This window comes from Ochrobactrum sp. S1502_03, assembly GCF_044435015.1.
In the GTDB taxonomy this organism is placed as follows: domain Bacteria; phylum Pseudomonadota; class Alphaproteobacteria; order Rhizobiales; family Rhizobiaceae; genus Brucella; species Brucella chromiisoli.
Genome location: NZ_JAYEXN010000021.1, coordinates 1 through 53,902, shown reverse-complemented (window position 1 = coordinate 53,902; position 53,902 = coordinate 1). Strand labels below are relative to the sequence as shown.

Below are 53,902 nucleotides of genomic sequence, written 5' to 3'. Positions count from 1 at the left end.
TTGCTCCCATCGCTCATAGCGGGGGAGTAGGTTCACATGGCTCAATTCTCGATGGAAATTAGTCGCCCAACCGGCTCAGTTCCGCGTGAAAACCAACACTTCTGTGAGCCGATAGCTTCCCGGATATTGCGGTGATCGACATTTTTTCTACAATATATCATTATATAAAATATAATAATTTATAATATTGGACTTTTCAACCCCACCCTAAAAGATTGTTTCCATGCCCTTCCCCGAAACGTTATCGAGAAGAATGAGGCGCTAGGTCATGATAAAGAATTAACTATTTGATTCAAACAACGATAACAGCGAGTCTGTCACGCAGAAGCGTCTATATCATAACCCCTGCCTGCCAACACAGCATTGGCCTCAATACCGCCCGCCGATAAGAGCGTGAGCGAAGGCAACATCATTACACTGGCCGGAACCTGCGATCAGGCGGATGGGAAGGCCTGGCGCTTCGGTGGTGAGACGTAGGTTTTGGTGCTCAAGCCTCCGCGAGACCGCCCCAGACCCCGCGCATCCGTCCCCGACTTTTGATCTTGCATGAGCCGCCGCGTGCAGGTGAGTGCACACGATAGTGCTATTGATCATCGGCCATTCATTCCAGATCGGTTTCTTGGGCAAGGGCTGAGAGCATATTGTCCAGAACAACCATCTAAATCCAGCGATAATAGCGCCGCTTTGCCGAACGCTATCCTCACCCAAACACGCCATCCCATAAAGAGCGTCCAGAAACGTTCGATTGTCAGTGCGGGAGCCACGCCTACCTTTTGTTCTGCCCGGCACAAAACCTTTGATCCGGTCCCATTGGGCACCACGATGCACGCAATTCCATCTTTAAAATGTAAACCAAAATAGAAGCAGCCGCGCGTAAATAGACATGGCGAAAACTGCGCTGTGGTATTATGAGTGCCGCATGACATCCAAAAGCCTCGGCTACACATTCACGCTTCTCGCGGTCACCATCTTTGCGACGCAGGATGGTATCTCGAAATATCTTGGAACACACTACTCGCCCATTTTCATAACGATGGTGCGGTATTGGGTGTTTGCGGCTTTTGTGATTCTGATTGCTATGCGCTCCGGAGGCATCGCGCGCGCGACATCAACCAAACACCCATTCCTGCAAATCCTTCGTGGGGTTTTGCTCGCGGCCGAAATTGTTATCCTTGTCTATGGCCTCAGCCGCGTCGGCATGGCCATGACGCAGTCCATCTTTCAGGCAGCCCCTCTGTTGATCACAATGCTCTCTGTGCCGCTGCTTGGCGAAAAGGTTGGCTGGCGCCGCTGGGTCGCCATCTTCGTCGGCCTGTTTGGCGTTATGCTGATTATCGACCCGACCCATGTCGAGTTTGGGTGGGAACTCATGCTCCCGATAACCGCTACGATCATGTTTGCTTTTTATGCCATCGCGACGCGTGCCGTAAGCAAAACGGACAGCTCGATGACCAGCTTCTTTTACACAGGCGTAGGCGGAGCGACTGTTCTGACCATGGTCGGTATCTTTCATATGGAGCCGCTTGCACCGCACGACTGGCCATGGATGGCTGCCCTCTGCGCCTGCGGTATGGCGAGCCATTACTGCCTCATACGCGCCTATGACATTCTGGAAGCGGTTGAAGTACAACCGCTCACCTATTTGCAGCTCGTTATAGGTGCTTTGATTGCTGTCGTCGTCTTTCATGAGAAGCTGAGCTGGAACATCATCGTAGGCGCGAGCATCGTCGTGGCAGCAGGCCTCTTTTCCATGTTCAGGGAAAGACTGCGTTCAAAGCGAGCATCATAACATTACGAATTATTAATTGGCCTGTTCACATCCAGTTCACCTAATATACCTCACATTACTCACACGCCAATCAATGGTGTTAAGTATAGAGTAATGGAGTCAAAAAACATGAAATCGAAGACATTGTATATCGCAGTAATTGCTTCTGCATTGCTTTCCACATCTGCCTTCGCTCAGGAAAAAGCAACAGAGGCGACAGACACGTCCGCGATGGATACTTCCATTACACAGAATGATGGACCTAAAGGCAAGCGCGAGCCTATCGACTTTGAAAAATTCTCCCGCATGGACGAACTGAAAGCTGCCGACACCAATGGCGACGGCGTGCTCTCGCGTGATGAAATCGAAGCGCTTGCGCTCAAGCGTATGGTCAGCCGTGCAGCTGATCGTATGGAGCGCCGTCTCGACGTCAATGGTGATGGAAAGATAACGCTCGAAGCCGTTGAAAAGCAGCGCCAGAAGGAATTTGCCGCTTTGGACCGCAACGAAGATGGCAAACTGGATCGCAAAGAATTGCGCGCGGCCAAGAAGTTCAATCATCATGGCCCCAAAGGACCGCATCATCACGACAAGGGCAAGATGGAGCACCATCAGCCCAAGCCACAGCAATAAAATAGCCATTAACAAAAGCCCCGCATTGCGGGGCTTATTTATTTTCAGTTACGAGCGAATAACGCCCTTCTTGAAAATGATATTGCCGTACAGGCGCTTTTCACCGGAACGAATGACGGCATAAGCACTGCTCGCACGGTCGTAAAAAGCAAAACGTTCAATCGGATCGACTGCAATCTTACGACCTTCAGCCTTTTCAATGATAGCCTCAAACTCGCTAAAGATCGCAGGCGTTTCGTTCGGTGCCTGCATCACGGCTGCTGGCTTATCAACAAAATCATCAAGCGGCAGAAGCGAAAGCACAGCCTCCGCCACATCGGTAGCGCTGATACCTGGAAGGTCGATCACTTGCACGCCGGAAGCCTGTGCAGGGTAATTGGCGTCAACAATCACCAGATCGTCGCCATGGCCCATATCCGCGAGCACTTCAAGAAGCGATCCGGTCAGCAATGGATTTATGTTTTTAAGCATTGAATGAATTCCGAATGATGGAGTTTTAAGAACTTTACCCTATCTGAAAACATTCAGAAAATGCAAACGCCGGCTGAATTCAGCCGGCGCTTTGTTTCTATCAAATGCAAAAGACTGTTAGTCAGCCTTAGCTTCGATATCGATCTTGTCGAGGATTGAAAATGGGTCTTGAGAAATCGCGACCATTTCCAGCGCACCAATTCCTCTCTCAGACTTTGACTTCGCGCTCATTTCAAAGACATTCGGTTTCGCAATGAATGCGTTAAGCGCTGTGACCACCGCATCCAGCTTGGGTTGATCAGCGGCCAATTCCTGCAAAACCGCACTCGCGATCAAAGTCAGCGTGCTACGTGCTTCTTCAACAGTCATGTTGTTTTCATCAGCGTAGAATTTAAGGCTCTTTTCAGCGAGGCCTTCATTTTCAATCTTGAGCTTCACTTCACGTGCCTTGAGACCAAGAAGTGCAACCTGGGCCAGCACCTTGTCACCGGAGAAAAACTCCTTGGTAAAGCCTCCCATCAGCCCGGACATAGTAACCTTGCCCATATCTTTGCCACTTAGCGAGAGATCCTTGATAATGAGGCTCTGACTCGCCTCGTCCCAATTGGCTTCAAGGTTGGATGAAAGCGTCACACGATCATAACCAAGCTTGCGCAGCTTCTGATAGGCCTCTTCGTTGCTGTCTGTAGGAACAGGCAAGGATACGTCTTCATAGGCAATGCGTATATCGGTTGGAATGCCGTTATAAGGATTTTTGAGCGCAAGCTCATAGCTCTTCAGACCAAACTTCAAGCGATGCGGCAACCCATCAGGCTTAGGCGCAGGATTGCCATCCTCGTCGGTGATGTCAATGTCATCATTGACATTGTTGTCATAGGGAAGATCGGCATCAATGCCTTTCAAGACCATTGTGCCGAATTCAGGCAACATGGTCGTGAATGGAAAGCTTTCCATTTCTTCCCTGCTAAGGCTGGCAAACTTTTTAAAGGCTTCAGCGGAAGGCGCCCAGTTGAAGCCTTTGAGTGAAAACTCGTCCAGCTTCACATAATCAGTGCCATTGCCCGCAGAAAATCCGTTCAAAGTCATATCGAACGTCTTATTATCGAACAGCATCGACATCTTTTCGATGTTGCTTTCACCCTTCTCAGGATCGCTCGGTTGAATCTTCATGCCGAGCAGTTCGACATCGCCCTTGCCGATCATATCAAAGATGCCGATCAGACTTGCAAAAAACTCTTTCCGCTCTTCAAGCGGAAGGGCATCGAGATCCTGTGTCGTCTCCAGCTTGCGCAATGTTTCCGTAAACGACTGCGCAGGCAGGCGCATCGTAAAGCCATTGCTGCGAACCTCATCATAGCTAAAGCTCGAATTGGTTCCCTTCACGACGATGTCTTTGGCAAAAAACGGCCCGTAAACCGGCTTCGCTTCGGAATCATTTGAACCTGCGGCCTCGGTATAAAGGCGGGCCATGAAAACGCCGTCGATATCCTTGCCTTCTGAAGTGCCTATGGTTCCCACCATACGCTCTTCCTTTATTTCCCCATTTTCACCGGGCAGCGAAAGATCGAGATCAAAGGTTGCGCCGCTCGAAGCATAGCGGGAAACATGACCATTCACGATATCTTCCAGTGTGACATCCTTATAAGACGTCTTCTGTTCCTTATCGTTCAATGTCTGAACAACATTGATTTCAGGAACTGAAACGCGCTTTGCGGAAAAACGGCCAACGCGCTCTGCAAGGGTCAGCTCACTATTACCAAACGTATCGCGCAGCATGCCGATATCGAAATTTGCATCCTCAATGCGCACACTTGGAAGCGCAATTTTGAACTGTGCAATCTCGGTCTTGACGTCCTTGGCATTCAACATACCACTCAGGAACAAAATTTTCGGGCGACCTTCAATCGAGCCAATTGTAATATTGGTGCCATCTTTCAACGGCAGAACAACGTCGGTCAGTTGAATATGGCCAAGAAAATCAGCATTAACAGAAGCCGCCTTTCCGCCACGTCTTTCAAGCTGAGCATTAACCGTCTTCTCGAGTGTGATCTTATATCCAACTGCACCTGCAGCGGCGATGGCGATGAGCGCTACAGCTGCCCAAAGCGCTTTACGTCCGCCTTTGCGTTTTCCGCTCGTTGCTTGCTCCACGATTTCTCACCCTTTCAGCGCAATTTCAACAGTATCTGATCGCTGATTGGTTAATCACAAGAAATTGTAAGAGCAAGCAGGTTTGATTAAAATTTGAGCTTTTTGGCTGTTCGGTGGAAAAACCCCACAGTTCCAAAAAGTTTTTGGAAAAAAATAGAGAGAACTAACGCATACGCTTGCGTGTGTGCAGCACAAATTCATCGTCTATCTTCATCAGTTGCGCATCGATTCCATAAACATCTTTCAGAAGTGAGCGATTGAGAACCTCTTCCGGCGCACCATCGGCAACAAGCTTGCCCTGATTAAGCACGATCAACCTTGTGCAATATTGCGCAGCCAAACCAAGATCATGCAACGAGGCGATCACTGTCTTCTTCTCGTTGGCCAATCCGGCAAACAGTTCCATCAATTCCAGCTGATGGGCTGGGTCCAGACCGGCGACCGGCTCATCGGCAAAGATGACGGGCGTGTTTTGCGCCAATACTCGCGCAATCAAAGCGCGCGCTCTTTCACCACCCGATAATTCATTGGCAGGACGCGACGCGAGCTCAACCAAGCCCATGCGCTGCATCGCGGTCTCAACCGCAGCTTCATCATCATGATCCAGCGCTACAAACACGGGCTTCAGTGCTGAGCGTCCAAGCGACACCAGCATTCTAACCGTTACCGGCCACGCCACATCGCGTTCCTGCGGCAGATAAGAGATTGTTTTGGCGCGATGCGCGACATGCATTCTTCTGAGGTCAGAGCCATCCAACAAAACATTGCCTGTTGAAGACGTCAGCCCCAAAAGCGCGCGCAGCAGTGTTGTTTTGCCTGCACCGTTCGGACCGATCAGACCAATAAATGCGCCCTCACCTGCCTCAAAACCAACGGCTTCAAGAATGGTTTTTCGCCCCAACGACACATCAAGATTGTGGACTGAAAGTGTGCTCATACCAGCCGCCTCCGATATTTGAAGACCAGCCCCAGGAAGAAGGGAGCCCCGATAATGGCCGTGAGAACACCCAGCTTCAACTCGCGCCCCGGCATCAATATCCTGACAAAAACATCGGCTGCGAGCAAAAGAGCTGCCCCGCCAAAGCCACTTGCAATCAGCAATCGCGATGGTCGCGCACCGACCAGCGGACGCAGAAGATGCGGCACCACAAGCCCAACAAAACCGATAGCACCCGCCACAGCCGTTGATGCGCCAACGCAAGCCGCAGTTCCCAGCACCGCCAGCATCTGCACGCGTGAAAGATTAACCCCCATACTGGCCGCGGCATCAGCCCCCAGTGTCAGGCTATCAAGCGCACGGCCGAGCGCCAACAGCATGACCCAGCCAATCAGAATGAAGGGGGCCGCAAGCCACACATGCGTCATCGAGCGATCCGCAAGCGAACCAAGCATCCAGAAAACAATTTCCATCGCGGCAAAAGGATTGGGCGAGAGATTAAGCGCCAATGCCGTCAGTGCGCCCGCAAGACTGGTAACGGCAACACCGGCCAGAATGACCGTCAAGGTTCCGGCATGACGTCCGGCAAGTGTCTTCACCAGGAACACCGAGATAAAAGCACCTATCAGTGCCAGCAACGGCAACGCCAAGGGAAAAACCTGCGAAAATCCGGTATAGATCGCAATCACAGCGCCCAGCGATGCCGAAGAACTCACGCCAAGCAAACCCGGTTCGGCCAGCGGATTGCGCAGATATCCCTGAAGAGCAGCCCCTGAAAGCCCCAGTGACGTACCGATCAGCAATGCGAGAATTGCACGTGGCAAGCGGATTTCACGCATCACCAGCACGATCACATCGCCCTGCCCCGTTAACAGCGCCTTGATGCTCTCGCCCACACCGATGGATGCTGGACCAATCAGCAACGACACGACAAACAATGCTGCCACCAACAAGCCAAGCAAAAGCAGCAGGAGATAAAAGCGAGCATTTTCAGTCACGCGCAGCCTCCGAAAGCTCTGTCACCGCATCAACGCTGAATGGCCCACCGCAGACTGTCAGATTATCGTTCAATGTTACGATTCTCGTCTCTTTCTCCAGAGCCCGCAAAGCCGGATGTTCAAAATTCTCAAAGGCCAGTGCGGGTGGTCGCCCGCGTGATCCCCGGACCAGAATATCTGGCTTATTCATGATCAGCATTTCCAAAGGCAGCATGCCAGAACCACGAATACCAGCTTTGTCTGCAAGATTATCAAGACCCGCAAGGCGTATAGCTTCGTCGATCAACGTGCCACGCCCCGACGTATAGCTATTGGCATAATAGAGGGCGACCGTTTGCCGATGCGCAGGCTTTGGAACTTCTGCCAAAGCGGCATTCATGGCCGCAATCTGCCTATCCGCCTGCTCTTCCCGGCCCAACAATGCCCCCATCCGCTTCATATGCGCGCGAATATCTTCAAAAGACCGTGCAGGGGCAAATTCCTCAACCCGAACACCCAGCTCGCGCAACAGTCCAACAGTCGCGCGCGAGGAAAATGTGCCTGCCAGCACCAGATCGGGTTTCGCAAGAAAAACCTCTTCCGCCTGTCCGTGATTGACCGGCAATTGCTGCGCTTTCGCGGTCATCACCGACAGAAGCGGATCACGCGAAAGATAGGATACCGATTGCAACTGCGTATCATCCGCCAGCAACATGGCGAGCTGATCTGTGCAAACATTGATCGACACCACGCGCTTGGGCTTCTCCTGTGCCAACGCCGGATGAAGGCCAGCCAGAAACAGGCCGGCCAACAGACCGAGCCTGATTTTCGATGCCAATAGCCGTTTATTCGCCCACATGATCCGCAATCAGAAATTCCGCGTCAGGCCAATAGTAAGGCTGCGCCCCGGTGCATTGTAACCCGACGTCGTCTGATAATCCTTGTTAAAGATATTTTCGACCGAAACTTTAAGCTGAGACTGGGTATCGATGTCATAGAGTGCGATGAAATCTCCCGTCACATAAGGATCAAGCTTTTTGGTATTCGCGGCAGTTGTGTAGCGCGAGCCACCATAAAGCAACCGAGCCGTCAGATCGAGCTTGTCGATGGGCTTGAAATTCACTTCGGCTGTTGCTTTGACACGCTCACGATATGGCAGATCGTTGTCGGTATCCTCATCAATTGGCTTCTTGAGGTCGAGCGAGCCTTTCACCGCCCAAACCTCGTTAAAACGATGAGACAGTGCCGCTTCAAACCCCGTCACTTCTGCACGCGCGATATTGTAGGGCAGATAAGACGGTGCCGTGCTCATAATCGCATCGCGCAGCCATGTTTGATAAAACGCCATATCAACGGTTGTTTTGTCTGTGACCTGCCAGTTCAGACCAACCTCGTAAGAGCGGGATTTTTCCGGTTGCAAATCGGGATTGGCATAGCCGGGATAATAAAGCTCATTAAATGTCGGCGCACGGAAACCCGTACCGAATGATGAGCGCAGCACCAGATCAGGCACAATTTCGTAGCTCGCGCCAAGATTATAAGTGACGACATCACCGAACTGCTCATTGTGATCGTAGCGAACACCACCATCAAACCGCAGCGCATCATATTCCAGCGAATATTGCCCAAAGACTGCCGCCAGGTCTCGGCTGGTTTCAGCATAAGACACGGTTGCATTGACATCCTCGCGATAAGCTTCAACGCCGCCCGTCAGGGTATGGCTAAAATCACCCGTTTCAAACTGCTTTTCCGTCGAGACGTAAACACCGTAGCGCGTGGTTTCAAACCGATCAGAACCACTCACACCTTTGCGAAAATTCCGGCTGTGATCGAGCCCGGAACTGACTTCAATCGTTGATGACCAGTCATCCGTATGATCAATGCGCACTCCGATCTTGCCATTGAAAGCCGTGGTATAGGCTTCGTTGAAAGACGGCGCTTTTCCATCATATTGATTGCGCCCGCGGCTCAACAAACCATCTGTATAAATCCTGCCCCAATCGAAATCTTTGGAGAGCGCGAAATTAAACGCGCCCTGCAGAAAACCATCGCGGTCCGGCTCATAGCCAAAAGCTTCAGGCGTCGTGAAATTATATCCCTGTGTACCGGTCACAACGACACCAAAGGCATAGTCGATACCGTCTTGGCTGCGTCCCTGCAGCGAAGCAGATGCATATCCACCCCATGGATGGGTAACGCCCGTGCTCACACTCCCACAGAAGGAACGTTCGCCACACGCGCCGCCCTGTTTGGTGATGATATTGATAACGCCGCCCATCGCATCCGCGCCATATTGCGAAGAATGCACACCTTTGGCAATCTCAATGCGATCAATAGACATCAATGGAATATTGGCCAGCGCTGTTGCGCCAGTTGTGGCGGAGGCCGTGCGTACACCATTGACCAGCACCACCGTCTGCTTGGACGACATGCCGCGTATATAGAGGCTGGATGACGAACCCTGCCCGCCATTGGTGGTAATCGAAATACCCGGATAATATTGCAAAAGGGATTGCAGATCAGGGGCTGCGGATCGTTCGATATCAGCTTTATCGATCACCGTCACAGAGGAGGTTGAGCGTTGCAGCGACGTCGCCCTGCGAAGCGGTGTAACCACAATCGTATCGAGCACAATCCCGTCTTCATTGTCTTGTGCTCTTGCATCAAGTGGCATGGCAAACAGAAGACCCGATGCGAGAAACGCCGATAATTTGAGAGTTTGCATATATTTATTCTTCCTGCGCGCAAGCTTTGACTCACCGCAAGCGCCAGAAATCAGGGTGCCCCCCTTGTCTGTGTCCCACGGCAACATTTTACAATGTCACCGCTACGGACGGCCGCGACTGAACACCCCTCGTGTCAGCCATGGGTGACTGGATATGGCAGGTCTCCTGACTTCCGGGTCTTCATCGAACCTCCACCTTCCCAAAGCCTGAAACTTCAGTGGCTGTATCATGATACAAATCATGAGAGGACGACTCTCCGGTCACAGTTGCGGGGGCAGTCACGGCATTGATCGCAAGATCTCACCGTGTTCCCTTTTCATCCGCCGTGAAGGCGGAACCATGTCCTTTAAGAGCGATAGCAAGGCCGCAGTAAATTATCAACTGCAACAATGTGCCCCTTCTGAATCACATTCGGAGCAAAGCGATTGAGATGGTTGAATTATATAGATTTTTATCTCAGAAAATCGCGGAAACGACGAAGCGCAAAGAAGAAAAGAACGCTTCCGATGACAATCATAGCCAGCAATTGCGGCCATACGACACTCAGTCCCGCACCGCGGAACAGCACCGATTGCGCTAACATCACGAAATACGTATTGGGCGCTGCCAGCATGATATTCTGGATAATTTCCGGCATGCTTTCGCGCGGCGTTGTACCACCGGAAAGCACCTGAAGAGGCAACAGAACCAGCATAAGCAAAAGCCCGAACTGCGGCATGGAACCGGCAATCGTTGCAAGAAAAATGCCAAGGCTGGTGGTTGCAAAAAGCTGCAACGCAGCACCCGCTAAAAACAGCGTCAGCGAGCCATTAATCGGCACGGCCAGAATACCCTGCACAACCACAATAAGCGAAAAAGCCGTTGCCACCAGCACCACCATCCCCATCGACCATATCTTGGAGATCATGATCTCAAGTGGCGTCACCGGCATAACCAGCAGATGTTCGATTGTGCCATGCTCGCGTTCCCGGATAAGAGCCGCACCAGTCAGGATGATCGAAAGCATGGTCACTGATGAGATGACATTGGTGATCGCACCAAACCAGCCTTTGTTCAGATCCTGATTGAAGCGCGCACGTAAGTTAAGTCCAACTGGCGTTTGCGTGTCGCCACGATAGCGATTGAGAAACTCGTTCACTTCACTTGAGACAATCGACTGAACATAACCGCCGCCGGTGAAGGCCTGACTCATGCGCGTTGCATCGATATTCAGCTGGATCGTCGGCGAACGCCCGGCAAGCAGATCGCGCTGAAAATTTGGCGGAATATTAAGCGCGAACGTATCAAGCCCTGTGTCCATCCGCTTATCCATCTCATGCGATGAGATGAGCTTTGGAGGCACAAAATACGGCGGATAAAATGCAGTCGTAATACGTCCCGAAATCGGCGATTGATCCTCATCAACAATTGCGATCGCTGCATTGTTGAGATTTTCCGGCATGGCTTTTGCAGCCGTGTAAATCGCAAGCGTGAAGGCATAGACAATGAGCAGCAGAAGCATAGGATCGCGCGCCAATCCGCGCAGTTCTTTGATGCCAAGCTGGAATATATTGGAAATTCGCATCTCAGCCCGCCTGCTTCTTGAGAAGTACAATACCGAGAACGGTCAGAACCGGTATGGCGATCAGCAGCGGCAGGAACGATCCGGCAAGATCAGAGAAGCCGAGCGCTTTTGAGAAAGTCCCGCGCGAAATCGTCACGAAATACGTTGTCGGATATATCTTGCCGATGAAGGCGCCTGCTCCCTGAAGAGATGACACCGGATCGATAATGCCGGAATATTGCACTGCCGGAATGAGCGTCAACAATGCCGTACCGAAGATTGCCGCAATCTGGCTATTGATAAAGGTCGAAATCACCAGCCCCATACCGGTGGTGATGATGACATAAAGAAGCGCTGCCGTGGCATAGGTCAGGAAACTGCCCGTGAATGGCACGCGGAAGATGAAAACCGCAAACGCCGTCAGCATCAGGAAGTTAATAAAGGCAAGCGCGATATAAGGCAGCTGTTTGCCCAGCAGAAACTCGAACTTGGTCACCGGCGTCACATAAAAATTAATGATCGAGCCAAGTTCCTTCTCGCGCACGACACTGAGAACCGCCAGCATGGCCGGGATCATCAGCAAAAGCAGCGGAATAACCGCTGGCACCATGGCCACTAGGCTCTGCACGTCGGGATTATAGCGATATCGAATTTCCAGATTGAAATTCCCGACAGCGGCAGCATTTCCATAAAGCTCGCGCGCCTTTTGCGTCAGCCAATTGACATGCATACCCTGGACATAACCACGCACAGTTTCCGCACGCATCGGCATGGCACCATCGATCCAGGCACCAATTTCGACAGAACGACCATGCGCGACATTGCTGCCGAAATTCGGTGGGATTTCAATCGCCAGACTGATTTCACCTTCCCGCATACGCCGATCAAGATCATCATAATCAGTAATGGGTGTTTTTTCGATAAAATAGCGGGAACCGGCAAGTTGCTGCGTGTAATCCCGGCTGATTGTCGTATCGTCACGATCAAGAACCGCGAATGTCAGATCCTCGACATCAAGATTGATACCATAACCGATAACGAACATCAGGATGACAGTGCCCAGAATAGCCAGTGTCGCGCGGATCGGGTCGCGCTTGAGCTCCAACGCCTCGCGCCGCGAGAACGCCAGCATCCGCCGCGGATTTGGTAACCAGCTGGAGCTTGGCCTTTTGTCATTCTCAACCTTTTCAGGCTGAACCTTCGCCGCTTCCTGAACGTCTTTCTTAGGCGCTGTTTCGCCAATTGCTTCTTCGAGATATGCGATGAAAGCGTCTTCAAGTGTCGCTGCGTTGCGGCTTTCGGTGATGGCTTTTGGCGTGTCGCTGATCAACACCTTACCGGCATGCATCAAAGAGATCCGGTCACACAGTTCCGCCTCATTCATAAAATGGGTCGACACGAAAATCGTGACATTGTCGTTGCGTGAAAGATCGGCAAGGATTTGCCAGAATGCATCGCGCGCAACCGGGTCAACGCCTGAAGTAGGCTCATCGAGAATGAGAATATCCGGCGCGTGGATCAGCGCCACAGCCAGCGACAGGCGCTGGCGGATACCGAGCGGCATCGAGTCGGGTAAAACATCCAGAACTTCAGCCAAATCAAACCTTTGGGCCAGTTCCTTGATTCTGCTTTTGGTCTTGTCCTCGGACATGCCAAACAGCTTGGCGTGAAGCTCCAGATTTTGATGAACTGTGAGTTCGGAATAGAGCGAAAACGCCTGCGACATGTAACCAACATGACGGCGTATATCGATATCCTTTGGGTCGACCTCACGCCCAAACAGCCTTGCCGTGCCTTCACTTGCAGGCAAAAGCCCGGTCAAAACCTTCATCGTCGTCGATTTGCCGCAGCCATTGGAACCGAGAAATCCAAAAATCTCGCCGCGCGGAATGCGGAAACTCACATTGTCGACAGCCGTGAAATTGCCAAATCGCACCGTGACATGCCCGGCTTCGATAGCGATGTCACTATCTGACTGCATATTGCGCGGTGGCATCACAACTTCGCTGTGCCCCTGTCGAAGCTCCTCAGGCAAAAGCGCTATGAAAGCCGCATCAAGATTGGGTGTCTGGGTTTTCTCAAGCAACTCCTGAGGCGAACCAGTTGCCAGAATCTGGCCGTCATTCATCGCAACCAGCCAGTCAAAGCGTTGCGCTTCTTCCATATACGCTGTCGAAACAATAACACTCATCCCCGGACGATCCTTGCGGATATCGTTAATCAGTTCCCAGAACTGACGACGCGACAAAGGATCGACGCCCGTTGTCGGCTCATCAAGGATCAGCAGATCAGGATCATGGATCAGCGAGCAGCAAAGGCTCGTCTTCTGTTTCATGCCGCCGGAAAGCTTACCCGCCGGACGATCTACAAAAGGCGACATGCCCGTTCGCGCCAGAAGGTCTGCAATGCGGCGTTCGCGCTCGTGCTTGTCATGGCCAAACAGCCGTCCAAAGAATTCGATGTTCTCGAAGACAGAGAGCGTTGGATAAAGGTTTTTTCCCAACCCTTGGGGCATAAAAGCAATACGTGGAAAAGCCGCCTGACGATGACGCTTGTCAGCAATGTCGCCACCCAGCACTTCGATTCTGCCCTTCTGCATAACGCGAGCGCCAGCGATCAGTGACAGAAGACTGGACTTGCCCACACCATCAGGCCCAATCAGTCCGACCATACAACCGGCAGGCACGTTGAGCGAAATATCGCGCAAGGCTTCCGTCGATCCATAAGAAAGCTTCACACTGTCAGCGCGGACGACAAAACTGTCGCCGCTGAGGCCAGTCTGTATCGAAGCCATACTCATTTTACGGTTTCCGCAAGGTTCTTCGGCCACTCCACATTTGGATCAAGCTTGACATAAGCCATACCCGGAAGCCCGGTTTTGACCTGCTGAATATATTTCTGAAGCAATTCCTGCGGAATTTTGGCTTTAACGCGGAACATGAGCTTCTGACGCTCTTCTTCAGTTTCAACTGATTTTGGCGTGAATTGCGCGACATCGGCCACGAAGCTGATTTTGGCAGGGATCACATATTGCGGTGCGGCATCAAGAACGATCCGCGCGTCTGCGCCAATGGCCACCCGTCCGGCCTGCGAGGTCGGCAGGAAAAAAGTCATATAGACATCGCTGACATCAACCAGATTAAGCACGCGTCCGCCAGCGGAGAGCACTTCGCCCGGTTGTGCAACGCGATATTGCACTCGGCCCGGCTTTGGCGAACGCAAGGTGGCATCGTTGATATCCGTATCGATGGTGGCAATCGCAGCCTTTGCCGCCTCAACGGCCGCTTCAGCATCAATAACTTGCGCCTTAGCCGCACTGATCGCCGCAGCGGTCGCGGCCAATTGCGCTTTGGCAGCGCCGACGGCTGCTTCAGCGCCCTGAGCAGTTGCACGATCGTCATCCAGCACCTGCTGGGAAACTGTGCGTGATTCTGTCAGCTGTTGCGAGCGAGCCAGACGGCGATTGGCGGCATCCAGCTGCGCTTCGCGTTGCGCGACAGTAGCCGCAGCCGCAGTTTGCTCGGCTTCACGCTGAGCGACCAGACTTTTGGCTGTTTCAATGCTGATTTCAGCGCGTCGAAGCTGCGCTTCAGCTTGCCTGCGCTGGCTTTCGAGCTGGTCCGTATCCATGCGCGCTAAAACGGCATTGGCTTCAACAAACTGCCCCTCATCAGCCAGAATTTCGCGGATACGCCCTGGGCTTTTGGTGGATACGTCGATTTCGACGGCTTCGATGCGGCCATTTCCACCAGCAATGCCTTCCGGCAACCCCGGGTTGCTCAGCGCTTTCCAGGCATAGTAGCCTCCGACTGCCAGAGCCACAACAACACCAGTCACAATCCACTGCTTGCGATCAAACCCCATACCCAACAATCCTCTGCGTCATCATTTCTCTGGCCGCACAGTAAGCTCATACTCAACCAATCACTTTCAGATAGAAATATCTGTATTTTGCTTGAGAGTACGTACCTTGATTAAAATCAACTATACGCAAATGACCCACGATTCCATGCGATAAATCACATCAGAGCATAATTCCTGAAGCTTGGGTTTGTTGCGGTTAAATTATGCTCTGATTTTAAAGCGTTAGAGCGACCTTTGCGCATCCAGGAGGATGCGCAGCGCTCCAAAGCATGAGAAAATTCGCGGGTGCCGATTTTGAGAGATGGAGGGCAACGTTGACAGCACCCGCTGGCTGTCGACCGTACAACATTGCAAAAAGATCGCGCTACTGCGCTCGACAGATTCCTGAATGGGAAAAACTTAGCCGGGACGTTGCTTTGTTTGGGCCACAACGCCCCGGATCGCCGGATCTGGTGGACCCCGGCAACGCGCGATCAATAGCACCGGTTAGCGGGCGCTTTCTTTGATTTAAATCAATTAGATAATAATTATATGCGATTATGCGCTTTATTTTTTAGCGCGGCACTTGCTTCGGCTCTGACCCCAATTCTTTTTGAGATAATCAGACACGCTTTTCAATTTGGGATCAGATAAAAATCCCTGCCGAAAAAGAATACTGCCCTTCACCTCCGGCAGCGCAGTGTTCAACTCAAGCTGGCGCCTGATTTCATCGACCCCATTGCCGGAAAGCCATTCCGGTTCAGACCTGCTTGCCGATCCTGCCCGATAAAGCGCCATACCAATATAGAGGTCAGTTTTTGTGCCGCGCACCGTATCCGCCCACCATCTGACGATTGGACCATAGGGCACATCCTTGTGTCCTGAAGACCAGTAAACCTGTGGCGCGATATAGTCGACCAGGCCATCCTTGACCCAAGCGCGCGTATCGGCAAAATCGCCATCATAATTGGTCTTGCCAGCCCGCGTCGGCGAGCCACGCGGATCGTCAAGCTGGTTACGCCACACACCACCGGGACTAATCCCAAAGCGGACATGAGGCTTGATCGCTTTGATCCTGTCGGAAATTTCTTGCACCAGCGCGTACGTGTTATAGCGTCGCCAGTCATATTTATTGGAAAATTTTGTCCCGAAACGCTTGTAGGTCTTGTCGTCCTTGAGCGGCGAGCCTTGCGTTTCATAATAAAAATAATCGTCGAACTGGATGCCATCGACATCATATTTCTGGACCACTTCAGCGGTGATATTTGTCACCCACTGGCGCACCGCCGGAATGCCCGGATCAAGAACATAACGCTCTGCGGAAATCCCCACCCATTCCGGCTTCGTTTTATAAACACTTGCCGGAGAATCGCTGGACGCGTTTTTCAGTTCTTTTCGCGTTGCCGGTCGCACATCCATCGAAACACGATAAGGGTTGAGCCATGCATGAAGCTCAATCCCGCGCTTATGCGCTTCAGCAATCGCAAAACGCAGCGGATCAAAGCCCGGATCTTTTCCAAGCGTCCCCGTCAGATAAGATGACCACGGCAGATATTCTGATTTGTAAAAAGCATCGGCAGCAGGCGAAACCTGAAAGATCACGGCATTGATACCGTGTTGCGATGCTTCGTCAAACATGCGCACCAGTTCCTGTTTCTGGCGCTTTACCCGTTCTGAATCATTTTCAATCTGTGTCGATGCTTTGGACGGCCAGTCCAGATTAAGAACGGTTGCAACCCAGCTTGCATGAAACATATCGCAATCAAATGCCATGGATTACACAATTCCCATTGTATACTTATAGTGAGGCTATATTAGGTCTAGTATGACCAACTCACGACCTCTTTTAAAAGCGTATAAAGTCAAAGCGAGAGCACATGTATAAAAATATCCTGATCACCACCGATGGTTCAGAGTTTGCAGAACGCGGTCTTGTTCATGGCTTTGATACAGCCAAGGCCATGGGCAGCAAAGTTACTGTCCTCACCGTAACCGCGCCCTATTCGCTTTCCGGGCTGCCCGGTGGCTTTACCGACAGTCCGACCTTTATCGAGCGTTATGAAGAAGAATGGAATGAGTACGCCGATGCAGCCCTGGCGCGCGCGCGTGAACTGGCAAGCGAAGCGGGTGTTGAAATCCACACATTGCACGTCGTGGCGCAGCACCCGGCCGCATCGATTATCGATACGGCAAAAGAACTGCAAAATGACCTGATCGTCATGGCATCTCACGGTCGGCGTGGACTGAAAGGCATGTTACTCGGCAGCCAGACCTATGAAGTGGTTACGCGCAGCACGATTCCTGTTCTGGTCGTTCGTTAGCCATCAACACCGGCCTGATGCCCAGTGGCGCTTTCAATATCAACGCGGAAGAAAACAGGTTCGAGTTTGCGTTGCGCACCGCCACTGGTGATGGTCTTGGTATAGGCAGGCTCCCACCAGGTCGGCTCATTGGCCAACATATTGACGATTGCTGCCTTTTCGTCTTCCCGGTCAATTTCACGATAATGGCCATTCACAACCACACTGCGCCACTTTGTTTTCGAAACGATGTCGTCAAAGAGCACGCAGACGGCATCGTTCTTGCGCATGGCCTCGGTCTTCTGGCCGTCCGTTGTGAAAGAATAAAGTGACCCGCCGTTAAACCGGAACCCAAGCGGAACAACATAAGGACGGTTATTCAGAACATAACCCAACCGCCCGATCTGCGTATGCTGGATCATATCACGAATGTCATATTCCGACATTTCCTTGATTATCATGGCAACCGTCCTTCGTTCTTTATATCCGTTAAGCTTCGGTCAGACGAACAGGCGTCCTTCGGCAATCTTGACTGCCGTGCCGCCGATGCGCGCACTGGTCAGCATCTGCTTGGAAACATCCAGTTCAAGCCGGATACGTGATGGGCGCCCCATTTCCATACCCTGCTCTATCCACCACTGCGAACTGCCGTCCACCGGCTTATCCTTGGCAAGGATCATACCAGCAAAAACCGCCGCGGCGGAACCGGTTGCCGGGTCCTCGTAAACATTGGAGCCCGTCACAAACATGCGCGCATGATAATTGCTGTCGAACAGAATGGTTTCGCGGCAATAAACATAAATCGGCAAAGGCCGGTCATCGACATGCGGCAGGGTCTCGCTTACATACACCGGATCGATCGATACTTTGGCGGCAGCAATGAGATTATGCACCGGAACAAGAAGATAAGGCGTTCCAGCACTCCAGACAGCGGGCACGTGATTCTCAAAGCCGATTTCATGCGTACCAAGCCCGATGGCTGCGGCCGCTTCTTCTTTCTCGATCTTGATATCAAGTTTTTCCGGCAGGCGCGGCAGATCAAATTCTGCAAAGGCGCTGTTGTCGCCAAGAATAACGCCGCAGCGAACAACGCCGACTTTCTCTTCCAGCGTTACAAGCCGGTCCGACTCATCACCCGTCCTGCGATGACGCGCCAGCGACACAGCCGCGCCCACTGTTGGATGTCCAGCAAAGGGAAGTTCATAATCCGGCGTAAAAATCCGAACAGCAGCCTCGTGCACCGGGTTTTCAGGCGGAAAGATGAAAACCGTCTCGGACAGATTAAACTCGCGCGCAATGGCTTGCATGCGCGCATCCGTCAGCCCCTCACTGTCGTGGACAACAGCCAACGGATTCCCAGCCAGAGCCTTATCGGCGAAAACGTCGAAAATCTCATAATATCGGCCGGAACCGGCAGCTTCGGTCATCTTTACCCTCTCCCTCACAACACTCAGCAAACAGCACCAAAACACAATGCGCTCAATGCGGCGCATTGAATATTTGTCCCTGCGAGCATAGTCAATTTCGCGCCGCTGTCATCTGTAAGAAACAACTCTTAATGTTGATTTTGAAAATGCCAGTCTGCAAAGGCCCGAACATAGGACGGCGTTGCCTGTCCCATCATACCGGCCTTTGTGATGGGAATGATTTCACTCAGCTCCGGTTGCGTCTGTGCAGCAAGGTTGGCTTCGATCTGCTCAAGAATCTCTGCGGTCGAAAGATCAAAATAATAACGGCGGAAAAGCGCAATGCTACCATCAGCTGTCACGAGATGGAATTTCGGCTCTGCTTTCGCCTTGCCAAGATCGATCCCGGTCTCTTCGCGCACTTCGCGGGCCATATTGGCTTCATAATCGGCACGGTCTCCGACAATATCATTGTCATCAATAGAACCGGCTGGAAAATAAACGCGACCCGCAACGGCGTTATGCGCGCCCATACGCGCTGCAATCAGATGGTCTTCAGCCGACACGATCACCCCAACACCAAAGATGTGCCATGGCCTTTGCGATGCCCGGTCATGCCGCCAATACATCAGCGTTGCAAAACTCGTGCGTCTGAAACCGGCCTCCAATACGCCTTCATCAAAATGCGCCTGCGGTGCAAGATAAATCTCACCATCAAAAAGCATCGGATTGGCAGCCACCGCCCGTTGCCAGTTGGCAGCAATCGCTTGTCTGTTTGCCTCGCTATAGGAAAGCGCACCCGGCAAAACCCGGACATCAACGCGGTCCATCACGTAGACCGTGTTTTCTTTCACATTTCGCATCAGCAGCCTCTATTTCAGACGATATTCAACGTGACGGCCACAGGGCAGTGGTCGCTGGCTTTTGGTCGGTCCCATCCCGTGCGCGGATAACGATCAACATCCTGCCCCGGCGGGAAAATGGTCCGCCACGGCTGGCCGCGCCGAATAATCTGCGGAATGGCGCGCTCATTTTTATGCGCCAGCGATGGCGAGGCCAGAATGTAATCAAGCTGGCAAAGATGGCGTTCCTGTGGACCACGCGTGTGATAAAGCGTCCAGCGATCCATGACAGGGCGGCGCTCAACCAGATTGACGGCAAAACCATCACTCAGCAGCACATCCAGCGCGCTTGTCTCTTCCGAAGTCGGCGTAAACTGATAGCCATTCCATTCATCGCCCTCAATGACGATCCGCTCGCGATAATCATTGAAATCCCCGCAAATAAGCCAGCGCTTGTCTGCCGTACGACCGATGCCGAATTTTTCTTCGATAATGTGCCGAATGGCCCGCGTTTCCGCCTGCCGCACCGGCAGAGAAGCAGTCCGCCCGTCAAAACCATTGCGGGCACCGCTCATCGATTTGAGATGAACCACAAACAAAGACAAAGGCTTGCCATCGATGCGCAAATCGAGATTGAGGCAATCACGCTTAAAAATACGATCATGCGGCTCAAGTCCCAGTTCAGCCAGTACGGGCTGATAAAGGTCCAATTCCTTGTAGGTGAGATGCGCATGGCTTGTGACTTGCATCACTTCAATGCGTTGACCATGGCGCGTCGCATCTCGTGCCATAACAGCCACATCAATGCCGCGGCTGTCATTGCCATCAATCAAATATTTGTTGCGATAGCCCTGCCCGACCATCTTGAACAGATAGCCATATTCAAACGCATTCAGCGCAGCGAGATTATCGACCTCTTGCAGGCAAAGCACATCGGCCCGTGTTTCTGCGATAGCAAGAGCAGTCAACTGACGTGTGTCATCCGTATGGGCAACAGCACGCGACTGCTCCAACAAACGATATTGCGCTTCATCGCCAATCTCAAAAAGTTTAAGCGAACGATCCTGATGTAATTCATTGCGAAAGCCGGAAAAATCAAACCGGCGCATCAGATTTTCGACATTAAATGTGGCTATCGTAAACATGCCTGCGCAATCTCGCGGCTTGCGTCATGATTGGCAAGGGCTTCTTTTTAAAATTGCACAGCTGCGCTGGTTTTGATCGCAAATACCACCATATAATGTCTGCAAACCGGGATACCGAAAATGCTTGGAAAGATAAGACGCATCGCACTTTGCTCAGGTCTGTTCGCGGTAAGCCTTGCAGGTAGCGCTGCGGCGGTCGATCTGAACACGCCTTACGTGCCGTCTTTGCGCCCAAGCACGCCCCCTATCGCTGGCGGGTTGCCGCGAACTTATCAACCGCAAGCAGGATCAGGTAAGTGTTATGGTGTGGGCTGCCGTGACAGCGGAAACTACATCTCGCCCGAAGGCATCCCGATCTACAAAAATGGCGACCCGCTTCAGGTCCGCCCATCGGATCGCACAGCTGTTAAAACTCTCGGTCCAAGCAGCAACCATATTTCATGGTGCTCCAACCGTTATCGCAGCTATCGCACTTCGGACGACACCTATCAGCCTTTTGCGGGGCCACGCACAAACTGCAATTCACCGTTTCAATAATGAAAAAGCCGGACGATGTCCGGCTTTTAAATATTTTATGCAGCTTCCGATTTGGAATGCGTGCGGATCAAACGTCCAAGACGCATGATACCTTCGTCAATCATTTCGTCATTGGCGCATGAATAGCTCAAACGCAGGGTATTCGCGCCCGTACCATCGGCAAAGAACGCCTTACCCGGAACAAAGGCCACCTTCTCGCTCTCAATTGAGGCTGCGAGCAATGCAGCACCGTCCATGCCCTTTGGCAACGTGACCCAGATGAACATGCCACCTTCCGGCTTTGTCCATTCCGTGCCTTCCGGCATATACTTGGCAAGCGCTTCCAGCATCTTATCGCGGCGATGCTTGTAAACGCCATGCAGTTTAGCGACCTGTTTGTCAAAACCGCTTGAGGCGACGCGATGAACAACAATCTGGTTGATTGTTGAAGAGTGCAGATCAGCAGCCTGCTTCATCAAAACCAGTTTGCGGATGACTGACTGCGCAGCAACGACGTAACCAACGCGCAGGCCCGGTGCGAGGGTCTTGGAGAAGGAGCCGCAATAGATGGTACGGGTCTTTTCAATGTCGCCATCATGACGTGCGATATCCAGCGACAGGATCGGCGCAATCGCTTCGCCATTGTAACGCAGATACTGATAGGCCGCATCTTCGATGATCGGAATATCAAGTTCATCAGCTTCTGCAAGCAGCTTTTGCCGGCCGGCGAGACCAACCGTTTCTCCGGTCGGGTTGCTGAAGTCTGCGGAAAGATAAGCAAACTTGACCTGCCCGCCAGCGCTTTCCGCAGCCTGCTTATAGGAATCTGGTGTGCGGTTGCCGTTCAGCGAGAGCGTGTCGTAAGTCGGTTCATAGGCATTGAATGCCTGCAAGGCGCCGAGATAGGTCGGAGCTGTCACAAGAGCTGTGTCATTTGGCGAAATGAAAAGCTTACCGAGATAATCGAGCGCCTGCTGCGAACCGGACGTAATGAACACATTGTCCTCGGTGCAGGGAATACCGATCTTGGCAAGCTCACCCACCAACCAGGTGCGCAGCGGCTTATATCCTTCCGACACGGAATATTGCAGAGCTGCATTGGCTTCAGGACCACCAAAAATGTCCTGATAGGCGCTCTGGAATTCGGCATGCGGAAACAGCGCCGGGTCGGGAATGCCGCCAGCAAAGGAAATAATATCCGGACGTTCCAGCAATTTCAGAAGTTCACGGATTTCCGAAGCGCGCATGCGTTTCGAACGCGTTGCAAATACAGTTTCCCAGTCCAGCACCGGAAATCTCCTCAATTCGTTTGAAGGCAAAGCCTCCTCAAACTTCACCATAGAAGGGTAAAGCGATAGCGCAAATTTCAGCCAACGAGAACACCTCTTTCCATGTTCACATGGAATAAAGATATTCCGAATTGTTTTGGCTCAACCACGCACAAAACATAAATTCAAAAGGCGTTTGACGATCTTTTCGTGCGGGATAGCTTGCACTGAAAAACCAAATCATTGCCATGTATTAAAGGGGCGTAAGAAACGCCCCTCTTTTTCTCTGATCGGAAAGCACCTAAAATCTGATGGAGTTCAGACTTATCGCCTGGCGAAAATGGTGCTTTGCGAGAACCGGAGCGGAGCATACATAAAGGACGTACGCACTCGAAACGGAACAAAGCGCCATTGGCAGACGGCCAGAGCCTGAATATCGCAGATTTTTAGTTGCGTGCCTTGTCGACGAGCTTGTTGGCTGCGATCCATGGCATCATGCCGCGGAGCTTTTCGCCAACTTCTTCGATCTGGTGGCTGTCGTTGTTGCGACGGATACCCTTGAAGCGCGCTGCACCCGCACGGTATTCCTGCATCCAATCGGAAGTGAACTTGCCGGTCTGAATATCTTTCAGAACGCGCTTCATTTCTTCCTTGGTTTCAGCGGTGATGATGCGAGGGCCAGTGACATATTCGCCCCACTCAGCAGTGTTGGAGATCGAGTAGTTCATGTTCGCAATGCCGCCTTCGTAGATCAGATCCACGATAAGCTTCATTTCGTGCAGGCACTCGAAGTAAGCCATTTCTGGTGCATAACCAGCTTCAACCAGAACTTCAAAACCGGTGCGGATGAGTTCGACAACACCACCGCAAAGAACAGCCTGCTCACCGAACAGATCGGTTTCGCACTCTTCCTTGAAAGTGGTTTCGATAACGCCCGAACGACCGCCACCAACGCCCGAAGCGTAGGAGAGAGCAAGGTCATGTGCGTTGCCCGAAGCATCCTGATGGATAGCGATAAGGCAAGGAACGCCGCCACCCTTCTGGTATTCGCCGCGAACCGTGTGGCCCGGCCCCTTTGGTGCGATCATGACAACGTCAACGGTCTTCTTTGGCTCGATCAGGCCAAAGTGAACATTGAGGCCGTGAGCGAAAGCAATCGCTGCGCCGTCACGGATGTTGTCCTGAATGTGATCCTTGTAGATGTCAGCCTGCAATTCGTCAGGCGTTGCCATCATCAGAAGGTCGGCCCACTTGGCTGCATCCGCAACATTCATCACTTCAAAGCCATCAGCTTCGGCCTTCTTGGCAGTCGCCGAACCTTCACGAAGAGCGATGCGCACATTGGCAGCGCCGGAATCCTTGAGGTTGAGCGCATGAGCGCGCCCCTGGCTACCGTAACCGACGATAACAACCTTTTTCGACTTGATCAGATTAACGTCTGCATCACGATCGTAATAAACGCGCATTTCATATTCCCTTCATTCAGATTTCCCTGCGGCTTCCTCGTATCCGCAGACGATTATGCCCCGTAAAGAGCGAAAAACTGCTTTGTGGCGCGCCGGGCGTCCCGGATAACCACTTCGTCAGTCAGTTCCAGCCGATCGCCAAGCAGCAACCGGATCTGCATGTCCCGGACGACAAGTCCGAAAAATGCACGAAATGCTTCGTTAATGTCGTCAAAAGCCAGCAGCTTTGCTTCCTGACCAATTTCAAGAATGGGCTTGAGACGCTTTGCCATCGCAACCGGACCATTGGCAAGAACGATATCACCCAAAGCCGACTTGCCTGATGCTGTATGACTGACCGCCAGACGGTTCAACGCAATGGACGTCGGACCAGAGAGCACGAGCAGCCAATCGCGCGCAAAATGCTCAAGGCTGGAAAAGAGCGATTCCGCATCTAGCTTTTCGCGCGCAACAGGGACAACACGAACCTTCGACGCCTGCCAGCGAACCATTGCGGTGAGCAAACCGTCGCGATCGCCAAACCATTTATAGAGGCTTTCTTTGGAGCAATTGGCGGCGCGCGCAATGCTTGCCGTTGTCAAAGCGCGGTCACCGCCCTCAACAAGAAGACGCAACGCCTGCTCCAGAACTTCGTTCTGACGCGGCGAGAAAGACGGCTGCTTCTTAGCCTGCAATTCGTCGCTTTTATCAGTCACGGATCAATCCCTCCACTTTGTACCGTACGGTACGGTTCCGTTTATTAATCCCAGCTTGGATGACCGTCAAGCAGGATTTTTCACAACCAGGAAAGATTTTAGAATTGTCCTCCGGCCCATGTTTTGGGCAACAGGAAAGAAGCGAGCAAAATCAAAAACAAAGGGCGCATTCCAGAATCAAATTCTGAAATGCGCCCCGCAAATTGAAACCCGTAAAGATCAGATATTAACCTGCGTTCCGATCTCGACAACACGCCCCGTTGGTATCTGGAAATATTCTGTTGCATCCGATGCGGTACGCGCCAACAAAATAAACAGCTTATCCTGCCAAAGCGGCATGCCGGAATGCGCTGATGCTTTCAGCCAGCGGCGCGACAAAAAGAAAGACGTTGTCATAATATCGAACTTCCAGCCAAGTTTCCGGCATAAGCCCAACGCACGCGGAATATTGGGTTGCTGCATATAGCCAAAAGTCAGCGTCACCAGCATGAAGCGCTCATTATATTGCGAAACGCGCGCGCGATCCGCACTGGAAACCCATGGCTTTGAGGCCGTAACCACCGTGAGGATCACGTTGTTCTCGTGCAGAACCTTATAATGCTTGAGACTGTGCATCAGCGCTGTCGGCGCACTTTTCGGATCACCGGTCAGAAACACCGCAGTACCCGGCACAATGGTTGGCGGACGCTTGTTCATTTGCTCGACGATCAGATCAAGCGGCACTTCTGCCTTACGCGTCTTCTGGAACAGGTGTCGGGTGCCGCGCACCCATGTCCACATGATGATCACCAGAATGGCGGCAAACAGAATAGAGGCCCAGCCGCCCTCATGTACTTTGATGATGTTCGCGCTAAAAAACAGAAGATCAACGATAAAAAACCCTGCGATAACCGGCAAGGCACGGCTGACACGCCAGTTCCAGATACGTGTCATGACGAAATAAAGAAGACCGGTCGTAACCAACATATTGCCGGTAACAGCAATGCCATATGCAGATGCCAGATTGTTGGATTTCTCAAAGCCAAGCACCAGAATAATAACCGTCAGACCGAGCAGCAGATTGACGCGCGGGATATAAATCTGTCCGTGCAGTTTTTCGGACGTATGCTGGATTTCCAGACGCGGCAGAATATTAAGCTGGACAGCCTGGCGTGCAACAGAAAACGCGCCACTGATAACCGCCTGACTGGCAATCACCGTCGCAGCCGTTGCGAGCAAGACCATCGGCCACAGTGCAAATTTCGGCATCATCTCGAAAAATGGCAGCGCCGCAGCTTCACCGTGCGAAAGCACGAATGCAGCTTGTCCGAAATAATTGAGCAGCAAGCTGGGAAAAACGATCCACAGCCAGGCCCGCACAATCGGCTTTCGTCCAAAGTGCCCGAGATCGGCATAAAGTGCCTCTGCACCTGTCATGGCAAGAAACACGGCGCCAACAGTGATAAAGGCAACACCGGGGCTAACAGCCAAAAAGCGCACCGCATAATAAGGATTAAGGGCGGCCATAACTGTGGGATCATCAAAGATGTGCCAAAGCCCCAATGCACCAAGCGCCAGAAACCACACGGCCATAATCGGCCCGAAAACAATCGCAACCTTGCCTGTTCCGTATTTCTGGATTGAGAAGAGAACAACAAGAATGACGAGGGTAATCGGCACCACGAAGGGCGTCATGTGAGGTGCTACAATCTGAACCCCTTCAACAGCCGAAAGCACCGAAATGGCTGGCGTAATGACCGCATCACCAAAAAAAAGCGCCGCACCGCAAATCCCTGCCCCCAGAATAAGATCAGGCCGCCCTTTCAGGACAGACCGCACCAGTGCCATCAAAGAGAGAATGCCGCCTTCACCGTTATTGTCGGCGCGCAATACAAAGATCACATATTTAACCGTCACAACGAGCAGAAGCGCCCAGAAGATCAGCGAAACGACCCCGAGAATATCGGACCGCGAGAGAATACCATCCGAAGTTGCCGCATGCAGCGCCTCGCGAAAAGCATAGATCGGGCTGGTACCGATATCGCCGTAGACAACGCCCAGCGCTCCAAGCAGCAGCATTTTCATGCTGTCGTGTGAATGATCGTTTTCTTCCGAAACGGTGTTGTTCTCAGGAGAGATGCTAACGGGCAGCGTATTCGTCTCTATCGCATCGCCTGCGGATGAAACGCTCTTATCTGTATTCTCGCTGCTCATATGCAGACACCTTCATAAATATCGAAATGGAATATCAGAGAGTGTAGGGGCGAATAAGCCGTCAACGGCCATGTGCCGCATGTATAAAAATCAAACTTTTCAAAGAAAAATATACTGAGCCAACGCCATAGCACGGAACAAGGACAGTGGAAAACTTCATGTATGCTTCCCTCAAACGATCCTGTGCACGCAGCGCATGATCTGTGGCGCGCGGTTTATATCTTGTCGCGTCCGCGCACAAACGCGAAATTCGCACGGCTTGATTAGCAGCCATGCGTTTTAGGAGCCCCTTTTTATCCCGCAAGCGCAGCAATATAACGGCTGACGGTCACTGGCATACCATACATTAACGCATCTGCAGTCAAGCCGTGGCCAATCGACACTTCACTCAATTGCGGTACACGTTTGACCAGCGCGGGGAGATTTTCAACTGTCAGATCGTGCCCAGCATTGATTGCAAGCCCGAGCGCTGTTGCAGCATCCGCAGCTTTGCCAAGACGATTTATCTCATGCGATGCAGCCTCGGGATCGTCATAGGTCGCCCCATAAGGGCCGGTATAAAGCTCAATCCGGTCAGCGCCGATAGACTTGGCCTTTTCATAGCCAAGCGGATCGGGATCAGCAAAAAGCGATACACGCATACCGTTTTCCTTGAGCCGCTGAACAATAGGCGCCAGAAAATCCGACTTTGTTTCAAAGTCCCAACCATGATCGGATGTCGCCTGCATCGGATCATCAGGAACCAGCGTCACCTGTTGCGGCTGATGCTTTTCCACCAGTTCCAGAAAAGCTTCTGTCGGAAAGCCTTCGATATTGAACTCGGCCAGCGGGTATTCATCATCGATCAAAGCACGAATATCAGCAAGGTCGGAAAAGCGGATATGGCGCTGATCGGGGCGCGGATGCACTGTCAAACCAGCGGCACCGGCTGCAAGCGCTGCACGTCCAAGGCCGATAACACTTGGCCAGGGGAGATCACGCCTATTGCGCAACATGGCGATGGCATTAAGATTGACGGACAGTTTTGCAGGCATAGAGCGTGGCTCCCTCAAATAAGGATATGGCTTTATATCGTCCGTTGAGAAAAAATGTGAGTGTTTAAGACCGCATCTCACAAACAATTTCCAACAGCAGCCCGAATGGAAACTTTCATACGCTTTTTCGCAACTTTTGCCCCACCAGCAACGTTTTACCGAACAACAAAGCATTCAGAAACTGGAGGTCACCAATGCGCAATGAAGATATTCCGGTCATTCGACGCATTCCCACCAATCGCGAGGACGTCTTCGCTTTTGCAATCGAAGGGCATCTGGATGATGCAGCGCTGGAAAACCTCTATGGCCTGCTTGATGCGGCCTATGAAGGTCATGAAGAAATCGACCTGCTTATCCGGCTGACTGGCTATGAAGGCGTTGACTGGGGAGCTGCTTTTTCCGAAAGCATGCTCTCCATGCGCGCAAAATCGTTGCGACATCTGCGTCGTTACGCGATTGTCGGCGGTCCTTTGTGGATACAGGCCAGCGTCACACTGATGCAGCCATTTCTCTCGATAGAAATGCGCACATTTGAATCGGATGATGAGCCGAAGGCGTGGGAATGGCTGGACGCCAAGCCACAAGAACAATGATCACTTGAGCAATCACTTTACAATCGTCAACTGCTCCGCAGCACGCGTGATGGCCGTATAAAGCCAGCGCTCGCGCGTGTCGCGGAATGCATAGCTTTCATCAAACAGCACGACATTATCCCACTGCGAACCCTGCGCCTTATGCACAGTCAGCGCATAGCCATAATCAAAATCATCAAAGCGTTTTTTGGTCTGCCACGGAATTTCAGCATCCGGGTCTTCAAACTGTGCCTTGAGCAATTTGATTTTGGCAACGCCACGATCTTCATCTTCCGGCGACACCAGAAGATTGATTCCGGGTTTCACGGTTTCCTTGGATGAGGTCATCACTTTCCAAAGAGATCCGTTCAGCAGCCCCTTGGCCGGATCATTGCGTAAACAAACCAGCTTATCGCCAGCCTGCGGATAATCTGCGCTGAAACCTTTCAGCTCACGCAGCCGCTGATTATAGCGCTTACGTGTGCGGTTTGTGCCGACAAGCACCTGATCAGCCGCCAGAACCAGATCCTGATTGACTTGCGACTTGGAGATGACCTTCGCCCGGCCCTCATCGCAATAGCTCAACTCCCTGCCCTCACGCACATCAAGCGCCATGCGGATAATGGGGTTATCACGTGCCTGCCGATGAATTTCAGTGAGCAGATAATCCGGCTCATGTTCGGTGAAGAACCCACCGCCGGAGATTGGCGGTAACTGGCCCGGATCGCCCAACACCAAAATCGGCGTACAAAATGTCATGAGATCGCGGCCGAGCTGCTCATCGACCATAGAACATTCATCCACAACGATCAGCGCCGCTTTGGCCACAGGGCTTTGACGATTAAGCGAAAAAGTCGGCGAAATAGACGTCTTGCCCGTCGTCTCGTCTTCAATCGCTTCTTCACCACGCGGGCGATAGATCAGCGAATGCAGCGTGCGGGCATTGTTCGCGCCCTTCGAGCGCAATACCTGCGCTGCCTTGCCGGTGAAGGCAGCAAACTGCACTTCGCCATCGACATGCTCGGCAAAATAACGCGCCAGCGTCGTTTTACCTGTACCGGCATAGCCAAACAGCCGAAAAATGGGCGAACGCCCTTCTTTCAGCCATTGTCCAACGGCCTTCAAGGCCTGATCCTGCTCTGGAGAAAACTGCATATGCTGTTCAGACAGGATTCGCCGCCCAAACACAAGATCAAACCGTGATCAAACCTTTTGGCTTACCAATGCCGCAAACTTATCAAGATCAACATTTCCGCCGCTCACAATCACGCCAACCCGCTTGCCCTTCAGGCTTGATGCGATCTGTCTTGCACCGGCAAACGCCAGACAGCCGGTCGGCTCAACCACCATTTTCATACGGCTTGCGAAAAACTTCATGCCCTGCACAAGTTCATCGTCGCTGACACTCAAAATATCGCGAACAGTCTTACGGATAATAGCAAAGGTGAGCTCACCCAAAGCTTGTGACTGCGCACCATCCGCCAAGGTCTGCGGAACGTCAATATGGACGATCTTGCCTGAGCGGAACGACTGCTGACCGTCATTGCCTGCTTCTGGCTCCACACCATAAACATCGCAGGAAGGGGAAAGTGCTTTGGCAGCCAAGGCTGAACCCGCCAGCAGTCCACCGCCGCCAAGGCAGACAAACAATGCATCCAGCGGGCCAACCTCTTCAATCAGTTCCTTTGCTGCCGTGCCCTGCCCTGCAATAATATCGGGATGATTAAACGGCGGAATAAGCGTCAGCCCACCCTCCTCGGCCAGCGTCTTCGAAAGAGCGTCGCGATCCTCAGTATAACGATTATAGGTAACGACTTTTGCGCCATAACCCCGCGTTGCGTCGAGCTTGGCCGCTGGCGCATCTTCGGGCATGATAATCGTCGCACCAATATTTAATAATTTCGCGGCCAGCGCGATCGCCTGCGCATGATTGCCGGAAGAAAAGGCAAGCACGCCGCGCTTCTTCTGCTCATCTGAAAACCGCGACAAAGCATTAAACGCCCCACGAAACTTGAACGCGCCAATACGCTGAAAGTTTTCGCATTTGAAAAAGAACTCAGCCCCCGTTTCTCGATCAAGGATTGATGACGTGAAAACCGGTGTGTGATGCGCATGGCCTTCAATCTGTCTGGCAGCGGAGATCACATCGTCATAAGTGGGAAGTATGGACATCATTCACCTCTTCAACACGCTATTTCAGCATTGGCCAAAGGCTCAAAACCAACAACAACGCCATGATTAAATTGAACCATTTCAATCGAACAGGATCGGAGAGCCAGTTGCGCAACAGCGTACCGAACCCCGCCCAGACGGAGACACTCGGCAGGTTAACCATCGCAAAAGAAGCACTCACCAGAAGAACGGCAACATAATAATTGTCGTGGTTTGCATAGGTCGCAATACCGGTGATTGCCATCACCCAGGCTTTGGGATTGACCCACTGGAAAGCCAGTGCCTGCAAAAACGACATGGGTTTTGTCTTGTCGCGTCTTTTAGACTCACCGATGGAACGCGATGTGGCAATTTTCCACGCAAGATAGAGCATGTAAGCGCCACCCGCGAACTTCAGCGCCATATAGAACGACGGCACGGTTTCAATCAGCGCACCAAGGCCAAAACCCACGGCCAGCAACAGGATAAAAAACCCCACGCCAATGCCCAGCATATGCGGAATCGTGCGCCGGAAACCGAAATTCACACCGGATGCAAGCAGCATCAGATTGTTGGGACCGGGCGTGACCGACGAAACAAATGCAAAGACAACAAGCGCCAGAAATATTTCAAGAGACATAGTGATTTGACCTGAATTGTAGCTACAAATTAGCTCAATAAAAAACCGGCACAATCGAAACATTGTGCCGGTTTCAGCCGATATTGTCTCGATTAAGCTTGCTATTTACAGCCCCTGAGGCCCACGGTTCATAGCAGCCACACCCGTGCGACAGATTTCAACCAGACCAAGCGGCTTCATCAGCGAAATGAACTGGTCGATCTTGGCCGTCTTGCCGGTAATCTCCACAATGAAATGCTCGGTCGTTGCATCCACAATCTTGGCATTAAAGGCATCGGTCAGGCGCAGGGTTTCAGCACGCGCCTCGCCCTTTCCTGCAACCTTGATCAGCGCAAGCTCACGCTCAATCGGACGTTCATGGCCAAGTTCAACGGCGCGGTAGGTCATATCAACCACGCGGTGCACCGGCACGATGCGCTCCAACTGATGGCGGATCTGATCGAGAACATTTGGCGTGCCACGTGTCACAATCGTGATGCGCGACAGATGCTGCTCATGCTCGGTTTCAGAAACCGTCAGGCTTTCAATGTTGTAGCCACGGCCTGAAAACAGGCCAATGACACGGGCGAGAACGCCCGGTTCGTTATCAACGAGAACCGAAAGCGTATGGGTTTCCGGTGTCTGTGTATCCGCTGCAATAAAATATGCCGAGCCGGATGCTAGATTTTGTGCGTTCATGTTCTTTACTCCGGATCAGACTAGGGAACGGCCCTTGGCGTCAATGGCATTGGCAACAGCTTCATCGGTCGCTTCATCAGGCAACAGCATTTCATTATGTGCCTTACCAGATGGGATCATCGGGAAGCAGTTGGCGAGATTGGCAACGCGGCAATCAAAGATAACCGGCTTTTTGACTTCAATCATTTCCATAATCGCATCATCAAGCTTCTCTGGTTTATCGCAGCGAATACCATGCGCACCATAAGCTTCTGCCAGCTTCACGAAATCTGGCATTGCTTCCGTATAGGAATGTGACAAGCGATTGCCATGCAGCAACTGCTGCCACTGACGAACCATACCCATATATTGATTGTTCAGGATGAAAATCTTGATCGGCGCTTCATACTGGATGGCAGCCGACATTTCCTGAATGCACATCTGGATCGACGCATCACCAGCAATATCAATGACCAGCGCATCAGGATGCGCAATCTGAACACCCAGAGCCGCAGGCAAACCATAGCCCATGGTGCCGAGACCACCCGAAGTCATCCAGCGATTTGGTGCGTCAAAATCCATGAACTGTGCGGCCCACATCTGATGCTGGCCAACTTCGGTCGTGATATAAGTGTCACGATCCTTGGTCAGTTCATTCAAGCGCTGCAACGCATATTGCGGCATGATCACGTCTTTGTTCGGCGTATAGGCCAATGACTTTCGAGCACGCCAGCGGTTGATCTGATCCCACCAGGCAGCAATTGCGTTCTTTTCGGGCTTCTTTTCGGAAGCGCGGAACTGGCGAACAATATCTTCGAGAACATGCGCCACATCACCGATAATCGGCACATCAACGCGAACATTCTTGTTGATCGATGATGGATCAATATCGATGTGAATCTTGCGCGAATGCGGAGCAAAGGCATTGAGACGACCCGTGATACGGTCATCAAAACGCGCACCAACGCACAGCATGACATCGCAATCATGCATGGTCATATTGGCTTCGTATGTGCCGTGCATTCCGAGCATACCCAGCCAGTTCTTGCCCGATGCAGGATAGGCACCCAAGCCCATCAGGGTCGAAGTGATCGGGAAATCGCTGATTTCAACCAGCTCACGCAAAAGCTTCGTTGCAGCAGGACCGGAATTGATAACACCGCCGCCCGAATAAATGACGGGCTTTTTGGCGCTCAACAACATTTCAACAGCCTGCGCGATGGCCGACTTGTCACCCTCGATCGTTGGGCGATAGCTGGTGCGCGGTGCAGTCTGCGGCGGTGTATAAATACCGGTCGCAAACTGAATATCCTTCGGGATATCAACCAGAACCGGCCCCGGACGCCCTGTTGAGGCAATATGGAAAGCCTCATGCAAGACGCGCGAAAGATCGTTGACGTTGCGAACCAGCCAGTTGTGCTTGGTGCAAGGGCGGGTAATACCAACCGTATCGGCCTCCTGAAAACCATCAGAGCCAATGAGTGTGGTCGGAACCTGACCGGAAATACAGACCAGCGGGATCGAATCCATAAGCGCGTCCTGCAAAGGCGTGACAGCATTGGTAGCACCTGGACCAGACGTAACCAGCATAACGCCAACCTTGCCTGTCGAACGCGCATAGCCTTCGGCCGCATGGCCTGCGCCTTGCTCGTGACGAACAAGAATATGCTGAACCTTGTCCTGCTGGAACAGTTCGTCATAGATCGGCAGCACGGCACCACCCGGATAACCGAAAAGATGTTCCACACCATGATCAATCATAGCCTGAACCACCATTTCCGCGCCGGTCATTTCGCGTTGCCCTGCGGAGATCGTCGCCGCCTCGCTTTTTGCTGCCGTCATCGTCTTCACTTCCCGTCTGCTTTACTTAATCAATTCGTTGATGTTCAGATAACAAAAAAGGCCCCCGAGGGAGCCTGTCTTTCGCGCATGGGAGCTTTCGCCGGATGGTTACACCATCCTGCCCATGCGCGTTCGTACCACAAGAATAAGAGCTGTTCTGTTCATGCCGGGGAGACTAATCAGCGAAAATCGCGGCGTCAACGCGAAAATGCACAAAACACGATATTTTCTTATATAAAAGAGGCCATCTTGATAAGATTATTGCCCTGACAAGGCTTCTTCAGCAGAGCCATACCTCTTCCAGCTCTCATCAAGCTGGTTTCTAAACCATGTTGATTGCCGTTTCGCATATTGGCGCGTGGCGATAACGGAAAGCTCTATGGCTTCTTCGCGCGGTATTTCGCCAGAAAAAAATGCTGAAATCTCACGCACGCCGATCGCTTTTAAAGCCGGCAGTGCAGGATCAAGATTCAGAGCCATTAATGCACGGACTTCATCGAGCGCGCCCTGATCCCACATGAGTTTGAAGCGCCGCTCAATCCGCTCGCCCAACCATTTGCGATCCGGCAACAACACGATTTTGCGCGCGCTCGCATTATCGATCAGTGCCGTTCCGGTATTCCTCTGCCAATGCAACAGAGACTTGCCTGTTCCCTCAAACACTTCCAGCGCACGCACAATACGCTGGCTGTCTGTGGGGCGCAACGTGGCTGCAATCTCCGGGTCTCGCTCTGCAAGCAATCTATGAAGGGCCTCTGCGCCCTCCTCGCTCATTTTGTTGCGCCAATGCTCACGCACATCAACAGCCACTTCCGGCATCTGCGAAAGCCCGCCCAACAGCGCGCGGAAATAAAGCCCTGTACCACCGACAAAAATCGGTGTGCGCCCTTTCAGATCATCCCGCGCCAGCACAATTTCAACATCGGCAAACCATTTGCCCGTCGAATAGGAAACGGATGGAGCCACATGGCCATACAGAAAATGATCAGCTTCACGCAGTTCGTCAGCCTGCGGCCGTGCACTCAAAAGGTCGAGCACATCATAAACCTGCATGGAATCGGTGTTGACGATAAAGCCGCCTGTCTCCTTTGCCATATGAAGCGCAAGAGCCGACTTGCCGCTGGCCGTCGGTCCAGCTATCAGGATTGCACCCTTTACCGCTTCACTCATCGCAGGAAATGTTCCTCATGTCCCGATCCGCTTCCCTTATTGCTACACTGATTGCCAATCCGGCCAAAGCGTCGCTTATTCCATCTTTGGGGATTAAAGCCTCGGCGGCAGTCAATGCAACCGGACTTTACTGGCTGGCAGACGGTATTGCCTGCGACATACCGCTTCCATCCACAATCGGGCATGAAGAAGCAGATCAGGCATTGCGCGCCGCCCTTGATGGCGCCCCAGTCGATGTCGTGGTGCAGGAACAGGACAGCCGACGCAAGAAAATTCTGATTGCCGACATGGATTCCACAATGATCCAGCAGGAATGCATTGATGAACTGGCCGAAGAAGCTGGCCTGCGCGAGCATGTTGCGGCGATTACTGCCCGTGCCATGAACGGTGAAATCGAATTCGAACCAGCATTGCGTGAACGCGTTGCTCTGCTCAAAGGTCTGCCGCTTTCGGTGATCGACAAGGTTATCTCCACCCGCATTTCGCTGATGCCGGGCGGCGTTGAACTGGTCCGCACCATGCGCAAGCACGGCGCTTACACGGCACTTGTATCTGGTGGCTTCACATCATTCACAAAGCGCGTCGCAGAAATGATCGGCTTCAATGAAGACCGCGCCAATACGCTTCTCCATGATGGCGCGCATTTGAGCGGCACGGTTTCCGACCCTATCCTCGGCCGCGAAGCAAAAGTCGAAAAGCTCGTCGAAATTGCTGAGCGCCTCGGCCTCACCCCGCAGCATGCAATCGCCGTCGGCGATGGCGCCAATGATCTCGGCATGATTCAGCTTGCAGGCACAGGCGTAGCACTTCACGCCAAGCCAGCCGTCGCGGCACAGGCGAAGGTGCGCATTGATCATGGTGATCTCACCGCGCTCCTTTATATCCAGGGCTATCGAAAATCTGATTTTGTGGAATGAGGCCTTTCTGAATCATATTGAGAGCCAATGCGTGCAAGTGATTCAAACACCAAACAAAAAAGGCGTCGCAAATTCTGCGACGCCTTTTATTTTTATGTAAAATCAAAGCCTAATCGATGCGGATCGTGACAAAACGCAGCTCGCCCGAACGTGACGCCAACATCAAAAGCGCATTCTTACGTCCTTCACGACGAAGGGCATCGATGCGCTTCTTCACATCCGCTGGCGTTTTGACCGTCACCTGCCCAACGTCAACAATCACATCGCCTGTTTCGATACGTTTTTCGCTGGCAGCAGAACCCGGAGTGACGTAAAGCACGGCCACCCCTTCCACATCTTCCGCAATGCCGAACTCGCCACGCACATCATCATTGATCTCGGCAAGTTTCATACCCATGACTGCCGTCGTAGCAGTCTGTTCCTTCTGTTCTTTTTTCTGGGTATCAGACTTTGGTGCATCAGGTGCTGCTTCCCCGTCTTCCATATCCGGTGGCGGTGCCTGATCTTCAGTGGCGTCCTCGGTGCTCTTATCGTCTTCAACCAAACGACCGAGCTTGACCTTTACAGTCTTCTCTTCGCCGTCTCTGACCACAACGACTTCGACCTCATCACCGACAGCGCTTTCGGCCACAAGTCGCGGCAGATCACGCGCGCGCTCAACTGGCTTGCCGTCATACCGAATAACAACGTCACCCGGTTTAATCTCTTTGTTATCAACACCAGAGTTTTCGACGAGACCGGCAATCAACGCGCCTTTAGATTCTTTCAAACCGAGGCTCTGCGCAACATCATCGGTTACAGGCTGGATACGAACACCGAGCCAGCCACGGCGCACTTCGCCAAACTCTTTGAGCTGATCGATAACGCCAACAGCCATTTCAGCCGGAATAGCAAAACCAATACCAATCGAGCCACCCGATGGTGAATAGATTGCGGTATTGATGCCGATCACCTTGCCGTCCATATCGAACAGCGGACCACCGGAATTACCCCGGTTGATTGCAGCATCGGTCTGAATGAAATCATCATAGGGGCCGGACTGAATGTCGCGTTTGCGCGCGGAAATAATACCGGCTGTCACCGTACCACCAAGACCAAATGGATTGCCAATCGCCAGAACCCAATCGCCAATGCGTGCTTTTTCCGAGTTGCCAAACTCAACGGCCTTGAGCTTATGTTTCGTCGGATCAACTTTCAGCACCGCAAGATCGGTCTTTGTGTCCTTGCCAACCAGTTCCGCTTTCAGCTTGGAACCGTCAACGAAATTGACTTCGATCTCATCAGCATCGGCGATGACATGGTTGTTGGTGACGATGTAACCTTGTTTGGCATCAATCACAAAGCCGGAACCCAGCGACTGCACTTTGCGTGAATCGCTATTCTTGCCGCCATCCTTGTCATTGAAAAAATCTTTGAAGAGATCCTCAAATGGGGAGCCTTCCGGCACCTGCGGCATCGGCACGCCGCCGTCTTCCTCGCCATCGTCCTTGACGGTCTGCGATGTCGAAATATTTACCACCGCATCCAATAGCCCTTCGGCCAAATCAGCCACAGAGCCGGGGCCCTGCCGGATCGGTGCAGTTTGCTGGGCGAACGAAGGCGTGGCGCCAATTGCAACTGTCCCCGTAAAACTCATCGCTCCAAGAGCGACGGTTGCCAGAAGAGTGCGAGTAAAACTCGCCTTGGGTGCAATTGCCATGAAGCTCTGCTCCGTTTCTGTCTGCGGTAAGAAATCGAATAGATTAGATCGCTGCAAATTACGGCCTGTTTACGGCCCCGCATAGGGTAGAGATCAGAAATATAGCGTTTGAACTGGCTTATCCCCTGACAAGCCAGACAATGAACACACCAATTGCAAGCGCGCAAAGCCCGGCAATGCGCAACATGCTTTCAGGCGCCTCAGACGCATCACGCGCAAGTCTTTTTGCAAAAAATGGAAAGCCGCCGTAGAGCAGCCCTTCGAAGACGAAGAGAAGTCCTACGGCGGCCAGAAAATCGCTCATATGCGATAGTCTCTCTTACTTTGACGGTGTCGGCAATTGACCACCGGCATCACGGAAGAACCTAAAGAACTCCGAATCCGGTGAAATGACCAGCGTTGTATCCGGTGTTTCGAGTGCTTTGCGATACGCCGCCATCGAACGATAGAAAGCGTAAAAGCCCGGATCTTTCTTGGCCGCTTCTGCGAAGATCGCACTGCGCTCAGCATCGCCTTCACCACGAAGGATTTCCGATTCCTTACGCGCTTCAGCAAGCGTTTCGACAACCTGACGATCTGCAATAGCACGGATACGCTGTGCCGCTTCACGACCACGCGCGCGCAAACGCTCAGCTTCAGCAAGACGCTCGGCTTTCATGCGCTCATAGGTCTGCTGCGATACTTCTGCTGTCAGATCCGTGCGGCGAATGCGAACGTCTTCAATGGTGATACCAAGCGAATTCGCATCAGAACGAAGCTGGTTGGCAACTTCACGCATCATTTCACCACGCTCTTCCGAAAGCGCTGCCTCGAAGCCACGCTGACCGTAGACACCGCGCAATGCAGCATCAAGACGCGTGCGCAGACGCTGCTCAGCAAGGATCGTGGAACCGGAGACCGTTTCACGGAACTTGCTCGGATCAGTGATGCGATAAACGAGGAAAGCATCCACGTCGTAGAACTTACCGCCAGAAACCTGAACACGAATGTCATCAAGGTCAAAGCGCAAAAGGCGATCATCGATCAGCTGAACCGAGTCCGCATCCATGAAACCAAACGGCATTTTGAAATAGATACCCGGTTCGGTTTTCACGTCGACAATCTGACCAAAGCGCAGGACGATTGCCTGCTGACGTTCATTGACGATGAAAACCGAGGAATACAGAACGAAAGCCAGTACGGCGATGATACCGACAATAAACGGAAGCCTATTATTGGCCATGATCAGTTACCTCCGCTATTCGTCGTTGCATCGGCAGCACCTGAACGCGGCTGCTGGCGCATAAGTTCACTTAATGGAAGGTATGGAACAACATCCTTCCCCGCTTCCACGATAACCTTCTTGGTGCCGGCCAGCACCTCTTCCATAGTTTCGAGGAACAAACGATTACGCGTTACTTCGGGCGCATTCTTATATTCAGCGACAACCGAATTGAAGCGCTGCGCTTCACCGGTGGCATCCTGAACAACGCGGTTTTTATATGCAGCGGCCTCTTCGCGAAGCTGCGCTGCCTGACCACGTGCCTGACCAAGCCGCTGGTTTGAGTATTGATTGGATTCTTCTACGAAGCGATCTTCATCCTGCTCGGCACGCTGCACTTCATCGAACGCATCAGCCACTTCACGCGGCGGAGCTGCATCCTCAATGGAAACGGCATTGATCTGAATACCGGCATTGTAACGATCAAGTGTGGACTGAATGATTTCACGAACGCTCTGCGCAATTTCGGCACGATTGTCACGGAAAACATCCTGAGCCGGTCTGCGTCCGACGATTTCGCGGATCGCACTCTCGGAAACCTGCTGCACCATGGCATCCGGGTTTTCGACATTAAACAGATAATCACGTGGATTCGAAACACGATACAGCACGGAGAACTGAACATTGACGATGTTCTGATCGCCAGTCAGCATCAGGCCTTGCGTAGCAGTACGCGACCCCTGCCCACCAATATTGATCTGCTTTTCGACGATCTGCGCCTTTTCAACGGTTTCAACCGGCCAGAAAAGGAAATGCAGGCCCGGTTCGGAAACTTCTGCCTTTGGCTTACCAAAGACCAGTTCAACCGCAAGCTCATCCGGCTGGACGGTGTAAACAGACTGAAACAGCCAGAAACCAAGAACAGCCGCACCAATCAGATAATAGAACGGGCGATTGCTGTTGCCTTTTCCACCACCGCCACCGCTACCGGGGAAAACCTTTTTCAGGCGATCCTGGCCTTTGCGCAGAATATCCTCGAGATCAGGCGGTGTGTTGGGTCCGCCACCACGCGGGCCTTTGGGTCCTTGACCCCACGGGCCGCCATTATTGGAACCGTTATTATTATTGTTATCGCCGCCGCCACCCCATGGGCCACCGCCGCCGTTCTGATTACTCCAGGGCATCCTCACCTCTCGTCCGGGAGACTGAAAGTCTATTCAACTTCCTGTCATCAAATAATGTTACCGTTTTATAGGCATCGCGAGGGCCGCTTTCAACGTAAGGCAGCCAATTTCCTGCGTTATAATTTACGCATTATAGCGTTCGTACTGAATATAGCGCGTCGGATGGCTGTCTTTTTCTCCTTGAGGCACATCTTCGCTCGAAACGGCGCGCCAGATTTGCGAATCGATTTCAGGAAAATAAGTATCGCCATCAATGGTGGCGAGAACCTGTGTCAAATACACTTTGTCGGCGAACGGTAGCGCCTGCGCATAAATCTTGCCACCCCCAATAATGCAGACTTCACCCACGCCAAGCTCAGTCGCAAGCCTGTGCCCCAGAGCGATTGCATCCTCAAGCGAGCCGATAATCTGCGCACCTTCCGCATGAAAAGCTGCATCGCGCGTTATCACGATGTTGGGACGCCCCGGCAATGGGCGACCAATGGACTCCCATGTCCGGCGCCCCATAATCACAGGCTTTCCAAGCGTCAGCGCCTTAAAGCGTTTGAGATCGGTCGAAAGCTTCCACGGCATGTCATTGTCGCGGCCAATCACACCATTTTCGGATGCAGCCACAACAATCGATAAAAACGGCTTCTGATTATGCATATCTTACACCGCAATCGGCGCTTTGATCGTTGGATCGGCTTCATAACCGATAAGCTCAAAATCCTCGAAACGGAAAGCAAACAGATCCTTCACATCGGGATTAATACGCATGGTCGGCAATGATTTTGGCGTGCGGGTCAGTTGCAGACGTGCCTGCTCAAAATGATTGGAGTAGAGATGCGCGTCCCCGAGCGTGTGCACAAAATCACCCGGCTCAAGCCCGGCAACCTGCGCAATCATCATCGTCAAAAGCGCATAAGAGGCGATATTGAATGGAACGCCCAGAAAAATATCCGCCGAGCGCTGATAGAGCTGACAGGAAAGTTTGCCATCTGAAACATAGAACTGAAACAGGCAATGGCATGGCGGCAAGGCCATTTCATCGACCAGCGCCGGATTCCACGCCGAAACAATCAAACGTCTTGAGTTAGGATTTTCACGCAACATTTTGAGAAGATTCGCGATCTGGTCAATATGGCGGCCATCTGGCGCAGGCCATGAACGCCACTGATAACCATAGACCGGACCAAGATCGCCCTTCTCATCCGCCCATTCATCCCAGATCGAAACGCCATTTTCCTTGAGATAGGCGATATTGGTATCACCTTTAAGGAACCACAGCAGCTCATGAATGATGGAACGAAGATGCAGCTTTTTGGTGGTCAGAACCGGAAATCCCTCGGCCAGATTAAACCGCATCTGATAGCCAAACACTGAGCGCGTGCCTGTCCCGGTCCGATCGCCACGGTCAGCGCCATTATCAAGCACATGCTGGAGTAGGTCGAGATAGGTGCGCATAGGGGATACTTTCCGGGTCGATTCGTCAAAGCCCAATATAGGAAAAACCCCGGCGTTATGACACCGGGGTTTCGATTTGCCTGTGGACTGAAATTAAAGATCGCCAAGCTTACCCAGCTGTTTGGCAACCAGATAATAAAAGGTAACGCGATGCTTGTTACGATCACCCTTCATGACTTCTGCGACATGATCGACGACTTCGACAGCTTTTGCCTCGTCAGCGACACCAAGCTTCTTGTGCACCCAGCTATCGCGAACACGCTTCATTTCTTCAGGGTCAGTTGCCGAAACGAGGGAGGAATCACGATTGCGCAGGGCAATGCCAAGATGCTTTACGATCTTCTCGACAACGGCTTCATCAGCGCCAGCATCATAGCGACGGACATCCGCGATATAGTCACTCATCTATCCACTCTCCTTCGATTGGTTTTAGCCCCGGTTAAACCTCCGCTACAGCCGGACGATCGCAATCCTATTTCCGGCATGCACCGATAGTGTGGTGAGGATTGACCAGCCTGCCCTGCCTGTCAATGAAAATGAACGCAAAAAGCGAAGCCGGAAGACGGGCAACAACCTGTTAAATAACAACTACCCTCTTTCAATCGGAGAAAAGGACGCCTATATACAGGATGTCAGCGCAAGCTGACTATGGTGATAAACGGACGATGTAATAAACCTATTGGACCCGGGGGCGGTACCCGGCGCCTCCACCACAACGCAAGAAGCATTAAAGGCGCGTTGCGCTGTGGCGGGGGCGAAATAGGATCGACAAGGGTGTAAAGATCGCTCTTTTGCTCGGCATGATACCACCGTTATCGGGTCAATTGAGTAGTTGCAAATGACAACAAAGCTCAGGGTTACGCTCTCGCTGCTTAATCGCGGTGCGGGAAACCCACTCTAAGTCCTTCTGGTTAGCACCTTGAGGCGGGGTTCGGAGGCACCTGGCAACAGAAGCCTCCACTTTCCCTTCACTGCTTGATTAGATAGCTGCGACTTGCGTGCCGGGCTCTGATTTGCGTGCAAACACAATCAGCGCAAGCAGGAATGCCATCAGCGCACATATCGCAATTCCACCGATCATCGGCCGTGCCGATCCGTCAAAAAACGCACCGGTGATCGCGATCGCAATACCGCCAATGACAAAATGCAGCGTGCCGAGAAGAGCAGATGCCGTTCCGGCAATGTCTCCGTGATCATCCAGCGCAAGCACCGCTGTGGTGGGAATCACCAACCCCAAAAAGCCATAGCCCACGAACAAGAAGCTCGCGATCAGCCACAGGGAATTATGCCCCATCAAAACAGCCAGAAACATGATCAGCATGACAGCCGCAAAGCCCGATACAGCAACGCGCATTACGCGCCGCAACCCATACCGCGAACCAAGCCAGCCATTAAGCTGCGACACACTGAAGAACGACACCGCATTTATCGAAAACGCAATCGCATACTGGCTCGGGCTGAGGCCATAATGATCGATCATAATAAACGATGAATTCGCCAGATAAACGAAGAACGAAGCAACGCCGAAGCCGCCAATACAGGCAAGCCCCATAAAATAGCGATCCTTCAGCAACCGACCATAACCCGCCAGTGCACTGCTGATATTGCTTTCAAGCCGAGCCTCGCTGCACCGCGTCTCCTGAAGTGATGTTGCGATCAGCACAACACCGACAATTGCGGCCACCAGCACTGCCCAGAAAACACCACGCCAGCCAAAGAAATCGATCAGCACTGAACCGCTTAACGGTGCAAGAATCGGCGAAATCGAGAACACGAGCATCAAAAGCGACATAAGCCGCGCCGCATCCACACCAGTGTGAAGATCACGCACAATGGCCCGCGGAATCACACTGCTAGCCGCAGCACCCATCCCCTGAATAAAACGAAACAGCACCAGAATATCGATATCGGTTGCCAGTGCTGATCCGACACTGCCGATGGCAAAAAGGATAAGCCCACCATAAAGCGGCAGCTTCCGCCCGACCATATCTGACAGTGGCCCCACGAAAAGCTGTGCAAGCGCCAAAGCAATGAAAAATGCCAGCAGACTCATCTGCACGGCACTCGTCTCAGCATGCAGATCCGTTGCAATCATAGGCAAGGCAGGCAGATACATATCGATGGCAAACGGACCGATCGCCGACAACAGACCAAGAATGAGCGCATTGCGAAAAAGACCGGAAGTCATCAAGCCGGAAGGAGAGCCTGAGCGGGAACCTGAACGCATCGGGGGAGCACTTTCATCAATGTTTCGTGAGCTATCTTCTGCGATTTTGAACCCCCTTGGCCCGCGGCACCGCTTGGGAGGATGGAAAGACCAGGGTCCAAATATCGCAAAAGAATCTCTATCCACATGTTAATGCTGCATAATCTCAATCATTCCCACGATAGTTCTGCCCCCAGGCGCCCTATCGTAGCCCTTGTAAATAGTGCAGCAGCCCTCATAATGGACAGAATGTCAAAACCGATTTGACACAACTGTAAAATTAGACACCATTGTCCAACGCGTCAAGTCATCTTATGTTATGAATATGAAACCTACTGACATGCTCGATATAGCAATTTTGTCCGACCGGCAGTCCGCCCTTTCAAAGGGTGGCAATCCTGCGTCCGTGAAACCGGGACAATGCATGAAGCGCGACTTCATTCTGTGTGCCGCAGCGCGCGTTTTTTATCGCGATGGCTTTCAGGGCGCGAGCATCGATCTGATTGCAAGCGAAGCAGGCGTTTCCCGCCAGACGATCTATAATCACTATCGCGACAAGGAAGCGCTTCTTGCCGCCGTTGTTGATGATGCTTTTGACAGAATGACGTCCAGCCTTTTCGCCGTGCTTGCAACATTTCCGCAGTCCAGCGAAAATCTTGAAGAAGACCTGATCGCCTTTTCTATCCGGATGAGCCGCAACTGCGTGCATGATTCGTCCACGGCTTTCCTGCGCAAGCTGTTCCAATCCGATGAAGATGCTCTTCCTTTGCACGCCAATGTCTGTAGCAACAAAGGCCCAGCACAGGCGGTCCCCGCTATTGCAGCCCATCTCGCACGCCTCGCCCTTGCTGGCGATTTGGAAATCCAGGACCCGGACCTTGCGGCCTGTCATTATCTGGCGCTGATCAATGCCGATATTCACTACCATCTTCTGACAGGACAAAGTGTCGACGATTCCATCATCGAGAAAAGCTCGATCAATGGCGTCAGGACATTTCTGATGGCCTTTGGCAAACGCGCATAATTTCCAGGCCGAACGTTTGAAATTCACGCTTTGATTGTTCTTGGTAGGGCGCCAGCGCAAAGGTTGAGCTTTTTCCTGAGATAATTTTAAATTCTCTCTAGAACAAACTTGACATCAACCTGCGAATCCGTGGGATAAGCAAACTATGGTACAGGACCTGATCCGTTACGATATTTTAGCTCAGGAAGCCCTCCGCGGCGTCATTCGCAAGGTTCTTGCGGAAGTGGCGACGACTGGCTTGCCGGGAAACCACCACTTCTTCATCACGTTCCTCACTGGAGCGCCTGGTGTACGAATTTCATCGCGCCTCAAGGAGAAATATCCTGAGCAGATGACGGTGGTATTGCAGCACCAATTCTGGGATATGCTGGTTACAGACCAGCTGTTCGAAATTGGCCTGTCCTTTGGCGACGTTCCTGAAAAGCTGACAATTCCCTTCTCTGCCATTCGCGGCTTCTACGATCCATCGGTCAATTTCGAACTGGAATTCGATGTGTCCGTTGTGCAGCCGACGAGTGACAATGACGAAGGCAGCAATATCTCTTCGATAGAACTGATTTCTGCCGAAGAGACACCGGCTAAAAAGCCTAAGTCAAAGCCACGCAAAACGGCTGCTGAAAAGGCGGAATCGGCTGCAAAGGATAAAGAGGATGCCGATGGCGACGATACGGAACCAAAGCCGTCCGCCGATGTCGTGTCGCTTGATTCCTTCCGAAAAAAATAATGGTTCCCATCGTTTAAATCTTTTGCGCCGGTAGATGAAACATTTCTACCGGCATTTTGTTTTAGCCAAGTCAATTCAGCAAGATAGAGCATTTTCAATGGTGCAATCAAAACAGGAAATGCTCTAAACATCTCAGTTGACTTTGATCAATGCATGAAGAGTAATGTTTACCGTAATGTTTACCGTAATATTTTCTCGACGTGACACATCTGGATTGGCTCTATCATGCTACGTTTTGTTGCTCAGTTGGTCTTATGGTTTAGCGGAATTATCGCAGGCATATTTGTTGCAAAAGATGCACCAAATTTCCCGCTCTGGCAGATGACGTTCGGTCTGGTTCTGCTGATAATACTCTCGCTGATCATATGGTTTTTGACCAATCCCAAATCTCCAGACAAGTAGAGTTATCAAGACTTCGAAAGCTTGCAACACGGCAACCATTCATGAGCGAGATCGTCAACCTGCGTCAGTTCAGAAAGAACAAGGCACGCACATCCAAAGAAAAGCAGGCAGAGGAGAACCGCATCCTCTTTGGGCGCACCAAGGTCGAGAAGGATTTTGCGCGGCAAGAAGCCCGTAAGTCTGAGCGTTTTCTCGTAAACAACAAGCTTGAGCAAAGCAACAAGCCGGACGATGAGACGTGAATCCGTCATCGCGTCTGCGAAAGCGTTCAGTGAACATTCGTGGCCATGCCACCAGCTACACGCTTGAAGAGCCATTCTTCGAAATTCTTGAAGAAATCGCGCAGCAACGAGAATTATCCATGGCAGCATTGATTGCTGAAATCGACGGACAGCGTGACCGCACAATCAACCTTTCATCGGCCTTGCGTCTCAGCGTGCTCGACTGGCTGAAATCAAAACGAACGACCTAGGCCGTGTGGACTGCTATATTTTGGTTCATGGCATCGATAAAAATAGCCGGGCTTTGCGTCGCAAAACCGCTTCGCACTTTTTCTGGAAATGCTCTAAAGCTTGGGTCTTGCTGCGGGTGATTGTTCCAGATCTTTCAAAAACTCGTTCAGTGACTGGCCACCCTGTCCGTTCAAATTCGCAGGCGGCGCGCTTTCCACATCAGGCTTTTGCGCCTCTAGAGCCTCTCTGGCGGCCTGTTCCCGCGCCTGCGCTTCTGCCTTAAGCCGCGCTTCTTCCTGCAACCGCAAGCGCTCACGTTCCTGCGCGTCCGACAAAAAGAGGTCCAGTTGCCGCCGCAAACGCTGCTTTTCCATAATGCTGGCCTGCATCGCCTCGACCCGTTCCTGTTCACGCTCGAGCGCGCGCTGTGTCAGAAACTGCACGAGCGGCTGACGGTCAATGCTGACTGACGGATCATCGTAAGTTCCACCAACAACATATCGCAGACTGGCCGCACCGGCGGTATCCGTACCGTTGGCACCATCGAAAGCAAAGCTGCCATTGCCGCTTAGTCCCAATGTCGAAAGATCAATCTGCATATCGCCGGCAAAAAGCGTATCACCGCTTCTTAGATTGATGGGTCCCACCCGCACGATACCGCCTGCAATGGAGAAGTCGATCTTGCTGTTTCCTGCTGCAAAACGTCCCTTTCCAGATGCAGCCTCGGCAATGGAAACGAATTGCTTTGCATCCACCTGGGCGCCGCCTGATGGCTTGTCTGCAATCGTGTCAGCAGCCTTGAGCATTTCTGGAAAGGCTGTGGGATCAACGCCATTGATGACGAAATTCTCAACATCAACACTGCCAGATCCAGTCAGAGAGGCAACAAGTTCGGCCATGCTGGAACCGCTGCCGTTCAACGTCATGGCGGCCTTCGTTCCGCCCGCAAAAGGAGCGCCGCTCTCAGGCCGATAAATATTGACGAGGTCCGCCCCGCTCCATTTGAGGTCAGAATTCAGCAATGCAGCCTTGTCATTGTTGCGCAATGAGACATTGCCCACCAGATAGCCGCCTGCCCAGTTTCCCGTCAGCTCATTGAGACTAAGCTGATCCATACCCTTCTGGAGCCGCGTGGAAAAATCAGAAATGGTACCGAAACTGCCCATTTCAGCCTGCGCAACATTTAACTTCATATCCAGAAGCAGCGGCAGCGACGGGCGCACCGAAAAACTACCCATCGGCCAGATGGACTTCTTGCTGTTCCGCGAAGGCTCCAATGCGTCCTGCCCAAGCATAATGGCAGCCAGACTGTCCAAATCGAGCGAAGCAAGCTTGGCCTCGCCCTTGATTTGCGGCAATCCGCTATCGGCAAAATTGGCTTCGAGCCGTGCGCTCACATCGTCTCCGCCGAGCTTACCGGCAAAGTTCGGAAACCGTAACAAGCCTTTGGCAAACTGGAAATCGCTGGACAGATCAGCAGACAAGCCTTCGCCAAATCCCGGCAATGTATAGCCTGCCGTCGCAATGAATGGCTGCAGATCGGCCGATTTTATACTGGCCTTGCCGCTTGCAGCAATATCTCCGCCAACCAGCGACAGAATACCATCGGCGAGCGCTGTTCCGTCGGGCGCAGTCAATTTGAGTTGCGTGCGCATGCCGGCACTTGGCGCGCCCTGCATCGTCAGATCAGCGGTGAGTTCGCCCGCCAGCCCAAGCGGCAATGACGGCACGCCAAGCAAAGCAAGAACGGTTTCGCCATTTTGCGATGTGGCCGTTCCGTTCAACTGCATCTGCATCGGATCGCTCTCGGAACTGCCGCCGCTCGTTGTACCGGAGAGATCAAGTTTCATCCCACCCGCTTTGCCGGTCACACTAAATGAGGCTTCACCGCCCTTCGCGGGTGCTTTCGTGGGCGTTTCTTTGGTGCGCGCGCCCTTATCCTTGCCTGTTGCACGCACTGGCGCACCATCGCCGCTTGGAGCCGCAACGGCATTGGCTATGATATTTATCTGCGTATCATCAAACAGCCCCGGATAGTTGTCAGCACGTGCGGAAAGTGATCGTAAAAGTGGGATTTGCGGGTGACGATGCGCGGCCAATGTCAGAAAATGCGACAAATCAGCAGAAAGCAAAGTCGCATCAAGCGTACCTGAAGGTGCGGTGGCAAACGGTTCATAGGAGCCGGTGGCCGTCAGGGTTGTGCCCGCAACATCACTGATCAGCAGCCGGTCAAAATCAAAACGACCATTATGAACACGAACCGCAAGATCGACGGCACCCGCCTCCATGTCCTCATACTGAACCGGACCTGCTTTAAACGTAATATCAAGCGCTTGGCCACCAAGGGAAGCCATGCCCTGTCCGCTTGAGAAAAACCCGATAAATGCACGTAATGCGTTGCTGTCTACCGCACCGCCATCAAGGCGAAGCGTGATCGCGGGATCAGCCGAGCCGATAACCTGCCGCAGGAAACTACCTTTAAGCGCGGTTTTTCCCATGCCGATCTCAAGATCGTCAATGCTCTGCACACCTTCGCGCAGATTGACCTTGCCGGAGAACCCGACGCTATCAAGTTTACGGATCGATTCATCAACCGTTTCGTTGAGCCAGGAAGCAAGCCCGGAGGGCTGACGCGATGCCACAAGCATATCGCCCTCAAAACCGAAATCCCGCCCGACCGAGAGCTTGCCCTTGGCTTCAACCTTTGTCCGGCCCGGCAGATCAGCCGCAAACTGCCGAATATTCCAGCGATTGCCATCAGGCTCCGCACTGATCATGACCGAACGAATCGTGGTGCCGCCGGCAATCACTGCTGGCAGGCGCAAATCGACATTGCCCGGCATTCCGGGAATAGGCAGTTGCTCAAGCACGCGCCGCACCAGAGCCAGCCGTTCATTCACCGGAACAGGCGCAGCCAGCTGATCGACCGTCGTCTCAACCGGCCCCCAGAAAATCTGCTGCCCATCAGCGCTGATTTCAAAATGCGGCTTATCACCATAATCGATCAAAGCCTTGCCATTCACTACATATGGATTATCGGCAGGCCCCTGCTCCATACGAAATTCGCTGGCATCAAAACGGCTTCGATCAGCATCAAACTTACCGCTTACGCGCAGGTCACTGAAAAACGGCTTCTCAGTGGCAAGTTTCTGATTTTGACCAGTTGGAGAAACCGCATCGGCAGAACGCAACGAAAAATTGCCGGCATAGTTCAGCCGACCCTCATCAAGCGTGATGTCGCCATCCGTTTCAAACGATGCCGGCATGGCTTCAGGAGAAATCCGCGCACGCAGGCGCAAGGAACCCTCTGGCTTTGCTTCACCGCTGTTAAGATCAAGTGCGAACTTCTGACCTTCAATGAAAAGCGAACCCGTCGCCTGCCACGGCCCCGCGAGAGTATTGGCCGACAGCACAGCATTGATTGCAGTTGCCGCATAAGAACGACCGCTTGCTCTGTCAGCCAGCGTCGCAGTACCGTCAGTGATCGAAAGCCGCTCGATCTTGATTTTCGACGGATCAATCGGCGTTGAAGGACGGATTGCCCAGTCAACCTTACCGGCCTTATCCAGCGAAATGTTAACATTCGGGCGGTCAACCCGCATATCGAAGATCAAAAGCTCGCCGCGCAGAAACGGCATCAACTCCGCATCCATCGAAAACGTATCGACCGTCATGACCGGATGCGCGCTATCTGCACCCACACGCACATCAGAAAAAGCCACCGATGGAAAGGGCAGAAGCCGCGCACTGACATCGCCGGCCACATGAACCGGGCGACCGAGAATCTGGCTCGCCTCACGTTCAAACTCGGCACGATAGCCGCTCCAGTCGACAAATGGCGGCACGACCAGCGCTGCTGTCAAAAGCAGCACCAGCAGCCCACCAACGATGACGAATATGCGGCCCAAACGACGCTCCGATAAAATGCTTAATGCGCGCCGCATGAAACAAATGCTGAATCACGCGGTCTTTATCGGTGCAACATAACGGCATCGTTCCGGCGATAACAAGGCAAATTGCTTTTCACTGAAACGATTCATGAGCGATATTGAATCGCCTTCTCAAAAAGGCGGCTCAATTCACTGATTTGAATCATCAAATCAGAATTTTTCCGGGATTCATGATATTATCCGGATCAATCGCTTTCTTGATCATCCGCATGTAATCGATCGCTTCACCAAGCTCCATCGCGAGGTACTTCATCTTGCCCTGCCCGATGCCGTGTTCGCCCGAACACGTGCCTTCCATGGCGATTGCGCGCTTGACCAGACGATCCATGAAATCTTCGGCGCGCTCCATCTCCGCTGCATCATCCGTATCAAGCAGCAAAAGAAGATGGAAATTGCCGTCACCAACATGGCCAACGATAGGCGCGATAAGACCACTTTCAGCCAGATCTTTTTCCGTTTGCGCAATGCAATCCGCAAGCCGTGAAATCGGCACACACACGTCAGTCGAAACACCTTTTGCACCGGGACGCAGCAGGAAGGATGCAAGATAGGCATCGTGCCGCGCACGCCAGAGCCGGTCGCGTTCTTCGGGGTCGTTGGTCCAGCGGAACTCTCCGCCACCATTTTCTACGGCTATCTCACCAAAGATTTCGGCCTGTTCAGCGACGCCGGTTTCCGTGCCGTGAAACTCAACGAACAGATAAGGCTGCGCCTCATAAGGGAGTTTGGAATGCAAAATCAACGCTTCCATCTGAAGCTTGTTGACGAGTTCAATACGTGCAACAGGAATGCCCATCTGGATGGTTTCAATCACCGCGCGGCAGGCCTTCTCAATATCCGGAAACGGGCAGATGCCGCCCGATACCGCCTGCGGTATCCCCTGAAGCTTCAGGGTTAGCTCGGTGATGATACCGAGTGTCCCTTCAGAGCCAATCAGAAGCCGTGTCAAATCATAGCCTGCAGCGGTCTTCTTCACGCGCTTGGAGGTTTCAATCAGGCGGCCATCGGGCATAACAGCTTTGAGCGCCAGCACGTTCTCACGCATAGTGCCATAACGCACCGCATTGGTGCCGGACGCGCGCGTCGAAGCCATGCCGCCAAGCGTGGCATTCGCACCCGGATCAATGGGAAAGAAAAGCCCGGTATCGCGCAAATATTCGTTGAGTTCGCGACGTGTGACCCCCGGCTCGATAACGCAATCTAGATCTTCCGCATGAACTTTCAAAACGCGGTTCATCTGTGTAAGATCAATTGACACACCACCCGCAGGCGCATTCACCTGACCTTCAAGCGAAGAACCGGCACCAAAGGCAATCACCGGCACCTTATGCTCCGCACAGATGCGGACAACATCCTGCACGTCCTGCGTATTCTGCGCAAAAATAACGATATCAGGTGCCTGTGTCGGCACATAGGTCGTCGTATGGCCATGCTGTTGGCGGATTGCCTGCCCGGTCTGCGCGCGCTCACCAAATCGCTGTTTCAGGATTGCAACTGCGGCAGCAATGCCCTCCTCATTACGCTGAAGGGCAACCACATTCTGAAGCGACATTGTTCATTCTCCGTATTTCAAATTATGCAGCGCTCAAAGCCAGCGCGATGGGATCCTGCCCCAGATGCTCGGCAATCGCCCGCACAACAAGATTGTGATCTTCACGCTGCGGCAGACCGGAAACAATCGCTGCTCCCATCACCCCTGCACCTGTCACATGGATCGGAAAACCACCGCCCGCCAGCGCATAATCGGCAACATCAAGTGCCTTGTGAGCAGCAAACATCTTGTCGTCGCGGTTCTGTTCCAGAACAAGGCGATAGCTCGACGCTTGAAACCTGCGCACGACATTGAACTTGCGGCGCAGCCACTCACTGTTGTCCACAGTTGTTCCAGCCGTTGCAGCAAAGAACAGGCGACGATCCCAGAGCGAAATATCAATGGCAACTGAAAGCTTCTGCTTAATGGCCAGATCACGGATGCGCTGGCCCAGCGAAAACGCGTCATTCTCGTTGAAAGATGTGAAAATCAGCGCCTGTTCCTGCCGGATGATCTGCTTGATATCGTCGCGCTGCGGCATGATCCTTTTTCTCCCGAAAACTCTCGTAGCGTTCTTTTGCGCCCTCAATCACGTGATTGCAACAGATGAACCCTGCCTTCAAACTTGATTGATCGCGCGCGAAGCGCTAGTGGAGCCTTATGGCTGAGAACCCCAACATCGACATACCTGCTCAAGACGACCGGATACCGGAGTTTATTGAAACTGCCGTCTTTAAACGTGATGTGTTTTCCGAAACCCGCGCGGGCTATTTTATCGGCGATCCTGAAACGCGCATCATCCGCCGCGTGGTCAGCGCAGCACCTTGGTGGTCAAAGCCGCTGGCCTGGATTTTGGCGCGACGCGAAATCCGTGGCCTGAAAACAGTACGCGGCATCGAAGGCGTTCCACAGCTTCTTTATACTGATCGCGACGGGCTTTATCGTTCCTGGACCGAAGGCACCCCGCTGCATCTTGCGCGGCCCTCCGATCCCAAATGGTATCGCACAGCGCATCGAATCCTACGCGACATGCGCCGCATGGGGGTCACCCATAACGATCTCGCCAAGCCGCAAAACTGGCTGATGACACCGGAAGGCGAAGCTGCGGTCATCGATTTCCAGCTTGCAAGTGTGCATCGTCGTCGCGGCGCTTTCTACCGGCTGCTCGCCTATGAGGATTTCCGCCATCTGATCAAGCAGAAGCGCGCCTTTGCTGCCGATCTGATGACGCCGACGGAAAAGCGCATTCTGGCGCGCCGTTCGCTGCCATCGCGCATCTGGCTCGCAACCGGCAAGAAGGTCTATAATTTCGTCACCCGTGGCATCTTCAATTGGTCAGACGGTGAAGGCACAGGCGACCGCATCGACAATGAAGGCCCAGCCATCATGGCAGCCCTCAAGTCTGATCCACGCGTGAAAGATGTGGCGCTGGCGCTTTATTCGCTGCCCGCAAAGGGCGTTGGCCTTTATGCTTTCGTTGAAACGCTCAATGCGGACGAAAAAAGTCTGCGTGCGCGGCTCAAGGGCACCAAGCTTGAACTCATCCAGCCGGTTGCACATTTGCCGCGCCGGGCCGATGGAACGATCCGCGACGATATTCTGCGGCTGATCGCCATGAACCAGATGACTGAGCTCGACGACCTTCTAAGCCGCGAGCCGGAAATGCGCGATCTTGTCGAGGCACTTGCTTCGCATCGGCTCAATTTCACGGATCGCCGCGTAACTCAACTCGAATAGTTTCACGCTTTCGCTGGTTTTTCATCGGCGAATCACTACATTCGGTAGCAATGTATCTGATTTTGTCTAACTAATTGAAATAACGTAATTATTTTATATTTTTACCCGCACCTTGGCTTAAAATTGGACCGTTGAAATCATTGAATAATCCCGCCTGATCCCCGCACCTTTTTGCGGGGTTAATGCCCCTTCTTCTGCCCTGCTCATTCCTTGCGCTTAAATCGTTCTGTGATTATCTCGAATAGAGCATCACTGATCCACATGCCGCATACGCCGACGACGAATGCAGCTGCATGTAGCCCGACATTTGAGCCATCATCAGGCGGCAGTGGAAAATTGACTGCCCGCAGATAATGCACAATCGGGCCGGTCAGATAACCCGCGGCCAGAGCACCACAGATTGGCGAAGCGATCGTTTCCCGCATAGATGCTTTCTTGCGGGAGAGTGCGCGAAGTATCCCCCCTGCAAAGCCAGCGATAAGC

Annotated in this window: 48 protein-coding genes, 1 other RNA gene, 1 pseudogene and 1 riboswitch; of the genes and pseudogenes, 12 read left to right on the top strand and 38 right to left on the bottom strand. The window is 52.5% G+C overall.

Translation table 11 applies throughout. From position 1 onward, the window contains the following. Positions 1-335: 335 nt before the first annotated feature. Positions 336-828, bottom strand: a pseudogene (locus VBH83_RS13770) (IS5/IS1182 family transposase); the annotation flags it as partial. A gap of 91 nt (positions 829-919) precedes the next feature. Between VBH83_RS13770 and VBH83_RS13765 the strand changes: the two are divergent. Then, on the top strand, positions 920-1,789 hold the full coding sequence (locus tag VBH83_RS13765; RefSeq protein ID WP_265985356.1) for a DMT family transporter: 870 nt from the start codon (positions 920-922) through the stop codon (positions 1,787-1,789). Positions 1,790-1,897: 108 nt separating this feature from the next. Further along, positions 1,898-2,401 carry a calcium-binding protein gene (locus tag VBH83_RS13760; RefSeq protein ID WP_323054553.1) on the top strand — a complete coding sequence of 168 codons (504 nt, stop codon included), beginning with the start codon at positions 1,898-1,900 and terminating at the stop codon, positions 2,399-2,401. Between the two features lie 48 nt (positions 2,402-2,449). Here VBH83_RS13760 and VBH83_RS13755 read toward each other — a convergent pair whose 3' ends face one another. The 10 genes from VBH83_RS13755 to VBH83_RS13710 all read right to left on the bottom strand — a co-directional run bounded on the left by VBH83_RS13755 (position 2,450) and on the right by VBH83_RS13710 (position 16,822). Further along, the gene (locus VBH83_RS13755; protein WP_265985358.1) at positions 2,450-2,872 is read right to left on the bottom strand and encodes an RbsD/FucU family protein; all 423 of its coding nucleotides are present in this window, start codon (positions 2,870-2,872) and stop codon (positions 2,450-2,452) included. A gap of 117 nt (positions 2,873-2,989) precedes the next feature. After that, complete coding sequence (locus tag VBH83_RS13750; protein WP_265985359.1) at positions 2,990-5,023, bottom strand: hypothetical protein; 2,034 nt, start codon at positions 5,021-5,023, stop codon at positions 2,990-2,992. A 163-nt stretch (positions 5,024-5,186) separates the two neighbouring features. Then, positions 5,187-5,960: an ABC transporter ATP-binding protein gene (locus VBH83_RS13745; protein ID WP_265985360.1), complete on the bottom strand. Its 774-nt coding sequence runs from the start codon at positions 5,958-5,960 to the stop codon at positions 5,187-5,189. Then, entirely contained in the window at positions 5,957-6,958 is a 1,002-nt protein-coding gene (locus tag VBH83_RS13740) for an iron ABC transporter permease (protein ID WP_265985361.1), read from the bottom strand. The genes VBH83_RS13745 and VBH83_RS13740 overlap by 4 nt, the downstream gene beginning before the upstream one ends. Further along, entirely contained in the window at positions 6,951-7,796 is an 846-nt protein-coding gene (locus VBH83_RS13735; RefSeq protein WP_265985363.1) for an ABC transporter substrate-binding protein, read from the bottom strand. The genes VBH83_RS13740 and VBH83_RS13735 overlap by 8 nt, the downstream gene beginning before the upstream one ends. Positions 7,797-7,805: 9 nt before the next feature. Continuing rightward, the gene (locus VBH83_RS13730) at positions 7,806-9,662 is read right to left on the bottom strand and encodes a TonB-dependent receptor domain-containing protein (RefSeq protein ID WP_396998225.1); all 1,857 of its coding nucleotides are present in this window, start codon (positions 9,660-9,662) and stop codon (positions 7,806-7,808) included. A gap of 138 nt (positions 9,663-9,800) precedes the next feature. Next, a riboswitch (cobalamin riboswitch) is annotated at positions 9,801-10,020 on the bottom strand. A gap of 94 nt (positions 10,021-10,114) precedes the next feature. Continuing rightward, positions 10,115-11,227, bottom strand: coding sequence for an ABC transporter permease (locus tag VBH83_RS13725; RefSeq protein ID WP_265985365.1), 1,113 nt, complete (start codon positions 11,225-11,227; stop codon positions 10,115-10,117). A gap of 1 nt (position 11,228) precedes the next feature. After that, positions 11,229-14,006 (bottom strand): ribosome-associated ATPase/putative transporter RbbA, encoded by a 2,778-nt coding sequence (gene rbbA / locus VBH83_RS13720; RefSeq protein ID WP_396998223.1) that lies wholly within the window; start codon positions 14,004-14,006, stop codon positions 11,229-11,231. Further along, on the bottom strand, positions 14,003-15,070 hold the full coding sequence (locus VBH83_RS13715; RefSeq protein ID WP_265985366.1) for an HlyD family secretion protein: 1,068 nt from the start codon (positions 15,068-15,070) through the stop codon (positions 14,003-14,005). The genes rbbA and VBH83_RS13715 overlap by 4 nt, the downstream gene beginning before the upstream one ends. 546 nt (positions 15,071-15,616) lie before the next feature. Continuing rightward, positions 15,617-16,822 (bottom strand): glycoside hydrolase family 10 protein, encoded by a 1,206-nt coding sequence (locus tag VBH83_RS13710; RefSeq protein WP_265985367.1) that lies wholly within the window; start codon positions 16,820-16,822, stop codon positions 15,617-15,619. A gap of 104 nt (positions 16,823-16,926) precedes the next feature. On the opposite strand from VBH83_RS13710, the gene VBH83_RS13705 reads away from it, so the two are divergent. Next, positions 16,927-17,370 (top strand): universal stress protein, encoded by a 444-nt coding sequence (locus tag VBH83_RS13705; RefSeq protein WP_265985368.1) that lies wholly within the window; start codon positions 16,927-16,929, stop codon positions 17,368-17,370. On the opposite strand, the gene VBH83_RS13700 is transcribed toward VBH83_RS13705, so the two are convergent. The 4 genes from VBH83_RS13700 to VBH83_RS13685 form a co-directional block, all read right to left on the bottom strand. After that, entirely contained in the window at positions 17,367-17,810 is a 444-nt protein-coding gene (locus VBH83_RS13700) for a pyridoxamine 5'-phosphate oxidase family protein (RefSeq protein ID WP_265985369.1), read from the bottom strand. The genes VBH83_RS13705 and VBH83_RS13700 overlap by 4 nt on opposite strands. Positions 17,811-17,849: 39 nt before the next feature. Further along, positions 17,850-18,776, bottom strand: a complete 927-nt coding sequence (locus VBH83_RS13695; RefSeq protein WP_396998220.1) for a PhzF family phenazine biosynthesis protein — start codon at positions 18,774-18,776, stop codon at positions 17,850-17,852. A gap of 128 nt (positions 18,777-18,904) precedes the next feature. Next, on the bottom strand, positions 18,905-19,618 hold the full coding sequence (locus VBH83_RS13690; RefSeq protein ID WP_265985371.1) for an NUDIX hydrolase: 714 nt from the start codon (positions 19,616-19,618) through the stop codon (positions 18,905-18,907). 14 nt (positions 19,619-19,632) lie between these two features. After that, entirely contained in the window at positions 19,633-20,742 is a 1,110-nt protein-coding gene (locus VBH83_RS13685; protein ID WP_265985372.1) for an endonuclease/exonuclease/phosphatase family protein, read from the bottom strand. Positions 20,743-20,862: 120 nt separating this feature from the next. Here VBH83_RS13685 and VBH83_RS13680 point away from each other — a divergent pair, with 120 nt between their 5' ends. Next, entirely contained in the window at positions 20,863-21,279 is a 417-nt protein-coding gene (locus VBH83_RS13680; protein ID WP_265985374.1) for a BA14K family protein, read from the top strand. Between the two features lie 35 nt (positions 21,280-21,314). Here the strand turns inward: VBH83_RS13680 and VBH83_RS13675 are convergent, their stop codons facing one another. The 5 genes from VBH83_RS13675 to VBH83_RS13655 all read right to left on the bottom strand — a co-directional run bounded on the left by VBH83_RS13675 (position 21,315) and on the right by VBH83_RS13655 (position 27,914). Further along, positions 21,315-22,547: a PLP-dependent aminotransferase family protein gene (locus VBH83_RS13675; protein WP_265985375.1), complete on the bottom strand. Its 1,233-nt coding sequence runs from the start codon at positions 22,545-22,547 to the stop codon at positions 21,315-21,317. A 425-nt stretch (positions 22,548-22,972) separates the two neighbouring features. Then, positions 22,973-23,992: a ketol-acid reductoisomerase gene (gene ilvC, locus VBH83_RS13670; protein WP_265985376.1), complete on the bottom strand. Its 1,020-nt coding sequence runs from the start codon at positions 23,990-23,992 to the stop codon at positions 22,973-22,975. 53 nt (positions 23,993-24,045) lie between these two features. Beyond that, positions 24,046-24,687, bottom strand: a complete 642-nt coding sequence (locus tag VBH83_RS13665; RefSeq protein ID WP_265985377.1) for a TetR/AcrR family transcriptional regulator — start codon at positions 24,685-24,687, stop codon at positions 24,046-24,048. A gap of 219 nt (positions 24,688-24,906) precedes the next feature. Continuing rightward, positions 24,907-26,751 (bottom strand): potassium transporter Kup, encoded by a 1,845-nt coding sequence (locus VBH83_RS13660; protein WP_265985483.1) that lies wholly within the window; start codon positions 26,749-26,751, stop codon positions 24,907-24,909. Between the two features lie 422 nt (positions 26,752-27,173). After that, a complete protein-coding gene (locus VBH83_RS13655; RefSeq protein ID WP_396998216.1) occupies positions 27,174-27,914 on the bottom strand; it encodes a pyridoxine 5'-phosphate synthase in 741 nt (246 codons plus the stop codon). A 194-nt stretch (positions 27,915-28,108) separates the two neighbouring features. On the opposite strand from VBH83_RS13655, the gene VBH83_RS13650 reads away from it, so the two are divergent. Further along, positions 28,109-28,507, top strand: a complete 399-nt coding sequence (locus tag VBH83_RS13650; protein ID WP_265985379.1) for an STAS/SEC14 domain-containing protein — start codon at positions 28,109-28,111, stop codon at positions 28,505-28,507. Positions 28,508-28,519: 12 nt separating this feature from the next. On the opposite strand, the gene VBH83_RS13645 is transcribed toward VBH83_RS13650, so the two are convergent. The 6 genes from VBH83_RS13645 to miaA form a co-directional block, all read right to left on the bottom strand. Continuing rightward, on the bottom strand, positions 28,520-29,641 hold the full coding sequence (locus tag VBH83_RS13645) for an ATP-dependent RecD-like DNA helicase (protein WP_396998214.1): 1,122 nt from the start codon (positions 29,639-29,641) through the stop codon (positions 28,520-28,522). A 48-nt stretch (positions 29,642-29,689) separates the two neighbouring features. Beyond that, positions 29,690-30,658, bottom strand: a complete 969-nt coding sequence (locus VBH83_RS13640; protein ID WP_265985382.1) for a threo-3-hydroxy-L-aspartate ammonia-lyase — start codon at positions 30,656-30,658, stop codon at positions 29,690-29,692. A 19-nt stretch (positions 30,659-30,677) separates the two neighbouring features. Next, the gene (locus VBH83_RS13635) at positions 30,678-31,277 is read right to left on the bottom strand and encodes a LysE family translocator (protein WP_396998212.1); all 600 of its coding nucleotides are present in this window, start codon (positions 31,275-31,277) and stop codon (positions 30,678-30,680) included. 105 nt (positions 31,278-31,382) lie between these two features. Beyond that, on the bottom strand, positions 31,383-31,955 hold the full coding sequence (ilvN, locus tag VBH83_RS13630; protein ID WP_265985384.1) for an acetolactate synthase small subunit: 573 nt from the start codon (positions 31,953-31,955) through the stop codon (positions 31,383-31,385). Between the two features lie 15 nt (positions 31,956-31,970). Next, positions 31,971-33,776 carry an acetolactate synthase 3 large subunit gene (locus VBH83_RS13625; RefSeq protein WP_265985385.1) on the bottom strand — a complete coding sequence of 602 codons (1,806 nt, stop codon included), beginning with the start codon at positions 33,774-33,776 and terminating at the stop codon, positions 31,971-31,973. Between the two features lie 258 nt (positions 33,777-34,034). Beyond that, entirely contained in the window at positions 34,035-34,946 is a 912-nt protein-coding gene (miaA, locus tag VBH83_RS13620; RefSeq protein ID WP_265985386.1) for a tRNA (adenosine(37)-N6)-dimethylallyltransferase MiaA, read from the bottom strand. 17 nt (positions 34,947-34,963) lie between these two features. On the opposite strand from miaA, the gene serB reads away from it, so the two are divergent. Then, positions 34,964-35,863 carry a phosphoserine phosphatase SerB gene (serB, locus tag VBH83_RS13615; RefSeq protein WP_265985387.1) on the top strand — a complete coding sequence of 300 codons (900 nt, stop codon included), beginning with the start codon at positions 34,964-34,966 and terminating at the stop codon, positions 35,861-35,863. 109 nt (positions 35,864-35,972) lie between these two features. Here the strand turns inward: serB and VBH83_RS13610 are convergent, their stop codons facing one another. The 7 genes from VBH83_RS13610 to VBH83_RS13580 all read right to left on the bottom strand — a co-directional run bounded on the left by VBH83_RS13610 (position 35,973) and on the right by VBH83_RS13580 (position 41,798). After that, on the bottom strand, positions 35,973-37,562 hold the full coding sequence (locus tag VBH83_RS13610; RefSeq protein ID WP_265985388.1) for a Do family serine endopeptidase: 1,590 nt from the start codon (positions 37,560-37,562) through the stop codon (positions 35,973-35,975). Between the two features lie 118 nt (positions 37,563-37,680). Next, positions 37,681-37,866 (bottom strand): DUF2065 domain-containing protein, encoded by a 186-nt coding sequence (locus tag VBH83_RS13605; RefSeq protein WP_265985389.1) that lies wholly within the window; start codon positions 37,864-37,866, stop codon positions 37,681-37,683. Between the two features lie 15 nt (positions 37,867-37,881). After that, the gene (hflC, locus tag VBH83_RS13600) at positions 37,882-38,784 is read right to left on the bottom strand and encodes a protease modulator HflC (protein ID WP_265985390.1); all 903 of its coding nucleotides are present in this window, start codon (positions 38,782-38,784) and stop codon (positions 37,882-37,884) included. 2 nt (positions 38,785-38,786) lie between these two features. Beyond that, the gene (hflK, locus tag VBH83_RS13595) at positions 38,787-39,947 is read right to left on the bottom strand and encodes an FtsH protease activity modulator HflK (protein ID WP_265985391.1); all 1,161 of its coding nucleotides are present in this window, start codon (positions 39,945-39,947) and stop codon (positions 38,787-38,789) included. A gap of 123 nt (positions 39,948-40,070) precedes the next feature. Continuing rightward, on the bottom strand, positions 40,071-40,595 hold the full coding sequence (locus VBH83_RS13590; protein WP_396998207.1) for a dihydrofolate reductase: 525 nt from the start codon (positions 40,593-40,595) through the stop codon (positions 40,071-40,073). A 3-nt stretch (positions 40,596-40,598) separates the two neighbouring features. Next, positions 40,599-41,393 (bottom strand): thymidylate synthase, encoded by a 795-nt coding sequence (locus VBH83_RS13585; RefSeq protein ID WP_265985393.1) that lies wholly within the window; start codon positions 41,391-41,393, stop codon positions 40,599-40,601. Positions 41,394-41,486: 93 nt separating this feature from the next. Further along, positions 41,487-41,798, bottom strand: coding sequence for a DUF2853 family protein (locus VBH83_RS13580; RefSeq protein WP_265985394.1), 312 nt, complete (start codon positions 41,796-41,798; stop codon positions 41,487-41,489). 187 nt (positions 41,799-41,985) lie between these two features. Between VBH83_RS13580 and ssrA the strand changes: the two genes are divergently transcribed. Continuing rightward, positions 41,986-42,355: a transfer-messenger RNA gene (gene ssrA, locus VBH83_RS13575) on the top strand. A 17-nt stretch (positions 42,356-42,372) separates the two neighbouring features. Here the strand turns inward: ssrA and VBH83_RS13570 are convergent. After that, on the bottom strand, positions 42,373-43,581 hold the full coding sequence (locus VBH83_RS13570) for a multidrug effflux MFS transporter (protein WP_265985484.1): 1,209 nt from the start codon (positions 43,579-43,581) through the stop codon (positions 42,373-42,375). A gap of 337 nt (positions 43,582-43,918) precedes the next feature. On the opposite strand from VBH83_RS13570, the gene VBH83_RS13565 reads away from it, so the two are divergent. The 4 genes from VBH83_RS13565 (at position 43,919) to VBH83_RS13550 (ending at position 46,221) form a co-directional block, all read left to right on the top strand. Beyond that, the gene (locus tag VBH83_RS13565; protein WP_265985395.1) at positions 43,919-44,623 is read left to right on the top strand and encodes a TetR/AcrR family transcriptional regulator; all 705 of its coding nucleotides are present in this window, start codon (positions 43,919-43,921) and stop codon (positions 44,621-44,623) included. Between the two features lie 145 nt (positions 44,624-44,768). Further along, positions 44,769-45,347, top strand: a complete 579-nt coding sequence (locus VBH83_RS13560; RefSeq protein WP_265985396.1) for an SspB family protein — start codon at positions 44,769-44,771, stop codon at positions 45,345-45,347. A 443-nt stretch (positions 45,348-45,790) separates the two neighbouring features. Beyond that, entirely contained in the window at positions 45,791-45,991 is a 201-nt protein-coding gene (locus VBH83_RS13555) for a DUF4169 family protein (protein WP_265985397.1), read from the top strand. Further along, positions 45,988-46,221: a ribbon-helix-helix domain-containing protein gene (locus VBH83_RS13550; RefSeq protein WP_265985399.1), complete on the top strand. Its 234-nt coding sequence runs from the start codon at positions 45,988-45,990 to the stop codon at positions 46,219-46,221. The genes VBH83_RS13555 and VBH83_RS13550 overlap by 4 nt, the downstream gene beginning before the upstream one ends. Before the next feature lie 93 nt (positions 46,222-46,314). Here VBH83_RS13550 and VBH83_RS13545 read toward each other — a convergent pair whose 3' ends face one another. From VBH83_RS13545 to VBH83_RS13535, 3 genes are all read right to left on the bottom strand, one after another. Continuing rightward, positions 46,315-50,109: an AsmA family protein gene (locus VBH83_RS13545; RefSeq protein WP_265985485.1), complete on the bottom strand. Its 3,795-nt coding sequence runs from the start codon at positions 50,107-50,109 to the stop codon at positions 46,315-46,317. A gap of 187 nt (positions 50,110-50,296) precedes the next feature. Continuing rightward, complete coding sequence (locus VBH83_RS13540) at positions 50,297-51,703, bottom strand: FAD-binding oxidoreductase (RefSeq protein WP_265985400.1); 1,407 nt, start codon at positions 51,701-51,703, stop codon at positions 50,297-50,299. 22 nt (positions 51,704-51,725) lie between these two features. Further along, a complete protein-coding gene (locus tag VBH83_RS13535) occupies positions 51,726-52,223 on the bottom strand; it encodes a heme-degrading domain-containing protein (RefSeq protein ID WP_265985401.1) in 498 nt (165 codons plus the stop codon). Between the two features lie 119 nt (positions 52,224-52,342). Here VBH83_RS13535 and VBH83_RS13530 point away from each other — a divergent pair, with 119 nt between their 5' ends. Next, positions 52,343-53,419 carry a serine/threonine protein kinase gene (locus VBH83_RS13530; RefSeq protein WP_265985403.1) on the top strand — a complete coding sequence of 359 codons (1,077 nt, stop codon included), beginning with the start codon at positions 52,343-52,345 and terminating at the stop codon, positions 53,417-53,419. A 203-nt stretch (positions 53,420-53,622) separates the two neighbouring features. On the opposite strand, the gene VBH83_RS13525 is transcribed toward VBH83_RS13530, so the two are convergent. Beyond that, positions 53,623-53,902, bottom strand: a 280-nt coding sequence (locus VBH83_RS13525) for a hypothetical protein (RefSeq protein WP_396998203.1), incomplete at its 5' end; no start/stop codon positions are given.

Excerpts from the sequence above, each read along its gene's own strand:
- VBH83_RS13605 (WP_265985389.1), bottom strand. The coding sequence starts at position 37,866 with ATGAGCGATTTTCTGGCCGCCGTAGGACTTCTCTTCGTCTTCGAAGGG.
- VBH83_RS13745 (WP_265985360.1), bottom strand. The coding sequence starts at position 5,960 with ATGAGCACACTTTCAGTCCACAATCTTGATGTGTCGTTGGGGCGAAAA.
- VBH83_RS13700 (WP_265985369.1), bottom strand. The coding sequence starts at position 17,810 with ATGATAATCAAGGAAATGTCGGAATATGACATTCGTGATATGATCCAG.
- VBH83_RS13565 (WP_265985395.1), top strand. The coding sequence starts at position 43,919 with ATGAATATGAAACCTACTGACATGCTCGATATAGCAATTTTGTCCGAC.
- VBH83_RS13585 (WP_265985393.1), bottom strand. The coding sequence starts at position 41,393 with ATGCGCACCTATCTCGACCTACTCCAGCATGTGCTTGATAATGGCGCT.
- VBH83_RS13695 (WP_396998220.1), bottom strand. The coding sequence starts at position 18,776 with ATGACCGAAGCTGCCGGTTCCGGCCGATATTATGAGATTTTCGACGTT.
- VBH83_RS13640 (WP_265985382.1), bottom strand. The coding sequence starts at position 30,658 with ATGTCCATACTTCCCACTTATGACGATGTGATCTCCGCTGCCAGACAG.
- hflK (WP_265985391.1), bottom strand. The coding sequence starts at position 39,947 with ATGCCCTGGAGTAATCAGAACGGCGGCGGTGGCCCATGGGGTGGCGGC.
- rbbA (WP_396998223.1), bottom strand. The coding sequence starts at position 14,006 with ATGAGTATGGCTTCGATACAGACTGGCCTCAGCGGCGACAGTTTTGTC.
- miaA (WP_265985386.1), bottom strand. The coding sequence starts at position 34,946 with ATGAGTGAAGCGGTAAAGGGTGCAATCCTGATAGCTGGACCGACGGCC.
- VBH83_RS13590 (WP_396998207.1), bottom strand. The coding sequence starts at position 40,595 with ATGCATAATCAGAAGCCGTTTTTATCGATTGTTGTGGCTGCATCCGAA.
- VBH83_RS13610 (WP_265985388.1), bottom strand. The coding sequence starts at position 37,562 with ATGGCAATTGCACCCAAGGCGAGTTTTACTCGCACTCTTCTGGCAACC.
- VBH83_RS13765 (WP_265985356.1), top strand. The coding sequence starts at position 920 with ATGACATCCAAAAGCCTCGGCTACACATTCACGCTTCTCGCGGTCACC.
- VBH83_RS13760 (WP_323054553.1), top strand. The coding sequence starts at position 1,898 with ATGAAATCGAAGACATTGTATATCGCAGTAATTGCTTCTGCATTGCTT.
- VBH83_RS13560 (WP_265985396.1), top strand. The coding sequence starts at position 44,769 with ATGGTACAGGACCTGATCCGTTACGATATTTTAGCTCAGGAAGCCCTC.
- VBH83_RS13730 (WP_396998225.1), bottom strand. The coding sequence starts at position 9,662 with ATGCAAACTCTCAAATTATCGGCGTTTCTCGCATCGGGTCTTCTGTTT.
- VBH83_RS13705 (WP_265985368.1), top strand. The coding sequence starts at position 16,927 with ATGTATAAAAATATCCTGATCACCACCGATGGTTCAGAGTTTGCAGAA.
- VBH83_RS13580 (WP_265985394.1), bottom strand. The coding sequence starts at position 41,798 with ATGAGTGACTATATCGCGGATGTCCGTCGCTATGATGCTGGCGCTGAT.
- VBH83_RS13680 (WP_265985374.1), top strand. The coding sequence starts at position 20,863 with ATGCTTGGAAAGATAAGACGCATCGCACTTTGCTCAGGTCTGTTCGCG.
- VBH83_RS13755 (WP_265985358.1), bottom strand. The coding sequence starts at position 2,872 with ATGCTTAAAAACATAAATCCATTGCTGACCGGATCGCTTCTTGAAGTG.
- VBH83_RS13710 (WP_265985367.1), bottom strand. The coding sequence starts at position 16,822 with ATGGCATTTGATTGCGATATGTTTCATGCAAGCTGGGTTGCAACCGTT.
- VBH83_RS13530 (WP_265985403.1), top strand. The coding sequence starts at position 52,343 with ATGGCTGAGAACCCCAACATCGACATACCTGCTCAAGACGACCGGATA.
- VBH83_RS13735 (WP_265985363.1), bottom strand. The coding sequence starts at position 7,796 with ATGTGGGCGAATAAACGGCTATTGGCATCGAAAATCAGGCTCGGTCTG.
- VBH83_RS13625 (WP_265985385.1), bottom strand. The coding sequence starts at position 33,776 with ATGACGGCAGCAAAAAGCGAGGCGGCGACGATCTCCGCAGGGCAACGC.
- VBH83_RS13715 (WP_265985366.1), bottom strand. The coding sequence starts at position 15,070 with ATGGGGTTTGATCGCAAGCAGTGGATTGTGACTGGTGTTGTTGTGGCT.
- VBH83_RS13570 (WP_265985484.1), bottom strand. The coding sequence starts at position 43,581 with ATGACTTCCGGTCTTTTTCGCAATGCGCTCATTCTTGGTCTGTTGTCG.
- serB (WP_265985387.1), top strand. The coding sequence starts at position 34,964 with ATGTCCCGATCCGCTTCCCTTATTGCTACACTGATTGCCAATCCGGCC.
- VBH83_RS13685 (WP_265985372.1), bottom strand. The coding sequence starts at position 20,742 with ATGTTTACGATAGCCACATTTAATGTCGAAAATCTGATGCGCCGGTTT.
- VBH83_RS13725 (WP_265985365.1), bottom strand. The coding sequence starts at position 11,227 with ATGCGAATTTCCAATATATTCCAGCTTGGCATCAAAGAACTGCGCGGA.
- VBH83_RS13690 (WP_265985371.1), bottom strand. The coding sequence starts at position 19,618 with ATGCGAAATGTGAAAGAAAACACGGTCTACGTGATGGACCGCGTTGAT.
- VBH83_RS13660 (WP_265985483.1), bottom strand. The coding sequence starts at position 26,751 with ATGAAAATGCTGCTGCTTGGAGCGCTGGGCGTTGTCTACGGCGATATC.
- VBH83_RS13555 (WP_265985397.1), top strand. The coding sequence starts at position 45,791 with ATGAGCGAGATCGTCAACCTGCGTCAGTTCAGAAAGAACAAGGCACGC.
- VBH83_RS13540 (WP_265985400.1), bottom strand. The coding sequence starts at position 51,703 with ATGTCGCTTCAGAATGTGGTTGCCCTTCAGCGTAATGAGGAGGGCATT.
- ilvN (WP_265985384.1), bottom strand. The coding sequence starts at position 31,955 with ATGAACGCACAAAATCTAGCATCCGGCTCGGCATATTTTATTGCAGCG.
- VBH83_RS13655 (WP_396998216.1), bottom strand. The coding sequence starts at position 27,914 with ATGCCTGCAAAACTGTCCGTCAATCTTAATGCCATCGCCATGTTGCGC.
- ilvC (WP_265985376.1), bottom strand. The coding sequence starts at position 23,992 with ATGCGCGTTTATTACGATCGTGATGCAGACGTTAATCTGATCAAGTCG.
- VBH83_RS13650 (WP_265985379.1), top strand. The coding sequence starts at position 28,109 with ATGCGCAATGAAGATATTCCGGTCATTCGACGCATTCCCACCAATCGC.
- VBH83_RS13645 (WP_396998214.1), bottom strand. The coding sequence starts at position 29,641 with ATGCAGTTTTCTCCAGAGCAGGATCAGGCCTTGAAGGCCGTTGGACAA.
- hflC (WP_265985390.1), bottom strand. The coding sequence starts at position 38,784 with ATGGCCAATAATAGGCTTCCGTTTATTGTCGGTATCATCGCCGTACTG.
- VBH83_RS13535 (WP_265985401.1), bottom strand. The coding sequence starts at position 52,223 with ATGCCGCAGCGCGACGATATCAAGCAGATCATCCGGCAGGAACAGGCG.
- VBH83_RS13635 (WP_396998212.1), bottom strand. The coding sequence starts at position 31,277 with ATGTCTCTTGAAATATTTCTGGCGCTTGTTGTCTTTGCATTTGTTTCG.